Raw genomic sequence first — 57,671 nt, forward strand, 5'->3', positions numbered from 1 at the left:
AATGAGGTGATGCTATCACCTCTAATCAGGTGGCCAAATTCACTATGCCACTACAGACATACCTCTGTTTTCCCACTGAATTTGCGCCCCCAAAGGCCTTTCTATATGATCCCGCCCTGCATCAGGTGCCTGCTCGACTCTCCTTCGCCCGGAGTGTCTGGAGCAGGGTAAACGGGAAGTGTGGTGCGTCGCGGCAATGATTTGGCCGCCGCAGACAAAGCCACCGCTGCCCCCGCAACGGTAACTGCTCTCATTCGAGAGGTTCACAGAAGCCCGATACCGGCCTGATGGCGAAGCCTTGTGCTTTGCCATGCATGCAGTGCTGTACCGATGAAGCGGAGGGCTTCACGCAGGTTCCTACCTCGTTGATCACGCAATCCACGACGGATTGCTCCTCCCTCATACGTTCGCAACTGTTGTCTGCCGAGATCAAGCGGAGGGCTTTCGATCGCGCCGGAATAGGCAATGTCATCATTGTCGGCGTCCTTTCCCTTTCCTCTCGGCCTAACGAACCGTTTGAGGAAACACCATGAAAAAGGACATTTCTCCCCGTGGCGCCCCACTGGTGCTGGCTTTCGCATCAAGCATTCTCAGCATCCCGCTATGGGCAGGGCACCAGCAGCTGGAATACGTGGATGTTCGCGCCACCAGCCTGTCGTCACAGGGACTGGCACTGGATGAAGAAAACACCGCAGGCTCGCGGCTCGGCCTGTCCGCCCAGGACATTCCCGCCAGCGTGTCGGTCATCAGCAAGGAAGCTATCGCGCTGCGCGGTGACGATTCCAGCATGATGGCAGTCACCCGCGCGGCGGGCTTTTCCTCCAGCGCCAGTCCCGGCAACGGCAGCAGCGCCACCTCGGTGCGCGGCTTTAACGGCCACAGCTCGGTGGTCAGCACCTACGACGGCACGCGCCTGTATGTCGGCTCGGGCACGGTGAGTTTTCCTGCCGACACCTGGACGGTGGAACGCATTGAAGTACTTCGCGACCCCGGTTCGGTGATTCACGGCGTGGGCGCCGTGGGTGCGACGGTGAACTATGTGAGCAAAAAACCGCAGTTTGGGGAAACCCGCAATAGCCTCGCGGTCACGCTGGGCAGCTTTGGCCTGCAGCGTTATGCCTATGGCGCCGGCGGTGAGCTGAGCCCTGAACTGGCTTACCGCGTCGACCTGGTACATCACCAAACCGACGGCTATGTCGACCGCGCTGATGCCGAACGTCAGGCGATTGCCGGCTCACTACTGTACCGGCCCAGCGAGGATTTCTCGGCCACACTGAGCATCGACTACGCCAATACCGAATCCGCGCCCTACTGGGGCACACCACTGGTCGACGGTAAAATCCGCGGCAGCCTGCGTCGCAATAACTACAACGTCGCCGATGGCCTGGTTGAGTACGAAGACCTGTGGCCGCGCCTGCATACAGAATGGCAGCTCAGCGAGAGCCTGACGTGGCGCAGCGACACTTACTACCTCACGGCCGAACGCCACTGGCGCAATGTGGAAAGCTATGGCTACAACGACACCAGCGGACAGGTAGACCGTAGCTCCTACCTAGAAATTCTCCATGAACAGGAACAGCTCGGCCACCGCAGCGACCTGCTCTGGAAGACTGGCATGGCGGGCATGCAGAACCGTCTGAATATCGGGATAGAACTGAACGACATCCGTTTCAGCCATATCAACAACTCGCCTTACACCGGCAACTCCAGTGTCGATCTGAACAATCCTGCGCCGGGACGTTGGCAAGACAATGTCGGCAGTGCCACCACCCGCGACTTTGACTCCGAAACAGATGTCACCTCACTGTTTATCGACAACGTACTGGAGATCACACCCGAATGGCTGCTGGTCGCTGGCCTCCGGCACGACCGTATCGACTATAGCCGCGACGACCTCGCACGCAGCAATGGTCAACCGGAGAGCCACATTGATGACGAGCTGTCCGGCAACAGCTGGCGTCTTGGCGCGGTATTCAAAGCCTCGGAGGCCACCAGCCTTTATCTGCAGTACAGCAAGGCCGTGGATGCAATACAGTCTCTGCTCTCTGCCAGTAACCCCAGCCTCGACCTCGCGGAGGGCACGCAGTGGGAAGCCGGGATCAAGCAGAATCTGCTGAACGAACGCCTGCAAGTCAGTCTGGCGGTTTACGATATTGTGAAGACCGACCTTCTCAGCAGCGACCCCGGCGGGGTCCAGCGCCAGATTGGCGAGCAGAGTTCCCGGGGCGTCGAGCTGGAACTGTTCTGGCTGCCGCTGGATGTTGTCTCGGTGGATTTCAACCTCGCGATCACCGATCCCCAGTATGAGGAATACCGCAGCGGCACCAACGACTACAGCGGTAAAACTCCGCGCAATGTTCCCGAAAAAACCGCCAATCTGTGGGTAAGCTGGCAGTTCCTCCCGCACTGGACCGCCTCACTGGGCAGCCGTTATGTCAGCGAACGCTACGCGGATTATGCCAACACCAGCAAGCTTCCCGACTACGTGGTTTACGACGCCAGCCTGCAATGGCAGCTCAGTGACGATCTCCGGCTGAGCCTGCGCGGCAAGAACCTGAGCGACACCGCCGACTATGTGCTGACCCCCTATGGCGAGCAGTGGATTCTGGCCGACGGCCGCAGCGCTGAGCTGGAACTGCGCTATGACTTCTAAGTCTCTGCGGCCAGAAAGAGGCCGCGCGTTCGAATGAAGCTGAAACGCTGGCTGTATCTGCTTCACCGCTGGACTGGCGTGGCCCTGTGCCTGCTGTTCGCCATGTGGTTTTTCAGTGGTGTGGTGATGATGTACGTGGGCTTTCCGTCACTGAGCCAGGCGGAGCGTCTGGCGGCGCTGCCGCCGCTGGATGCCGACACCATTACCGCCGGGCCTCGGGCCTTGCTCGACCGCAGCTCGCCCGAAGCATTGCAGCAACTCAAGCTGAGCAGCGTGGCGGGGCGCCCTGCCTATGTACTGCAAAACCGCGACGGCCAGTGGCAGGGAATGTTCGCCGACAACGGCGAGCACATCCGCAACATTACCCTGGGACAGGCACTAGCGGCCGCTGAAGTTTATGTCCGCCAGCGTGAACTCCATACGCCGCCAACCGCGGAAGCCCGTCTGATCGACATGGATCAATGGTCAGTATCGGGCAGCCTTCATGCCCATCGCCCCCTTTACCATATCGCACTGCACGACGACGTCGGCACCGAGTTGTATATCTCGTCAGTGACCGGCGAAGTGCTTCGCGATACCCATCGCCATGAACGCGCCTGGAACTGGCTGGGCGCCAACCTGCACTGGATTTACCCGGTCGCGCTGCGGCGCCACCCGAGCGTGTGGCACTGGCTAATCGTTGGCTTATCGCTGGCGGGGCTGGTGTCCATCATTACCGGCGCCGTGGTCGGCATCCTGCGACTGCGGCTGCGCAAACGCTATCGCGGCAAAGACATTAGCCCCTATCGCAACACCATGAAGCTCCACCACCTGCTGGGTCTGGCGGTGTTGCTGCCCCTGTGCACCTTTATGTTCAGCGGCCTGATGTCGATGAACCCCTGGGGCCTGTTTAGCGATGAAACCTCTTATCGCCAGCAGGCTGATCACTACCGCGGCATTCCTTCACAGACGCAATTCGACGATGCGGAGGCGATTCGCAAGGCGCTGCGCCACCACCCGGATGCCCGCGAATTGCACTGGCAGTGGTTCAACGGCGAGGTCTATACCTACACCATCAACGACCAGCAGCAACGCGACGTCATCGACGCCGCCGCGGGAGGCAACTGGGCCGCGGCCAGTCAGGCCCGCTTGCAGCATATGATGCTGGGCTACTCGTTGATCGCTGCCGAACGGCTGGACCACTACGACCACTATTACTACTCCCATCACGAACGCTGGCGACCGCTGCCGGTACTACGCCTGCGCTTTGATGACCCGGCACAGAGCTGGTTTCACATCGACCTGCACACCGGCGAACTGCTGGGCCGCATGACCACCAAGCGCCGCGCACAGCGCTGGCTGTACAACGGCCTGCACAGTCTGGATTTCCTGTTTCTGATTCAACACCGGCCGCGCTGGGACCTGCTGGTCATCAGTTTAAGCATCGCCGGATTCCTGTTCTCCCTGACCGCCTGCCTGATCGGCTGGCGACGTCTGCGCCCTCCGCCGCGCAGAAACCGACAACGACAGACCCGCCGCCACGAGGCCCGACCATGACGCGACTTTCTGTATTCTGCCCGCAGCAACGACTGTGGCTGTTCCTGACATTGCTGCTTAGCCTGCTGGCAGGCCCGGCACGGGCCAGCGACACGCCGGAGCTCTTGGTATTGGTTTCCCAGCGCAATGCCGAGACCATCGCCGAAGCGGTGAGTCTCTTCCATCAGCGACACCCCGACTACCGGATTACCGCCCGCAGCGACAGCCAACTTTGGGAATTACCCCCAACCGAGATCGATGCGCTGATCCAGCGCGCCGACCTGGTAGTGGGCATGGGCCTATTCGGCGCCAGCGTCAACGTCCTTGAGCCGTCACTGAAGCGGACCTCCGCGCCAGTGCTGATAATGAACAGCGATCACCGACTGATTCGCCTCAGCCAGCTCAATCGCCAGCCGGTATTCGACAGCGCCGAGCAATTGCAGGATATTGCCGGCACCCAGCCCAGCAAGGATTTTGATACCACCCTGGATGAGCTCGCCGCCCGCTACCCTCGACAAGCGCCGTGGATCGCTGCCCGCCGATACTGGCAGGCCGGGGGCATCGACAATACCCGCGAGCTGTTTGCCTGGGCGTTTGAACAGTTGGGGGCAAAACTCCACGCCGCTCCACCCCGGCCCCAGCCCAGACTGCGCTGGCAATATGCCGACAAGACCTACACCCGGCTCCCCGAGATCGCCAGCGATAACCCCCTGCTGGTAGTTCTCGACCATGCGGGCGGCGATCGCCCGGCCGACAGCGCCCTGCTCGACCAGCTCTGCCAGCAGGCACTGACTGAGCAGCAACTACATTGCCTGAGCGGGCTGGCCTACTGGGGGCAGGCCGGTGTTGAAGCTGTACAGGCGTTGCTGCCACTGAAAACGCAGCTCGCCGCCGTGGTTATGCTGCAGGACTTTGTGATGGGTGGCGGCGAAGGCCGGGAGACCGTTACCGACACCCTGCGCCAGCTCAATGTGCCGGTCATCAAGGCGATCAAATCCCGTGACCGCAGCGCACTGGAGCGCCAGCTTTCCTCCGACGGCCTCGCCGACGACAAGGTCTACTATCAGGTCGCCATGCCGGAATTACAGGGTGCCAGCCAACCACTGGTGATTGCTGCGGCCGGGGAGGCGCAGGCCGACCCGCTCAGTGGCATTCGCATTCAGGCCATACAGCCGGTGCCCGACGGCATTGCAGCCGTCATCAATCGCGCCGCCAACTGGCAGCGGCTACAACACAAAAACAATGCCGACAAACGCGTCGCACTGATCTACTACAACCACCCGCCGGGGCGGCACAATATCGGCGCCGACAACCTCGATGTGCCCGCCTCGCTGTGGCGCATACTCCAGCGCCTCAAGGCGGAGGGCTATAACACCGGCACCCTGCCGGGCAGCCCCGAGGCGCTGCTCAACCAGATGCAGAAAAAGGGCATTAATCTGCCCAACGACGCCGGGGCACTGGCGGCCATGAGCGACGATGTGCTGCACATGTCGAGCTCGCGCTATCAACAGTGGTTTGCCACCCTGCCCGATAGCATCCAGCGGGAAATGGTCGACGGCCCCTTTGGCCTGCTCCACAGCCAGCTCAACGCGGCGGTGAATGCCGACCAACCCGAACTGGCGCGCGACGCACTCGCACACACCGTCGAAGAAATGCGCCACCTGCTGGAGGGCGTTAACCACCCCGCCCGCGACCGCGCGCTGGCGCTGCTGGAACAATTGGAAAGCTGTTATCAGCAAACCCTCGACGCTGAGGCCAACTGCTGGCAGGAAGCCGAGACGCTGATTACCGCACTGCGCAAAACCGGCATTGAAGGACTCGGCGGCTGGGGCCCCGCCCCCGGCACGGTCATGACCCATCAAGGCGAGTTGCTGCTGCCGGGACTGCGCTTCGGCAACATTTTCATCGGTCCACAGCCTCCGCGCGGCTGGGAAATCAACGAGGAGCTGCTGCACGCCAACCTGGCCTTTCCGCCACCGCACCAGTACCTGGCCTTCTACCACTACCTGCGCGATGACTTTCAGGCCGATGCGCTGGTCCATCTCGGTCGTCATTCAACCTATGAGTTTCTGCCGCGGCGCTCGGTGGGCCTTGCCGAGGACGACTATTCGCGCCTCATCGCCGGAGACCTTCCCGGTATCTATCCCTATATCGTCGACGGCGTGGGCGAGGGCATTCAGGCCAAACGTCGCGGTCTGGCGGTGATGGTTGACCACCTGACCCCGCCACTGGCCCATACGCCGCTGTACGACGAGCTGCTGAAGTTGCGACAACTGGTGGAGAGTTTCGAAGCGCTGCACGGCGGTGACAATCAGGCACTGAGCGACCGCCTGATGGCCCAGATACGCGACAAGCTCACTGCGCTGGAGTTGAAAGACGAACTGGCCGAAGCCATGTCCGCCGAACTGGCGGTGATGGGCATCAGCTTTGAGCAGGTGGACGACGATATGCTGGTTCACGAAGTCGGCCACTACCTGACCAGCCTTCAAGAGCGCTTTATGCCGCTGGGCCTGCACGTGTTCGGCTCGCCGTGGAGCGACGACGCCCTGAGCATGATGCTGAGCTCCATGGCTCCGGACTCTCAACAGCAGCGCCGCGACTGGCAGGCCTTGCTGGCGGGCTCCCCGGACGCAGAAATGCAGGCCCTGCTGGCCGGGCTCAACGGTGAGTTTATCGCTCCCGGCCCGGGCAACGACCCGATTCGCAGCCCCGATGCGCTGCCCACCGGGCGCAATTTCTACGCACTGGACAACAGCCTGATCCCCAGCCCCGCCGCCTGGGAATTGGGCCGCGAAATGGCCGCCAGTGCCCGCGCCAATAATCCGCAGAATCAGGACAAACGCGAAGCGCTGATTCTCTGGGCCTCCGATGTGGTTCGCGACGAAGGCGTAATGATCGCTTTCGGGCTCGATATGCTCGGTCTGCAACCCGTGTGGAACAGCCGTGGGCTGGTCACCGGACTGGAGCGCCGCGTGCTGACGGAGGGCGAGGTGCGTCGCGATACCGTCTTCACCACCTCTGGCCTGTTCCGCGACCTGTACAGCCGTCAGATGCGTCTACTGAATCGCGCCACACTGATGGCCCTGGAAGCCAGTGCCAATACCATTATTCGCGACTACCCCGCGCTGACGCTGTCGCTGCAAAACGCCCTTGAGCCCCTGCAACGGGAAGATCCCCGCGCCTTTTACGGCAGTGAAAATCTGCAACAGAATCAGCTCGCCGCCCACTGGGTGAAGGATGCCCGTGCACTGCTCACACAGGGGCGCAGCGACAGCGACGCCGGGCAGCTTGCTAGCCTGCGGGTATTTGGCGATGCCCCCGGCAGCTATGGCGCCGGGGTCAACCGACTGGTAGAGCGCTCCGGCGCCTGGCAGCAGCGCAGCGAGCTGGCGGATATTTACCTGCGTCGCCTCGGCCACAGTTACGGCGCCAACGGCTTTGGCCGCCCGGTTGAGGCGCAATTCCGACAGGTTCTCAGTCAGGTCGAAAATACCTACATGGGACGCTCCAGCAACCTCTATGGCCTGATCGATAATAACGATGCCTTCGACTATCTCGGCGGCCTGAGTCTGGCGGTGGAAACCCTTACCGGCAGTGCACCGAATAACTATGTGCTGCATCACGCCGACCCCAACGATATTCACGCCGAACCGCTGAGCACCGCACTGCGCAGCGAGCTGCGCGGCCGCTTCCTCAATCCGGCCTGGCTGCAGGCACTGATGGAACACGGCTACGCCGGGGCGCGCACCATGGGCAGCGAGTTTCTGGAATACCTCTGGGGCTGGCAGGTGACCAACCCCACCCTGGTCGGCGACTGGGCCTGGGAAGAGGTGAAGGATGTGTACGTCGACGACCGCTACCAACTCGGGCTGGACGACTTTCTGGAGCAGGGCCACAACGTGCATGTGAAGAGCAATATGCTGGCCATTATGCTGGTCGCCATCCAGAAAGGCTTCTGGCAGGCCGATGCGGCCACCACGGAATCGCTGGCGCAAAGCTTCGCGCAACTGGTCGCGGAAAATGGCCTGCCGGGCAGCGGTCACACCGCCCCCGATCACCCCATGTTGCCCTGGCTGGAAGACAAGCTGAGCGCTGAGCAGTGGCAGGCTTTGAAAGCCGTCATCGACAGCGCCCGACGTGAGCCCGACAAGGCGCAAACCCTCACTCGCATCACCGAACTCAGCGAAACGCCCGACCGCGACACCCGTGCCGAACAAGCGCAACGCTCCGGCCAGCAAAGCGAGACCGCCGAGCAGACGAACCCTGACCGGCAGTGGCAGTGGTGGCTGGCCGCCATACTGCTGCTGACGCTGAGTGCCGGCTTCTACCGGGCAGTACATCAATCGCATGGCAAGCAAGGAGACCCGTCATGATTCACGGCTTAACGCAGGGCCTGTTGCACGAACTGGTGGGTGGGCTGCTTTACCCGGTGATTGCCGCCCTCGGCATCGCGCTGCTGCTGACCGTTTGGGAAACGGGCATGGCGATAGCGGAATGCAGCCTGACATTGCGGCGGCTTCAACGCCAGTCGCTGGCAAGCTTTGAGGACTACGCCAACCGTCGACTGGAACGGGTCGACCTGTTGGCCCGCAGTGGCCCGGTACTGGGACTGATGGGCACGCTGATCCCGCTCGGCCCCGGTCTGTCAGCGCTGAATTCCGGCAATATCGATATTCTCGCGACCGCGCTGACCGTCGCCTTCGACACGACCGTGCTGGGACTGCTGGTCGGCCTCGTCGCCTATATTCTCGGCCGCCTGCGCCGCCGCTGGTACGAGGCCACCTGGCAAACACTGCAGGGAGACAGCCATGACTGACCCCACTCGTCAGTCCCCCTGGCGACAGCGCCGTTTCGCCGACGACGATACCGACCCGCTGTCGGGCTTTGCCAATATTATGGATGTGATGCTGGTCTTCGCACTGGGTCTGCTGATTGTGATCATCGATCAAAGTCCGTCGCTGCGTGAACACTTCCAGCTCGACAAGCCTGTCGAGCTCCACGAAGGGAAGGAACTGGCAGAACCGCCGGCGTCACTGAAAAACGCAGTGAATGGCAACGACAGTGGCATGGAATCGCTGGGGCAGGTGTACCGTGACCCCAAGACCGGCAAACTGATACTGATCGGCCAGTAGCGGGTCGCTGCAACACATTGCCGCATTGCATTTCGACCGACAACGCGGCAGTTTATGAGAGACCGCGTGTCAACGACGCCACGCTGAAACGCCAGCCTTGCAAGCAGTATATTGAGGACTGATCATGAGCACAGACCAAGCACTGTTACCCGTTGCCGTGTATGGCACCCTCAGGCAAGGCCAGTCGAACCATCACCTGTTGCACGGCAAGACGCCGCTGGAGCAGGGCTGGCTGGAAGGCTTTCAGTTGTTTGACTTCGGCAGCCACCCCGCCGCAGTGCGCGGCAAGAGCCGTCTGTATGTCGAAATTTACAGCGTCTCGGCCGACGAGCTGCGACGACTGGATGCGCTGGAAGACTACAACCCTAACCGCCCTGCCCGCTCTCTCTACCTCCGGGAAACCATCAGCTCGCCCAGTGGCGCCCCCTGCTGGATTTACCTCTACAACCGGCCGCTGCACCACCGTCCGATCATCGCCAGTGGCCGCTGGCAAGGCCCCACCACCCTCCGTTAACGCAATTTCCACCGCCCGGCCATGCGTTAAATAACGCAGTGGCTTGGGCCACTGTGCGCATACCTGCGCCGTCGTCGCCTCGCAATAATCCTGCTTGCCCCATCACTCACAGGACAGGCGATGACGACATGAACTCTCTTACGCATTCACTTCGACAAGGAAAGACTCTGCGCAAGCTCGCGCTGTGCACCGCGCTGTTCGGCGCAGGCGCGACCCACGCCGGCATCAAGGTCGATATCGGTGACGACAGCTATCTGACTCTCGGTGCCGGCCTTCGGGCAGCGGCCACGTTTACCGAAGATGCCGCCCCCAGCGGCGATGCCTACGGCAAAGACTTCGATATTCAAAATATCCGCATCTATCTTGGCGGCCAGCTCAACAAAACGATCGGCTTTACCCTCAATACCGATGAAATTTTCGGTGACGGTCCCGTCGATGTTCTCGATGCCATTGCCCGCTTTGAATTCTCACCGGGCGTCAATGTATGGATCGGTCGCATGCTGACCCCCGCTGACCGCATTGAGATGAACGGGCCGTTCTACGGCCTGACATGGAACCAGTACACCCAACCTCTCTACCCCTCTGACCAGGGCGGTATGGCGGGCACCTACGGTCGTGATGACGGTGTGACCTTCTGGGGCGCGCAAGGCAAATTCCAGTATGCACTGGGTGTGTTTGACGGCCTGCAAGGCGCCAGCAATGTCGATGACGAGTTGCTGTTTGCCGGTCGCTTTGCCTACAACTTCCTCAACATGGAAGCCAACCCCGGCTACTACACCAGCGGCACCTACTACGGCTCGCTGGGCAACATCCTGACTCTGGCGGCCTCCTTCCAGAGCCAGTCCGGCGGCAGCGGCAGCGCCACCGAATCGGGTGACTTCAGCGGTTACACCATCGATCTGCTGTCAGAAACCGTTCTCGACGGTGGCGGCGTGGTCACTGTCGACGCCGAGTACAAGAGCTTTGAAGCGGACTACACCGTTGCCACACCCACCGCGGTACCCGCTGACTGCTTCTGCCTGTTCGACGGTGAATCCGCTTACGTCACCGTCGCCTACCTGATCCCCGGCGGCGAGACCGGACGCTTTCAGCCCTACCTGCGTCACGTCAGCAACGAACCGTCCGATGCCGACAGCAGCGAGCTTACCGAGCTGGGTGTGAACTACATCATCGACGGTCACAACGCGCGCCTGAACCTGAACTACAACAGCGGCGACGCCAATATTTCAGGTTATGCGGGGCCCGACCGCGACAGCCTTTCCTTCGGCGTTCAACTGCAACTGTAAACGCCCGTCACAACGACAATGGAGACTGCTATGAAATTTAAAAAGATTCTTTCCGCCTGCGCACTGAGTGTAGGCATCGGCCTCAGCCAGGCCGCCGCTGCCGCCGACACGATCAAGGTCGGTGTTCTTCACTCGCTCTCCGGCACCATGGCAATCAGCGAAACCACGCTGAAAGACACCGTGCTGATGATGATTGAACAGCAAAACAAAAAGGGCGGCCTGCTCGGTAAAAAACTGGAAGCGGTGGTCGTCGACCCGGCCTCCAACTGGCCGCTGTTTGCGGAGAAAGCCCGCGAGCTGATCACCAAAGAAGGCGTTGACGTCATCTTCGGCTGCTGGACATCGGTCTCACGTAAATCGGTACTGCCGGTCATCGAAGAACTCAATGGCCTGATGTTTTACCCGGTGCAATACGAGGGTGAAGAATCCTCCAAAAATGTGTTCTACACCGGCGCGGCGCCCAACCAACAGGCGATTCCTGCAGTGGACTATCTGGCCAATGAGCTGGGCGTGAAACGCTGGGTACTGGCGGGCACCGACTATGTGTATCCGCGTACCACCAACAAAATCCTCGAGGCGTATCTGAAGTCCAAGGGCGTGAAGTCGGAAGACATCATGATCAACTACACCCCATTCGGACACTCTGACTGGCAGAGCATCGTGTCAGATATCAAAGCCTTCGGCAGCAAGGGCAAGAAGACGGCCGTGGTCTCCACCATCAATGGTGACGCCAATGTCCCGTTCTACAAAGAGCTGGGTAACCAGGGCGTCTCGTCTGAGGATATTCCGGTCATCGCCTTCTCGGTTGGCGAAGAGGAATTGTCCGGCTTCGACACCAGCCCACTGGTCGGCCACCTCGCCGCCTGGAACTACTTCCAAAGCGTTGAGAACGATGCCAACTACGACTTCATCGACAACTGGCATGCCTTTATCGGCGACAAAAAACGCGTGACCAATGACCCCATGGAGGCGACCTATATCGGCTTCAATATGTGGGCCAAGGCCGTTACCAAAGCGGGCACCACCAGTGTCGACAAGGTCGAACAGGCGATGATCGGCATGACCGCGCCCAACCTGACCGGCGGCACCGCGGTGATGAACAAAAACCACCACCTGTCCAAGCCGGTACTGATCGGCGAGATACAGGAAAACGGCCAGTTTGAGGTGGTCTGGGAAACCGACGGTCTGGTTGCCGGCGATGCCTGGTCTGACTACCTCCCCGGCTCTAAAGATCTGATTGCCGACTGGACGCCACCACTGAAGTGCGGCAACTACAACACGAAAACCAAGCAGTGCACCGGGCAGAGTCAATAAGCCCGGCGGGCGGGGGCTTTCTCCGCCCGTTTTTTTCGCTCTCTTTTTTCTTCACTCGCATGGGTATTCAATCGTGCAAAGCTTCCTCACACAAATACTCGGCGCGCTGCTGATACTGATACTCACCGGCATCAGCACGGCCTTCGCCGACGACAGCGACGCGCCGCCCGAGTCGCTGGCTAGCTTGGCCGCACCACTGGCAGGCGCCTCCTTCAACGAGATTGATGCCATCGTGCTGAAACTGGAGGCCGAGGCCGGTGAAGCGGCACTGCCGCTACTGAATGCCCTGGTAGATGGCGAGCTGTATTACCGTCGCGACGACCAGCGTCTGTTGCGCGTGGACGCAGCGCCCGAGCGCCAGTATCAACTCTATGATTTCTTCGACAACAGCGATCTCGGCATCGCCGGTCGCCGTGATGTCAGCAAGGTAAAAACCCACAATCGTCTGCGCAGCAGCATCCGCCAGGTCATCGCCCGGCTGACCTTGTCCAGCCGCGATCCCGCGCGCCGGATGGCAGCGGTGACAGCGATGTTTGGCGAGCTGGACAGCGACGGCCATCAGGCCCTTGTTGTCGCCAGACAGCAGGAGGCCGATCGCCGTATTCAGGAAAAAATGGATATCGCGCTGAGTCTTTACGCATTAAAGCACGGCGATATCACACAGCGCATGAGCGCCGCAAAAGCCCTTAGCGGACGGCTGGAAAGCGAGGTCCGCAATGCCCTTAAGGCCGCAATTGCCAGCACCGACGCCGAGAGTGAACCGGCGCTGCTGGCCGCCCTGCAAAAGGCCAGCCGTCACTCCACTGCCCGCGTCGAACGCTACGAGTTACTCAACACCCTATTCTTCGGGCTCAGCCTGGGGTCGGTATTTCTGCTCGCGGCCGCGGGGCTTGCCATCACCTTCGGCGTGATGGGCGTAATCAACATGGCCCACGGCGAGCTGATCATGCTCGGCGCGTACAGCACCTATGTGGTTCAACAACTGATGCCCAATCATATCGGGCTGTCGATCCTCATATCGATTCCCGTCGCCTTCATTGTGGCGGGCAGCGTCGGCATTCTCATCGAGCGCGGTGTCATTCAATTTCTCAAGGGACGTCCGCTGGAAACCCTGTTGGCCACCTTCGGTATCAGCCTGATTCTGCAACAAGCCGTACGCAGTATTTTTTCTCCGCTCAATCGCCAAGTGTTTACTCCCGAGTGGCTGAGCGGTTCATTGCAAATCAACCCGGTACTCTCCCTCACGTATAACCGCCTCTACATCCTGCTGTTTGCCCTGATGGTCTTCGCCATGCTGCTGCTGATCATGAAGAAGACCTCGCTGGGACTGCGGGTGCGTGCCGTGTCGCAGAACCGCGACATGGCCAAGGCGATCGGCATTCGCACCGAGTGGGTCGACGCCATGACCTTCGGCCTCGGTTCGGGCATTGCCGGTGTCGGCGGCGTGGCGCTGAGCCTGATTACCAATGTCGGCCCCAATCTCGGCCAGGCCTACATCATCGACTCGTTCATGGTGGTGGTATTCGGTGGCGCCGGGAACCTCTGGGGAACACTGGTCGGTAGCTTTGGGCTGGGGCTGACCAATAAATTCCTCGAGCCCGTTACCGGGGCGGTACTGGCCAATATTCTGGTATTGATCTTCATCATCCTGTTTATCCAGAAACGCCCCCGTGGCCTGTTCCCGCAGAAAGGGAGGGCAGCAGAATGAAGCTGACTCAAGGACGTCAACTGCTGGCGCAAGGCCGCCCCGCGCACTTTCTGTTCGCCGCGCTGTGGCTGCTGACCCTGTGGTCGGTCTTTGCCAACGCGGTATTCCCCGCCGACTCGGCCCTACACGTGAGCACCTACAGCATTACGCTGCTGGGTAAATACCTCTGCTACGCCACGCTGGCGCTGTCGGTCGATTTGATCTGGGGCTACTGCGGCATTCTCAGCCTCGGGCACGGCGCTTTTTTTGCCCTTGGCGGCTACGGCATGGGCATGTACCTGATGCGCCAGATCGGCGATCGCGGTGTATACGGCAACCCCGAACTGCCCGACTTTATGGTCTTCCTGAACTGGGACAGCCTGCCCTGGTACTGGCTGGGCTTCGATCACTTCGGCTTCGCCATGCTGATGGCATTGCTGATACCGGGCGTGCTGGCTTTCGTATTCGGCTGGCTGGCCTTCCGCTCGCGGGTCGCCGGGGTCTATCTGTCGATCATGACCCAGGCGCTGACCTACGCCCTGATGCTCGCCTTCTTCCGCAATGAAATGGGCTTTGGCGGCAACAATGGCCTCACCGACTTTAAAGACCTTCTCGGCGCGGACCTGCAATCGGATACCACCCGAGGCTGGTTATTGCTCGCCTCCATCACACTGCTCACGCTGGGCTACCTGGCCTGTCGCTACATCGTGAACAGTAAATTCGGCCGCATCATCGTGTCGATCCGTGATCAGGAAGCCAGAGGCCGCTTTCTCGGCTACCGCACGGAGCACTACAAGGTCTGGCTGTTTGTCTTTTCAGCGGCCCTCGCGGCCTCGGCCGGCGCACTGTATGTGCCGCAGGTGGGCATTATCAATCCGGGCGAATTCGCGCCGCTGAACAGCATCGAAATCGTGGTCTGGGTCGCGGTCGGCGGCCGAGGCACGCTGTACGGCGCCATTATTGGTGCCCTGCTGGTGAACTACGCCAAAAGCCGCTTTACCGCGTGGATGCCAGACGCCTGGCTGTTTGCCCTCGGCGCGTTGTTTGTCGCGGTCACGGTATTCCTGCCTCAGGGCCTGACAGGCTTATTGAGCCGCAAGCTGTCTAGAGGGGATAACGGTGACAGTGACAGCAGCGCGGCACCCGCCAATGGAGGTCACGCATGAACCTGATCGAGTTTTTCGACGAGCTTCGTCACCGCGACCGGGTATGGCCCTTCCTCATGCCCGAGCAGAACATCGATGTCTCCCACCAGATGATTCTCTATGTGGAGGGGCTGACGGTTAGCTTCGACGGCTTCAAAGCCCTGAACGATCTCAACCTCTACGTTAACGACGGCGAGTTGCGCTGCCTGATTGGCGCCAACGGTGCCGGCAAGACCACGCTGATGGATGTGATCACCGGTAAAACCCCCAGCGACAGCGGCACCGCCTATTTCGGCCAGACCATCAATCTACTGCAACACGATGAAGCCGAGATCGCGCAACTGGGCATTGGCCGAAAATTTCAGAAGCCCACCGTCTTCGAGGCGCTGACCGTCGCCGAAAATCTGGAGCTGGCACTGAAAACCCACAAGGGTATCTGGCACAGCCTGCGGGCCACCCTGTCGAGCAGCCAGCAGGACCGCATCGACGAGGTACTGGGCACGATCAATTTGCGGGCGCAGCGCCAGCGGCTGGCCGGGGCCTTGTCTCACGGCCAGAAGCAGTGGCTGGAAATCGGCATGCTGCTGGTGGCCGAGCCGCGCCTGCTGCTGATTGACGAGCCGGTGGCCGGGATGACCGCCAGCGAGGCCGATCGCACCGCCGAACTGCTCACCAGCCTCGCAGGGGAACACACGGTGATTGTGGTGGAACACGATATGGAATTTGTCCGCAAGATTGCCCGCACGGTATCGGTTTTGCATCAGGGAAGTCTGTTGGCGGAGGGCACCATGGACGAAGTACAGAACAACCCCGACGTGATTGAGGTGTATCTCGGCAAGGATGCCGGCGCCTTCGGGGCGGAGGGCTGAACATGATTGATGTACACCACCTGGACCAGGCCTACGGCGGCACGCAGATTCTCTGGGACGTGAACCTGGATATTGCCCCCGGCGAGTGCACCTGCATTATGGGACGCAATGGCGTGGGCAAAACCACGCTGCTGAAAGTGATTATGGGACTGCTGCCCGCCCGCAGCGGCGAGTGCCAGTTTGACGGCGGCGACCTGCTGAAACTGGCGGCCCACCAACGCGCTCACCGCGGCATCGGCTATGTGCCTCAGGGGCGCGATATTTTTCCTCAGCTGACAGTTGAGGAAAACCTGCGCATTGGCCTGGGCGCCCGCGCCGATAAAGCAAAGGACATTCCCCAGAAAATTTATGAACTGTTCCCGGTACTGGCCGATATGCGCCGCCGCCGTGGTGGCGACCTGTCCGGCGGACAGCAGCAGCAACTTGCCATCGGCCGGGCACTGGCCACCGACCCGAAAGTGCTGATCCTCGACGAACCCAACGAGGGCATTCAGCCGAATATTGTTCAACAGATTGGCGATGTATTGATGCACCTGAAAAATAACGAAGGCATGACCCTGATTCTGGTCGAGCAAAAGCTGGGCTTCGCCCGGCGCGTTGGCGATCACTTCCGCCTGATGGAGCGCGGGCGCATTGTTGCGGCCGGCGCCATGGCCGAACTCAACGACCAGCTCATTCAGCAGCATCTGGCGGTCTGAGTATGGGCTCGGCCTTGCCGGTCAAACCCAGTGTCAGCCAATGGTACGCCTCGCTGTCGCTGCACTTTGCCCAGCGCCCCAACGGCTGTCGCCTGATGCGGGCCGACCGCCACGGGCCGTTATCAGTGCAGCGGCCGTTTTACCCGGAGGGGCCGGAACTGGCTCACAGCTATATTCTGCATCCGCCGGGCGGGCTGGTCTCTGGCGATCGATTGAATATTGCGATCCACACGGAAACCGGCAGTCGTGCACTGATCACCACCCCCGGCGCCGGGCGCGCCTATCGCGCTAGAGAGTCCCACACACGTCAGCAACAACGTCAGCATCTCTATCTCGCCGACAACGCCTCGCTGGAATGGCTGCCCATGGAAACCATTGTTTACCCCGGCGCCGAGCTGGACAGCCACAACGATTTTTACCTTGAGGGAAGCGCCAGACTGATTGCCTGGGATGTGGTTTGCCTGGGGCTGCCCGCCAGTCAGGCGCCCTTCACTCACGGCGAATTCATCCAGCGCAGCCGGGTTTTTCACAATGGCCGCCTCAGCCTGCTCGACCGTTTTGCCCTGCGCGCTCCCGACCCGCTGCAGTGCGGCGCGGCGGGGCTCAATGGGCACAGCGTGATCGGCCTGATGCTGGCGGGCCCCTTTGACAGTGCCGACGAACTGGACGCACTGATCGACGCCCTGCGTTTGCAGTCGCTGCCGCTGGCAATGACCCGGCTGCGTGAGTGGCTGATTATTCGTTATCTGGGCGACAGTGCCTTCAGCGCGAGGCAGGCCTTTGTCCACGCCTGGGCGCAAGTTCGTCCCGCCCTGCTGCAGCGCCCGGCCTGCGCGCCCCGAATCTGGGCCACCTGAGGAGACCCCATGGAATTGCTTCCCCGCGAAAAAGACAAACTGCTGCTGGTCACCGCCGGCCTGCTGGCAGAGCGACGCCTGCAGCGCGGCCTGCGACTGAACTATCCGGAGGCCGTGGCCTATATCAGCCTGATGGTGGTGGAGTTTGCCCGCGACGGCATGACCGTCGCCGAGTTGATGGGCAAGGGTAAAACCCTGCTCAGCGCCGAGCAGGTGATGGACGGCGTTCCCTCACTCATCCACGAAGTTCAGGTGGAAGCCACCTTTCCCGATGGCACCAAGCTGGTGACCATCCACGAGCCAATTAACTGAGGGAGTAAAGGCATGATTCCCGGCGAACTCGATACGCAACCCGGCCATATCGACCTGAACAGCGGTCGCAATACCCGCCGCCTGCGGGTGGAAAACAGTGGTGACCGACCCGTTCAGGTCGGTTCTCACTACCACTTTTACGAGGTGAACCCCGCGCTGCTGTTCGACCGCGAACAGGCACTGGGCTTTCGCCTGAATATCGCCGCGGGAACCGCGGTGCGCTTTGAACCGGGTCAGGACCGCGAAATAGAGCTGGTCGCGTTGGCAGGCGATCGGCGGGTCTTCGGTTTTCGCGGCGAGGTAATGGGTGATCTGCCGGCGGCCAAAGGAGACACGCCATGAGTACGATTGATCGCCGCGCCTACGCGGAAATGTATGGCCCGACCACCGGCGACCGCGTGCGGCTGGCCGACACCGAGCTGTGGATTGAAGTGGAGAAGGACTTCACCCGCTACGGTGAGGAAGTGAAATTCGGTGGCGGCAAAGTGATCCGCGACGGCATGGGCCAGAGCCAGCGCGGCAATACCGAGGCGGTCGACACGGTGATCACCAACGCGCTGATTCTCGATCACTGGGGCATAGTCAAAGCCGATGTCGCCCTGCGCCACGGCCGAATCGCGGCTATTGGCAAAGCGGGCAATCCCGATATTCAGGACGGCGTGGACATCGTTATCGGCCCCGGCACGGAAGTCATCGCCGGTGAGGGCCAGATCCTGACTGCCGGCGGCATCGATGCGCATATTCACTTCATCTGCCCGCAGCAGATTGAAGAGGCACTGATGTCCGGCGTCACCACCATGATCGGCGGCGGCACGGGCCCGGCCACCGGCACCAATGCCACGACCTGCACTCCGGGCCCGTGGAATATCGGCAAAATGCTGCAGGCCACCGAAGATATGCCGATGAATCTGGGCTTTCTCGGCAAGGGCAATGCCAGCCAGCCAGAGGCCATCGAAGAGCAGCTACTCGCCGGCGTCTGCGGACTCAAGCTTCACGAGGACTGGGGCACCACCCCCGCGTCTATCGACTGCTGCCTGAGTGTGGCCGAGCAGTACGATGTGCAGGTTGCGATTCATACCGATACGCTCAACGAGAGCGGCTTCGTCGACGACACCCTGGCTGCCTTTAAGGGGCGGGTGATTCACACCTACCACACCGAGGGCGCGGGCGGCGGTCATGCACCCGATATTATTCGCGCCTGCGCCGAGCCCAATGTACTGCCCTCCTCGACCAACCCGACCCGGCCCTACACCCGCAACACCGTAGACGAACATCTCGACATGCTGATGGTCTGCCACCACCTGGACCCGGCCATTGCCGAAGATGTGGCCTTTGCCGACTCGCGCATCCGCAAGGAAACCATCGCCGCCGAGGATATTCTCCACGACCTCGGCGCCTTCAGCATGATCTCCTCAGACTCTCAGGCCATGGGGCGCGTGGGCGAAGTGATTACCCGCACCTGGCAAACCGCCCACAAAATGCGCGTCCAGCGCGGCGCCCTGCCCGAAGACAACGAGCGTCACGATAATTTTCGCGCCAAACGCTATATCGCCAAGTACACCATTAATCCGGCTATCGCGCATGGCATCGCCCATGAAGTGGGCAGCATCGAAGTCGGCAAGCTGGCAGATCTCGTGCTTTGGAAACCCGCCTTCTTCGGGGTCAAGCCGGCGATGATTATCAAGGGCGGCTTTATCGCGGCGGCGCCGATGGGCGATCCCAACGCCTCGATTCCCACACCACAACCGGTGCATTACCGACCGATGTTCGGCAGCTTCGGAAAAGCCGCAAGACAAACGGCGGTGACCTTTGTCTGCGCCGCCGCGCTGGAAAATGATGTTGCCGGACGCTGGGGACTGGAACGGCAATTGCTGTCCTGCAAGAACACCCGTGATATTTCCAAGCGCGACATGGTGCACAACCACTGGATGCCGAATATCACGGTCGACCCACAAACCTATGAGGTGCGGGCCGATGGACAATTGCTCAGCTGCGAACCCGCCGAGGTACTGCCCATGGCTCAGCTCTACCAACTGATTTAGGAGACCGCCATGTTCGATATTCACCGCCGTCTGGACGGCCCCAGAGCCGCCGATATTGTCGACGAAATTTATCTGGATCACCTGCAGCGGGAAAAGAGCCGCTTGCGCACCCAAACACTGAAAGGCAGTGAGGCGCGCATCATTCTTGACCGCGGCAAACCACTGCGTCCCGGCGACATTTTGCTGAGTGACTGCGGCCATCAATTGCGCGTGCGCGGCGCCAAGGAGCCCGTTATCACCGCCATCAGTAGCGACTGGAAACAGTTCAGCCGCGCCTGTTACCACCTCGGTAATCGGCATGTGCGCCTGCAACTGGGCGAGCGCTGGCTGCGCATCACCCCCGACCATGTACTGGAAGCCCTGCTGCGCAGCTTCGGTTTGGAAATCTGTCACGAGCGCGCCGTGTTTGAGCCCGAACCCGGTGCCTACGACACGAGCCATGGCAGCACACACACGCACCACCACGGCCACGCTCATTCTCATGACCATCACGCTCACTGACAGCGCCCTGCTGCGCCTGCTGCAACTGGGCAGCGCTGCCCTGCCAGTGGGCGGCTACAGCTTTTCACAGGGGCTTGAGTACGCGGTCGAGATTGGCTGGGTCAGCTCGCTGGACAGCTGCGAGGACTGGCTGTCTCTCGGCCTGCGTGATGGCGTCGGTGGACTGGATCTGCCAGTCGCCAGCCGACTTTACCGGGCGCTGGAAGACGGCGACCGGGACGCCTTCCAGTATTGGAATGACTTTGCACTGGCTGCTCGGGAAAGCCGCGAGCTGCTAATGGCCGATGAAGCCATGGGGCAGGCCCTGTTGCGGCTGCTGAGACAACTCCCGCAGCCGTTACCCGATACAGCGTCCGGCATGCAGGCCTCCTTTCTCGGCGCGTTTGTCGCGACGGCCTGGCAGTGGCAAATCAGCGAATCCGCCTGCCAGATCGGGCTGGCCTGGTGCTGGCTGGAAGCGCAGATTGCGGCGGCAACCAAGCTGATCCCGCTGGGCCAGACCCAGGCTCAACAACTGCTGGGCCGTATGCAAACCGCACTTCCCCCGGTGATCGCGCACGCCGCCTCGCTGGATGACGACGCCTTGGGGGCGACCCTGCCGGGGCTGGCAATGGCCAGCGCCCTGCACGAAACCCAGTATTGCCGGTTATTCCGGTCGTGAACACGGCGGTCCGATTCACGCGGGCCACTTTGGAGAAATAAGGAGAGACCATGCAACAGTCCACATTACGCGTTGGCGTCGGCGGCCCCGTTGGCTCCGGCAAAACCGCCCTGCTGCGGGAGCTGTGTCTGGCCCTGCGCCACCGCTACAATCTCGCAGTGGTTACCAACGACATTTACACCCGCGAAGATGCCGAATTTTTGACCCGCCACGAAGCCCTCTCTGCCGACCGCATTATCGGCGTGGAGACCGGCGGCTGTCCGCACACCGCCATTCGCGAGGATGCCTCCATGAATCTCGCCGCGGTCGATGAACTCTGCCAGCGTCACCCCGGCCTGGAGCTGGTACTGGTAGAAAGTGGCGGCGACAACCTCAGTGCCACCTTCAGCCCGGAGCTGTCGGACCTGACCCTCTATGTGATTGACGTGTCGGCCGGAGACAAAATTCCCCGCAAAGGCGGCCCCGGCATCACCCGCTCTGATCTGCTGATTATCAATAAAACCGATCTCGCCCCTCTGGTCGGCGCCTCGCTTGAGGTGATGGACCGCGACGCCAAAAAAATGCGCGGCGAGCGCCCGTTTGTATTCAGCAATCTGAAAGCCGGAGACGGCCTGCAGGCCATTATCGACTTCATAGAAACCGAAGGCATGCTCCGGCCCGCCAACAGTCAGCAAGCCTGAAGCAACGAGATAACAGGGAGAAACCCATGAACAAAATATTGACGACATCACTGCTGATGCTGGGCAGTTCAGCGGCTCTGGCCCATCCCGGCCACGGCAACTGGGCCAGCTTCGGTCACGACTACGAACACCTGATCTGGCTGCTGGCGGCCATCGGCGCCAGCGCACTGATTGTGCGCCTGCTGCTCAGCCGCAAAGGCAAAGACTCAGACGCTGGCTAAGACCTTCAGCGCGGCGGCGGCCGCCGCCGTGCGATTCTCCACCCCGAGCTTGGGGAAGACAGTTTCGAGGTGCTTGTTGACGGTGCGCGGACTCATTTCCAGAATCTCGCCGATCTCGCGATTGGTCTTGCCCTGTGCAATCCAGTACAGCACCTCCGACTCCCGCTGAGTGAGCGGCAGGCGATCGCGAAGGGTCGCCGCATCGGGGCGCTCGGCCGGATCGGCCAATCGAAAAATACATTCGACGTCATCGCTGTTACTCAGCAGATAAGCATCCAGCGGTTTGGGCAAGTACTCCAGCTTATAGCGCTGCCCGCGAACCGGGGCATGAGACAACCAACGCACCAGCGGCGTAAAAATCAGCTGTGCCTGCTCATCGATTGACAGGCCGCTGAGCTGCAACAACGCCTGCGCCTCGCGGGTCGCCCATTGCAGCACTCCGGACTTGTCCAGCGTAATCAGATACTGGCCGGTGCGATCCAACGCCTGCTGAACGCTCATCGCCCGTCGGGCATTGCCCAGATGCACACGCAGTCGGGCCACCAGCTCGTCGGGGTCAACAGGTTTGCTGAGGTAATCCACGCCCCCCGACTGCAAGCCGCGTACAACATCTTCGGTATCACTCAGCCCCGTCATGAAGATCACCGGAATATCCGCCAGCGCCGTGTTCGCTTTTAAACGTCGGCAGGTCTCAAAACCGTCCATGTTCGGCATGACGGCATCAAGCAAAATAATATCCGGCTGTACCTTCTCTGCGATGGTCAGCGCCTGTTGTCCGTCCAATGCCAGCAGCACACTGATCCCGGCGGCATCCAGCGTTTCATTGATAAAGCCGAGGGTGTCGGGAGAGTCGTCGACGACCAGCGCAACCTCGTTAAGCATCCGGCTCATAAGCTGTGTTCTTCCAAAACGTGAATCACCTTCGCAAACTGAATCTGTGCCGCCAGTTCCCTTACCGTAACCGCGAGGGCGGGCGGGATCTGACCTAGGCGCTCCATTTCATCCAATGCATCCGCCAGACCACGTGCGTAGCCGATTTCCGCGAGGTGGATCAAGCGACCGGCAATGGCCGCATCAATATTGAGCTCTGCGGGATCGGGCGCCGCCACCGGCGCGGCGGTCGGCAGAATCACCGAAGACTGTCGCCACTCGATCCCCATCAGCTCTGCCAGCGTTTCCAGCAAGGTCTGTAGCTTAACGGGCTTTAGCAGATACGCATTGTAAAGCAGGTTGGGGTCGGGCCGGTTGGGCGGCTCTTCCGCATTGGCGGACAACATCAGCAGCGGCTGCGTAAAACCGGCCGAACGCAGGGCGGCGGCCAACTCGTGTCCATCCTTGCCGGGCATGCTGACATCCAGCATAAACAAATCCGGCGCGCGGTCTGCGGCTTGCTGGAGACAATGCTCTGCGTCTCTGGCCTCAACCACGTTAAAGCCCAAGGGCACCAGCATGTCGGCCATCAGGCCGCGATGCACCGGATCATCATCCACGACCATGACGGTTTTTCTGGCGCCCTCGTAACCCGTGATCACCGGCGGTTCTTCCACTTCCGCCTGATTGACAACGGACGACAGCATCAGCGTCAGGGTGAAACGACTGCCCTCGCCCTCCAGACTCTCGACCCGGATATCGCCCCCCATGATCTCCGTGAGCAGGCGCACAATGGTCAAGCCCAGTCCGGTACCTGCCACCAGTGGCGAGCCCAGTTTTCTGACCCGCTCAAAGGGTTTGAAGATCGTGGCAAGGTCATCCGCGGCAATGCCGCAACCACTGTCGAGAACCGTAAATTCCGCTACCTGCGCGCGATAGCGTACGCGAAATTCGACCTGCCCCTGATCGGTGAACTTCACCGCATTGGACAGCAGGTTCGTCAGCACCTGCCGCAAGCGCTTCTCATCGGCCCGCACAATTTTCGGCAGGGCCGACTCCGCCGTAAAGAGAAACTCGACCCCTTTGGCCTGTGCCTCAGGCGCAAAAATCTGCTGCATCTGCTGCAGTAATTCGTGGAAGTCCACCATGTCACGGCGCAACTCAATGCGCCCCGCTTCAATACGCGAAATATCCAACAGGCCCTCGATCAGATCAGCCAGGTGCTCGCCGCTACGATGGATTATTGCCAGGGAATTTCGCTGCCGCTCATCCAGCTCCTGATCGCGCCGCAATAGCTGGGTATACCCCAGAATGGATTGCAACGGCGTGCGCAGCTCATGACTGATACCACTCAGGTAGCGACTCTTGGCGTAGTTGGCCGCCTCGGCGGCCTCCTTCGCACGCTGTAACTCCTGATCGGTGCGATAGTGGGCGTCAATCTCCTCCTGCAGGCGCTGCGTTTGCCGGTCGGACTCCTGCTGCGCGACCAGTCGACTTTCGTTGGCCAGCAGAAACAGCCAAATCAGCACCCCGGTAACGATGGTAAGAATGAAGTACAGACTGGTCAGCGTATCGGCAATAACCTGGGGTTTGTCACTGTCGATGGCCATTTCAAAATAGATCACCCACAGCAAGCCCGCATTGATCGCACTGATCAGCAGAAACAGGCTAACGAAACGACCAATACGCGAGAACAGGGCGTCGAGAAGACTCGCGGAGAACCATTTTCGCAGTAGCTGCCTAGCCTGCTGGGAAAAGCGCGCATCGGTTTTGCAGCTATCCATGCAGCGTGCATCCAGCGAGCAGCACAGCGAACAAATGGTGCCGTTGTACGCGCTGCAATGAGCAACGTCTTCGCGCTCGAACTCGGACTCGCAAATCACACACTGGTGCACTTCAACCGCCGGCAATTGCGGCGAGGTTCTGGCCAGGTAGAAGCGCCCTCCGGTCCACCACGCCAGCAGCGGCGCGGCCAGCATACAGCAACCCAGAGTAATGAAATGGGTCAGGGCCTTGGCCTCGGGACCGAACTGGCCGAGGTAGGCAAGCATCCCCGCCAAAGAGGCGATTAACATGGAGCCCACACCCACCGGATTGATGTCGTAGAGGTGAGCGCGTTTGAATTCGATGTGCGCGGGGCTTAGTCCCAGACGCTTGTTAATGGCCAGATCTGCCGCCAGCGTTCCCAGCCAGGCCACCGCCACGATGGCGAAGATGCCGAGCACATTCTCCAGTACGCGATAGATACCCAGCTCCATCAACAGCAGCGCAATAACCACATTAAAGACCAGCCACACGACCCGGCCGGGGTGGCTATGGGTCAGGCGGGAGAAGAAGTTCGACCAGGCAATCGAGCCGGCATAGGCGTTGGTGATGTTAATCTTCATCTGCGAGATCAGCACCATCACGCCGGCAATCACCAAACCCAATTGCGGCATGTCGTGAAAGTAGCTGTAGACCCGCTGGTACATATGTGTGGGGTCCGCGGCCTCCGTCAGCGTCATGCCTTCACTGACAGCCAAATAGGCCAGAAACGAGCCCAGCAGCAACTTCACCAGCCCGATAAATACCCAGCCCGGCCCGGCGAACAGCACCGCCAGATTCCAGCGGCGGCGATTGGCCGCCGTGCGCTGGGGCAGAAAACGCAGGTAGTCCACCTGCTCACCCAACTGCGCAATCATCGCGATCAATACCGAGGCCGCTGCACCAAAAACCAGCAGATCAAACTGCTCGGCCTGTGCGCGCCGTCCCCCGTATTCCATCCAGCTGGGCAACTGCTCATAGTCGTGAACCGCAACCAGCACCAGCGCGGCGATCTGCAAGGCCAGCCACAGGTATTGGGTGCCGATCTGAAAACGGCTGATCAGCGTGAAACCGTGCGTCACAATGGGGATGACCGCCACCGAGCACAGGACATAGCCGAGGGCCAGCGGCAAGCCAAACAGCAGCTCCAGCGCCATGGCAAGAATAGCGGCCTCAATGGCAAAGAAGATGAACGTAAACGAGGCATAGACCAGCGAGGTAATGGTGGAACCCAGATAGCCAAAACCGGCACCTCGGGTCAGCAGGTCGATGTCGACCCCGTAGTAGGCCGCATAGCGGCAGATGGGCAAGCCCACCATAAACGTTACCGCCATCACCACAACCATCGCCACGGCGGCATTGATGAAGCCGTACTCCAGGGTCACCGCCGCCCCGAGGGCTTCCAGCGCCAGAAAGGCCGTGGTGCCCAGCGCCGTCATCGCTACCCGCTCGATACTCCAGCGCCGCACCTTTTTGGCGGTGAAGCGCAGTGCATAGTCTTCGAGGGTTTCGTTGACGACCCACTGGTTGTAGTGGCGCCGCACCGGAAAAATCTGTTGATTCACGGACATAGTCAGTGGCTACCTTGTTGCCGCCGGAACACGGCTGCATGAACGGCGTCTTGTTCTGTTTAGAGTCTTGCGACGCACAGGCTCAAAGTAGTGCAACAACTATGCCGAGAGACCACACTTAGTCAGTAGACAATGGCAGGGTTTGGCGATCGCGGACTCCCCAGTGCGTCCCGATAGGAGGGCCGGTCCTCACCTTCATCTCGCACATCCAGTTCGCGGGCCAGTTCAGCACCAATGACGGTATGCCCCGACAGCGACTGAGCCCGATCACTGTGCGCCAAGGCGTAGAGAATATGGCCGGTAAATTCCGGGCGCTCCGCCGTTTTACTGAACTCCCGGTACTGCTCGGGATTAACCTGACTGGCGACCGCGGCACGCTCCGTCATCAGCGGCCCCATCCAGATTGAGACGGTATGCACGCCGGTGCCGCGCAGGTCCACCGCCATATCGTGAGCGAACTTATCCAAACCGGCTTTTTGCGCGCCGTAGGCCGGTCCATGCATATAACAGCTCGCACCAAACGAAGAACCAAAGGCAATCAAACCCGACCCTTGAGGCACCATGATATTGGCCGCGTGCCAGCTGGCAACATACGCCGAGCGCAAGCCGACATCGAGAATCCCCGCCGCGCCCAGATCTTTTTCCCAGAACGGCTTTTGCTCAATCAGCTGAGGATGCATGTAGGTGGCGTTATTTACGAGGATATCCAGCCGCCCCTGTTCTTGCTGAATCTGCTCAAACAGTGCGGCTACCTGCGTATCGTCGCTGTGGTCACAGAGCACCGCAATGCCCTTGCCACCGGCTGCGGTAATGGCCTCGGCGGTTGCCGCGACGGTGCCAGGCAGCACCGAGCCATCCCAGGCTTTGGCCTCACCGGGCGTCACCGTTCGGCCCGTGACATAAACGATCATGCCATGCGCACCGAGAGCGCGGGCAATTCCCGCACCTGCACCACGGCTGGCGCCGGTAACCAATGCAACCTGTTGCGTCATCGTTATTTTCCTTTTAGATCAATGGTGGCGGTCTGCTTGTACAAACGCTTTGAAGAAAAGATGCGATGTTTTACCCGCCAGCCTTCAGGGGTTTTTATCAACTCGTCGTAGTAGGAGCCGAAGTGCATGGGATAGCCGTTGCTGAGCGTATCGCTGCGCGGTACTGGGGCGATAATGCGAAAATACTGACGCACAATGCCGTCCTCAGCGCTGTCATCAATATGGATATTGCACATCAGATGCGCCAGTGGATGCTGACCCTCCTCATCCATATAACGCTTGATCTCAGCCAGCCCATTCAGCGTAACCAGACCCCGTACTTCGAATACCGCATCGACACAGAAAATGCCGTCCATTGCCGACCAATTGCGGTCATCGACCGCATCGCCATAGCGGCCAGGCAGCTCGTGAAGTAGCAGGCGATCTTCAACACTCAGGCGTGACATTTGCGACAGCTCTCATAAATGATGATGTGCCATGCTAGTCATTCCACTTCTGCGACGCTCCCCCCAAACAGATCAGAACCGCGCTCGCTGTGTGCCGCTCACCCGGCTACACTATGGGCCTGCATAAAAACAGGAACGGAAACAGGAGCGGGGCATGCCGCTGATTACCTTCATCAACCACAATGGCGACGCCTGGGAAGCCGAAGCTCAGAGCGGCCAGAGCTTGATGCGCGCGGCTGTCGACAACGGCATAGACGGCATTCTTGCGGAGTGCGGCGGCGCCTGTAGCTGCGGCACCTGCCACTGCTATATCGACGCGCCCTGGTTTGATCAGCTCCCCCCGGCCAGCGATATGGAAAACAGTATGCTGGAGGCCGTTCTGGAGCCTCAGGACAACAGCCGTCTTAGCTGCCAGCTTGAGGTCACCGACGCCATGGAGGGAATGACGGTGCACCTTCCCGCGTCCCAGTATTAAGCCGAGGTCCCGGCCTGATGGCATCACATCGCCTTTTACCGTTGGCCGTTGCGGTAATGTTCAATACCGCCTGCAGCCTGTCACCACCGGCAGCGCCGCTGACGCTGGAGCCCCCTGCTCCGGCAAGCACCAGCGCGCTGCTTGAGCAGGGCCAGCACTTCGGTCTGGACAATAATCCACTGACCCCAGACGATCATATTCTGGCCATGACACCGGATATGCGTTATTTCGTTGGCGAACAGGTTCCCGCCGCGCTCTCAGAACAAGCGCGGCTGCGCTACTTGGTCGACGCGCTCATTCGCCCGTCGCAGCTCGGACTGGAATATGCGCCCGGCGTCACCCTGACCGCCACCGAAACCTTTGACGAACGCCGGGGGGACTGCTTGTCATTAAGCGCCCTGTTTGTCGCGATGGCCCGCGAGGCCAAGTTGAATGTCTATTTCAACGAGGTCAGCGTACCGCCAAGCTGGGAGATGCTCAGCGATAACAGCTCGGCGATCTACAAACATATCAATGCCGTCGCCGTGATCGATGACAAGCCGCAGGTTATCGACTTCAGTGTTGATATCTACGACTACCGCTATCCACAAAAGCAGGTCGACGACGATATTGCCGCCGCGCAGTACTACAGCAACCTCGGCGTGAAACAACTCAATGGCGGCGACCCGGCAACGGCCTACGCCTATTTCCGCCGGGCATTACACCTCGGTCCGGAGGAAGCCTACATCTGGGGCAATCTCGGCGTGCTGCTGCGGCGCGAGGGACTGCTGGACGAAGCGGAGGTCGCCTTTCGCAAGGCCCTTTCACTGGACCCCGAAGAAGCCGCCGCACTGTCCAACCTCGCAAGACTTTATCGCAGCGAGGGACGACGCGACGAAGCTCGCGCGCTGGAAGTGGTGATTGCCGAGCGACAGCGGAGCAATCCCTTCTGGCACTACAGTCGGTCGCGGGCAGCCTTTGAACGGGGCGATTTCGACGAGGCGCTGACGTCCATACATCGGGCCATTCGGCTCAATCGCGAGGAATATCGCTTCTATCAGTTTGCCGCCGTCATATACCGCCGCCAGGGAAACGATAAAAAATATGAAGAATATGGCTTGCGGGCCGCACAGGCGAAATTCGCCAGCCAGCAACACACCCCCTGACAGGCGCTCACAAAAAAGGGCACCCGAAGGTGCCCTCTAGTCGCCTGGAGAAGGCCTAAAACTCGTATTGAATGCTCGCGCTGAAGGTCGTTCCTACCTCTTCCTCGTAGGTTGTTACTTCGCGACCTGCGTTCTCACGCTGGATCTCTACACCGTCATCCAAGATGTTTTTCACCTTAAGCTTCACAATCAAGCCTGGCGTCGGGTAGTAGGAATATGTGGCATCAAGCGAGTTGAAAGGCTGCTCATAAGCATCTGGCTCGCCGTTGCGACCCGCAAAGTAGAGACGCTCACCAAATACGTTATATGACAGCGTTGCCGCGTGTTTCTCATCCGGCGAGTCATACCCGAGTATCAGGTTGGCTGCGTAGTCAGAGGCTCCCACGAGGTCACGCTTGGCATTGGTAGGCGCATCAGCTTTATCACCAGCAACCAATTCGGTATCCAGCAAGGTCAGGTTGCCCTGCAGGAAGAACGGCAGCAGATGGTCAGAGAGGTCTCCGAGGCTCTTCATGAACTCGACTTCTGCACCCAGAATCTCAGCACTTTCCGCATTGATGATTTCGACAGCAGTATTGGTATCACCTGCTGCGGCCTGGAACAACTCGATCGGGTCGGTGATGTCTTTATAGAACACCGAAACGGTCAAGCTGTCGCTGTTACTGAAGAACCATTCCGCACGCACATCGTAGTTCTTGAACTGCGAAGGCAGTACATCCGGGTTACCAAACACTAGGGCATCGGTTACCGGATCCACGTAGCTGGAATCGGCAATCTCACGCAGGTCAGGGCGAACCGTGGTTTCGCTGTAGCCGAAACGCAGCTGGAAGTCCTCTGCCCAAAAACCCGGCAGCATATATGTAGCCGCCAATGACATATAGGTGTCGTCATCCTGGAAGACGGCATTCTGTAGTTCTTCTGCAATCACTTCCGGGCTGGCACCGTCATTGACAATGATAGGGCTACCGTCAAAATCCAGCGGATCCCAAGTCAGACCAACCTGCTGATAGTCCTCATAGCGAAGACCGGCAACAATGCGCCAAGTATCCTGCCAGGTTACATCCAGCTTACCGTAGTAGGCATCGACGCGATTGGCCGCAATGTAACTTTCCGAGTTACTCCCCGCGACGGCAATCTGATAACCGTTATTGGGGTCGAGCAGGTTTGCATCGCTGAAGACAACATCCAGCGGCCCCGTACGAACGGCGTCACTGGCATCGACTGAGCCCAAACCGAATTCCAGCTGACGATATGAGCGCGCTTTCTGCCAGTACTCGCTACCACCGCTGACCTCGACCTTCCAGTCCATAGTAGAGAACGGCATTTTGACTTCCCAACCGTAGCTCTCCACTTCGTCTTTCAAGTCGGTAAAGCGATAGTCCGCCGCGGTGCCATTCGCTGCCACGGTGTTTCTGCCATTACGTGGCTGGCGGGTTTGAACATCAATTTCACTGGGAATTTCTGTCGTCGACTCACTATCTGAATAGAACCAATTAAACTTCAGCCCTTCAGCAACAGCCAACGGATCCCAGCCGATCATCTCTCGAGTTACTTCACCAAAGGTGTGTTCACCGCGGATCTGATTGACCTTCATCTCGCGCTGCTCGTAGCGAATCGAGTAAAGGCGATCGGAAATACCGCCGCTGATCGGCTGGTCATTGTCGTAGCTATCTGCAATAGCCACTTCGTCATCGGTATTTCGAAGATAAAGGCTGGTGGTTTCCAAAGAGTGATCTTCGTTGAGGCGTAAACCGAAGTTCAGGTTGGCCGCCAACGACGTGTTTTGCGTCGTTTTGTCACGGAACTCGACTTCATCACTGTCGGAAATTGAACGGGCCGTTGAACTTTTCTTGCGCCAGGTACGGTCGTATGACACGCCAGCCAGCACACCAAATTCAATCTCCTCCGACTCACCCAAATAGAACCGGTTACCGATATTCACTTCTCCAGAATAATTCTGGTCGTCATCGGTCTCGTAGACATTGATATTACGATACAGGCCAGTAGCCAACTCGCGATTGATCTGCTCAGCATCCGCCAGCGTCGCATTGGGATTGGTTTGGCGAAGGTCAGTAAGAATATCGTTGCGATCCAAGCTGCCACGATATTTCTGCAACGCACTTTTCAAACTGGCAGCCAGAGCCCGAGTACCATCGTCATTGCCGAGGATATCGTCACTGCCACCTTTGTAGGTCACCAAGCCATCCCTGGACTCGGTATTGAAATCAGTCCCTACTTCGAGAGTAAAAACAAAGTCAGTGGGAATACCCTTGGTTCGGATGTCGACATTACCACCACCAAAAGCAGCAGGCATATCGGCAGAATGAACTTTCTGTACCGCAAGACTTTCCACAATCGACGTTGGGAAAATATCCAGAGGGATAACGCTTCGGCTCAAGTCTGGCGAAGGGACTACAGCCCCGTTCAACAAGGTGCTGGAGTAGCGTTCACCCAGACCACGAACAAAGACAAACTTATCGTCGATTAAGGTCACACCCGGTACGCGGCGAAGTGCTGCAGCAACGGTGGAGTCTCCAATCCGGCCAATCGCCTCAGAGCCGAGAAAGTCGACGGCGACTTCCTGCTCAAGGCGTTCGATGACCAGATTTTCGGCCGAGCTCTTCAGTCGCCCGACCACAACAACCTCTTCCAGCGGCTTGTTGAAGCTGAGATCGGAATCCGCCTCTTGAGCCACTGCAGAGATGGCCATACTCAGCGCAGTCAGGCTGAATACTGGCAGCATCCCTTTCTTAACAATCTGCTTTTTCATCGGAAAAAACCCACTAGTAATTGACCGGTGTTCAACAGAAAGGGCGCCGTAGGGCGCCCTCTGTTCACGGCTTGGCGTCGTGCATTCAGGCCTGTTGCTTATTCAAACCAAAGCGGTGCAGCACTGTTCGCGGGGTCGAGACCAAAGGCCCAGTTGGCCGTCCAATCGTCGTCTTCCGTTACGGCGCCGATGTAAGCGCGGCCTTCAGCAGGAGTCACAGTGGGTGCTGCGCCACCAAGCTTCATGTCTGCCAGCGGCAGAGAGTAGAAGCCGTTCAGGATTTCCAGGTTGGCATTGCTCGCCGCAGTGGGGTCTTCACCCGCTTCCAACGTTTGATAGGTGTCGTTGCTTTCTTGCAGCCACGCCAACTGGGTCTTGCCGCTGTTAGGCAGGTTGTCGCCATCTGTCAGGTCCTGACAGGCAATGATGCTGCTCTCGATTTTCAGCTCGCCATCATCAGCCGCTTCCAGGCCTTCATCATCAATGCGAACACAATAGTTGTAGTCGTCGTCACCCAGTTTCACATCACCTTTGTAGGCAGTGGTGATCAGGGCGTTGATGATTGTCGGGAAGTGCGCTTCGCGAATACGCATGCCCTGACCGGGATCGTGAGTACCGGTGCCATTGGGCTCGCCAGTCACCTCGGTAGCAGACACGATACAAGTGAGGTTTTTGATAGTCGCGCGAGAGTTCAGGCCACGATCAATGAAGTCCTGCAGAGTCGCGGCATCTTTGCTGGAGTAGCTGCCAATACCATCTGACTCTACACAGCGGTTGCCGTCATTTTCTGACTGGATGACCAGGGCATAGTCGATTGTGCCGCGGTAGCCTTCATCAACATCGATGGAGTCATCGCGAACATACAATGCAACATAGTGGCTGACATTCACTGCGCCGCCGAAGAATTCAATACCATCGTCGTAGGTTGAATACGCTTGCAGATAATCAACTGTCGTACCTGAGCCCACAGCATTGAAGGAAATACCGTTGAGCTCATTGTCTTCTTCAACTTCAAAACCGGTGTGCTTAACGATGAAGTAATTCAGTGAGCCCGAGCTGTCGGCATTGTTATCACCGCCGTAGTGAGTTTGGCCAGCACCCGCTTTACCTTCAGCAGCCACGTGGCAATCACTGGTAGCGAGGTTATCGTCATCAAAAGTCCCGGTGTAGGCACACTTATTGGTGACACCGAAGCCATTGATGATCAAGCCACCCCACTGCTGCACGTCTTCTGCGCCAACCGCGTCTTCAACGGCATCAGAAACAGAAGTAATAGTAACCGGAGCACCTTGTTCGCCGTTGGCAAAGATTTGCGAACCACGGTTGATGACCATGTAATCGTCGCTGCCCTGGAATGCCAGCGTTACACCTGCTTCAATTTCAATGGCAGAGCCATCACCGCCTTCAACAATACCCGCAGCAGCCATGTCAGCGTCGTTATCGTAGTTACGACCAACAACCAGGCTGTCGCGGAAAATGTGGACACCGCCGTTGCTAAGCTTGGTGAAAACCACCGGGTCAGTAGCAGCAACTTCAATGGGATTAGTCAGGCTGACGAAATCTGAACCATAAATACAGTTGACGCCATCAACGCTACCCTGACGAGTCACGCCGTTGTCATTGTACGAGGCACAGAAGTTAGTGCCGCCAGTTGAACCGCCACCAGTGCTGTTATCAACTGAATTGTTCTGGGCGTTGATATTGATGTCGCCACCGCCGCCACAACCAACCAGGGCCATAGCCGAGGCCATTGCTGTCATCGCAAAAAGCTTTTTCATAGGGACTTATCTCCGTAACCTTCTCAATAAGGGCATAGGTAATTTGTCGATGGGGCGTATGCTAGGCGGGAGGAATGACAGATGCGTGAACGTAATGTGACGAAAATGTTTCACGAATTGTGACAACAACACGGCGAGGGATTAAAAATCAGCCAAAATCACACTGGATAAGTCATAAAACTGTCATAAAATGTAAATAAAATTGCCATCTTCTTAGTACCACTCGGCATTTGGATACCCAGAATCATGACAAGTACTTTCCGGCAGTTACGTTATATCCCGTTGTTTATCATGGGCTTTTCTGCTTCTTATAACGCAGCCGCGCAGACGAGCACCTCGCCAGAGCTTCTGGATATCTTGGTAGAAAAACAAATCCTGACCGAGAGTCAGGCAGAAGAGATTCGACAGGCCGAGAAAGAGCGCCGCAGTGTGAATAATGCCGTTGTGGACATCGGCAGCGGCGGTCTGAAAGTGAAAAGTGCAGATGGGCGCAGCAGTTTTCAATTCGGCGGTCGCCTCCACGCAGATGCCGCGGTTCACGACCACGAGGAACTGGCCGGACAGCAGGACGGCATTGATGGCACCCAGATTCGACGCGCACGTTTGTATGCCAAAGGCGATATCGGCAAACAGTGGTCTTACCTGATCGAAGCCGATTTTGCCGGCAACAAAACCAGCCTCAAAGATGCGACGCTGGGCTACCATTTCAGCGGACTGCCGCTGACGGTGACCGTAGGGAATCAGAAGCAAGCTGTGAGCATGGAGATTGAAGAAAGCTCCAACGATATCCCCTTTATCGAGCGCTCGCTGGTCGCCGGCATTACCACGCCCTATTTTGATCGCGCTATCGGCATTACCGCTGCATCAGGTGGCGACAACTGGCACTTCAAGACCGGCTTGTTCGGGGACGGCGTCTCGGATGGCGACGCGGATGAAGGCACTGGCTTTGGCCTGCGCGCTACCTATGCGCCGATAGTCAGTCGCACCCGCCTGCTGCATGTAGGGGGCTCATTCGGCTTGCGCAATACCAGTGACGATGGCTTGGCTAACGGCAAGTCACCCGGCTTTTCCTACAAGACCACCAATTTTTCAGACCTGAAACCGGTCAGCGCCAGCATCGCTGACATGGAGCAGGTGCAGACCGGCGTGTTTGAGCTCGCTGCCATGTGTGGGCCGTGGACGTTTCAAAGTGAATACGCGGTTACGGATGTCAGCCGCGAAACCGGAGACGACCTGAGCTTCTCCGCCTACTACGCGCAGGTGGCCTATCTCATCAATGGCCAGCGCCGTTATAAGGCGTCTGAAGGCGAGTTCAAATACCCCAGCATCAATGCCGACTTCAATCCTGAGCAAGGACACTGGGGCGCAGTGGAACTGGCTGCCAGATTCGATCATATCGACCTGGAGGATGGGGATATTTCCGGTGGCGAGGCCGACCGGATAACCCTGGCGTTGAACTGGTATCTCAATCGCAATGTGCGAATGATGCTGGACTACAGCCACAGCTATGAACTGAAAGGCGGGGCGTTGCAGAATGTCAACGGCGAGCTCGCCGATGACATCGACACCTACGCCATGCGGGTGCAGCTGAGCTTCTAACTGGCAAACAGCCTCGCCAAGCAGGCAAAAAAAGGCCATGCATACTGCATGGCCTTTTTTTATATCACTGCGCGAATGTCGCGCCGCCCTCTTAAGCGAAGGGGTGACGCAGGACAATCGTCTCTACGCGGTCCGGGCCGGTAGATACGATATCGATGGGGACATTCAGCAGGGCTTCGAGACGCTCGATGTAGGCGCGCGCATTCGCGGGCAGCTCATCCAGCGATTTCACACCGATGGTCGACTCGGTCCAGCCGGGCAGCTCTTCGTAGACCGGCGTGATCTGATCGTAGTCTTCACAGTCGAACGGTGCCGAGATCGACTCGCCGGCAGGGTTCTTGTAGTCGACGCAGACTTTCACCGTTTCCAGTCCGTCCAGCACGTCGAGCTTGGTCAGGCACAAGCCGGTAACGCTATTGATGCGCACTGACTGGCGCAGCGCCACGGCATCGAACCAGCCACAGCGACGGGCGCGGCCCGTGGTTGCTCCAAACTCATGACCCTGCTTCGCCAGATGCGCACCCACATCATCAAACAGTTCTGTGGGGAACGGGCCGCTGCCTACGCGGGTAGTGTAGGCTTTGGTAATACCCAGTACATAGTCCAAGTACAGCGGACCAAAGCCGCTGCCGGTGGCCGTGCCGCCTGCAGTGGTGTTTGAGGAGGTAACAAAGGGGTAGGTGCCGTGATCGATATCCAGCAATGAACCCTGCGCACCTTCGAACAGAATATTGGCACCGGCTTCGCGATACTCGTGCAACGCGCTGGTGACATCCACCACCATCGGGCGCAGCTCTTCAGCCATGCGCAGGGCCTCGTCCAGTGTCTGCTGGTAGTCCACCGCCTCGACCTTGTAATACTGGGTCAGGGTGAAGTTGTGGTAATCCATCACCTCTTTCAGCTTTTCAGCAAAACGCTCGGCGTGGAACACATCGCCAAGACGCAGACCACGACGGGACACTTTATCTTCATAGGCCGGGCCAATGCCGCGGCCGGTGGTACCGATTTTGGCATCGCCACGGGCCAGCTCGCGGGCTTTGTCCAGCGCCACATGGTAGGGCAGGATCAGCGGACAGGCGGGGCTGAGTCGCAGGCGCTCACGCACCGGTACGCCGCGCGTCTCCAGTTCGGCCATCTCTTTCAGCAAGGCCTCAGGTGACAGCACAACACCGTTGCCGATCAGGCAGGTCACGCCTTCGCGCAGGATGCCCGACGGAATCAGGTGAAGAACGGTTTTTTCACCGCCAATAACCAGGGTGTGACCAGCATTGTGCCCCCCTTGAAAGCGGGCGACCGCATTGGCCTGATCCGTCAGCAGATCGACGATCTTGCCTTTGCCTTCGTCTCCCCACTGGGTGCCCAATACCACTACATTCTTGCTCATATCCGCATCTCTGGATAAAGGTTCTGACTTACCCCAGTGGCTTAACCAGCCACTGGCCATTCTCTTCTACAAGTTGACGATCGCAGTCACCTGCCATCGATTGCCCTGGCAAACCACTGACTACCCGCTCACCGGACTCGCGTAATTGCTGTACCACCTGCCACTGCTCAGCGGAGTCGCTGTAGGGAGCATAAATCCCCCCTGTCGCGGCGCTCGCGGGCAGCAGGCTGATCAGGGCTTTGAGATCAATACTGAAGCCAATAGCCGGACGACCACGGCCAAACAGCTTGCCGATGTCATCGTAGCGGCCACCGGAAGCCAACTGTTGCCCGTGCTCACTCACCAGAGCCGAGAATACCAAGCCGGTGTGGTAGTGGAAGCCGCGCAATTCGGCCAAGTCGAAATAAAAGCGCAGTTCAGGAATGCGCTGGGACAGCTGCTGGTGAAGCGCAGACAGGCTGTCGATGGCGGCCACCGCGGCATCATTGTCGGCAAACAGTTCACGGCCTTTGGCCAGCACATCGCTGCCGCCGTGCAAGGCATTGAGCCCGCGCAGCTGTTCGGCAATTTTCTCACTCACTGACAAGCCAGCCACGAACTCTTCCAGCTCTGCGGCGGCCTTGCGTTGCAGGATATCGAAATAGCGCTTCTGCTGCTCTTCGCTGAGGCCAGCGGCGCTGACGACCGCCTGATAGACACCCACGTGTCCGGTGTCCAGGGTGATATTGCTGAGCCCTGCAACCCGCAGGGTCTCCAGCATCAAACAGATAATTTCCAGGTCGCTGGCCTGGCTGTTGTCGCCGTACAGCTCGGCACCGAGTTGAATCGGCGAGCGCGACGCCAGCGGCTTTTTGGGGCGAGTGTGCAGCACGCTTCCCGCGTAACAGAGTCGTACCGGCCCTTCGCGCTTCAGGCTGTGGGCGTCAATGCGCGCAGCCTGAGGGGTGATATCGGCGCGCAAGCCCATCAGGCGGCCGGTTAACTGATCGGTCACACGGAACGTCAGCAGGTCGATGTCGCTGCCCAACCCCACCAACAGGGACTCGGTGAATTCCAGCATCGGCGGAATCACCAGCTCATAACCCCAGCGTTTATAGAGATCGAGCAGACGGCGGCGCAGATGCTCCACCTGCTCCGCTTGTTCAGGCAGCAGTTCTTCCACCCCATCGGGGAGTAGCCAGCGATCAACCAGGGTCATAAATCACAATCTCTCGACGTGTTGTTTCAGCGCAGGAAATTCAGCATCAACAGCCCGACAACCATGCTTGCCAGGCCCAACATCCGTACTTTTTGGCTATCCAGATCGGCCATGCGATAGGCCATCATGCGCCAGCGATCGGGGCTGAGAAATGGCAGAATTCCTTCAATCACCAGCACCAGACTCAATGCAACTGCCAGTTCTTGCCACATTTCCCACGCCCGCTAAAAACAAAAAAATCCGTGCGGGTTACAGCGCATTCAGCACTGGCCCTGCCCGGATGCGCGAATGATACCACAATCGCTGCGATTGGCGGCATGGCAGCGACGTTTATGGGCGTCGCTGCCAACTACTCACACTTACTTGCCGCTGCCGCTTTTCAGGTAGCGGAAAAACTCGCTGTCACTATCGAGTACCAGCAGATCTCCGCCGTTTTCAAACGACGCTTTATAGGCCGTGAGGCTGCGCACGAAGGCGTAGAATTCCGCATCGGCGCTGTAAGCGGCAGAGTAGATTCGTGCGGCCTCGGCATCACCTTCACCGCGAATCACCTGAGAATCACGATAGGCGTTCGCGGCAATTACTGTGCGCTCGCGATCGGCGGTTGCGCGGATTTTCTCTGCCTGCTCACGACCGGTCGAACGGTGCTCGCGGGCTTCCCGCTCACGCTCGGAAGTCATCCGGTCAAATACCGACTGACTGACCTGAGCGGGCAGATCAATGCGCTTCACCCGCACGTCAACCAGCTCGATACCGAACTCCGCCGTCGTGATGGTGTTCAGCTCGGAGGTCAGATCCGTCATCAGTGAATCACGCTCGCCGGACACCACCTCATGGAAGGTGCGCTCACCGAATTTGTTACGCAAACCGGTATTGATGCGCTGCGCCAGCAGGCCTTCGGCACGCTGCTCTTCCCCGTTGGTCGCGGTGTAGAAAGTTTCGGTGTCGATAACTTTCCACTTGGCGTAGAAATCCACATCCAGCGGTTTCTTCTCATTGGTCAGGAAACGCTGGGTCGGCGCATCCAGGGTGAGAATGCGGCGCTCGAACTTGCGAATGGTGTGCACAAAGGGCGTTTTGAAACCCAGCCCGACTTTCACATTCGGGTTGACCACCTCACCGAACTTGAGCATTACCGCCCGCTCGGTTTCCTTAACAATGTAGATAGAGTTGTAGCCGATGACGACGATCGCCAGTACGGCCAGCAGTATCGTGAATTGACGATTAGCCATGATTAACGACCCTCCCGGCGGCTTGTTTGACTGTCGCGACGCAGTTGCTCAACGACCCGATCGGTCAGATCGCGGATATCCACTTCGCCGCTGCCCATCGGGCGCGAGGTAGTCCGTTGCTCCATCAGCTTATCCAGGGGCAGGTACATCATATTGTTGCCGCCCTCGACATCAACCATCACCTTACTGGTACCGGCGTACAGTTCCTGCAGGGCATCAATATAGAGACGCTCGCGGGTCACCTTCGGCGCCTTTTTGTACTCGGCAGCCAGCTCAACAAAACGCTGCGCTTCACCCTCTGCTTTGGCAATCACCTGCTCTTTGTAAGCCTGGGCCTCTTCCAGCTGACGCTGGGCGGCACCGCGGGCTTCAGGAATCAAGCCATTCGCGTAGGCTTCCGCCTCGTTTTTCAGTCGCTCGCGGTCCTCTTTGGCGCGGGTCACGTCATCAAAGGCGTCCTGCACCTGCGACGGCGGCTGCGCGTCCTCGATGTTGACCTTGGCAACCTGAATGCCACTTTGATACGCGTCGAGATAATTTTGCAGGCGCACCTGAGTATCGACCGCCACTTCTTCACGGCCTTCAGTGATGACCTGATCCATTTTCGAGCTGCCCACCACATGACGCAGTGCGCTTTCCAGTGCGTGTTCGAGGCTCAGCTCCGGGCTCTTCACTTTCAACAGGAAATTGGCTGGATCCGACACGGTGTACTGCACCGAGACGGAAATATCGACGATGTTTTCATCTTCGGTCAGCATTTGTCCGCGGCTGGCGGCAGCCCGAACCTTGGTGGTGTTGATGATATTCACATCATCGACCAGTGGTGGCGCCCAGCGCAGGCCCGGCATCACCGTGGCGTGGTAGACACCGAAGCGCAGCACTACTGCACGCTCCTGCTGATCAACCTGGTAGAAACCAAAAAGTCCCCAGACGATAACAGCCAGCACCGCGAGAATGCCGATGCTGCCAGCATTCATGGCCAGACCACCACCATTGTTGCCGCTATTACCGCCGTTTTTGCCACCGCCGAACAGACTGTTCAGCCGGTCCTGCAGCTTTTTCAGCGCCTCATCCAGATCCGGTGGCCCCTGGTTATTGTTGCCTCCTCCCCAGGGATCGTTATCTCGACCTCCACCCGGTTCATTCCAGGCCATAGGTTTCTCCTGTGTGCTTGCGTTAAGCGCCCGCGTGCAGGCTTGTAACGCCAACACGAATCGAGCCAAGTAATTGATTGAAGCGGCAGTCTAGCAGATTTGGACTGCGCTGCTAATCACTGCTCCAGCCAATCGGGGACTGGCGGACGCGGTGTCTTTCTGTGCACGGTCAGGGCGTCTTCCCGAAGCGATTCGGCCGCGAGAAAGCGCTGCCAGTCTGCTTCTGGCAAACGCAACTGCAAGTGGAAATTGCCCTGCTCGTCCAGCGATTCATTCTTTACTGCATCCAGCGCATAAAGGCGGGCACGCAGTTTTCCTTCTGCGGCACTCAAGGTCATCGCCAGGTCGGCAATCTCGCCCCCCAGCAACTCACTGAGCGCCTGTTTGAGCAAATCCAAACCCTGTCGCCGCTGGGCCGACAACCAGACTCGCAGCGGCTTACCGTGCTCATCACGTTCAATACGCGGCGAGCTGCCCAACAGATCGGTTTTGTTGTAGACCTCCAGCACCGGAATATCGTCGGCGCCAATCTCTTCGAGCACACTGCGCACCTGAAAAATATTATCGCTGCGTTCAGGATCGGCACAGTCCACCACATGCAGCAGCAAGTCTGCCAGCGTGGCTTCCTCCAGCGTCGCGCGAAATGCCTCAACCAACTTGTGGGGCAGGTGGCGAATAAAGCCTACAGTGTCGGCCAGCACTACCGGCCCCACATCGTCGATGGCGATACGCCGCAGCGTCGGATCCAGCGTGGCAAACAGCTGGTCTGCCGCGTAGACCTCGGCCTGCGTCAATACATTGAACAGCGTGGACTTGCCCGCGTTGGTATAGCCCACCAGCGATACAGCGGGGATATCGGCCCGCCGACGGGCGCGACGCGCCTGCTCCCGCTGGCGGCGCACCTTGGCGAGACGGGCCTGAATACTTTTGATTCGCGCCCGCAGCAGTCGGCGGTCAGTCTCCAACTGGGTTTCACCCGGACCACGCAAACCAATCCCGCCCTTCTGGCGCTCAAGGTGGGTCCAGCCGCGGATCAGCCGGGTCGACATGTGCTCGAGCTGTGCCAGCTCAACTTGCAGCTTGCCCTCGTGGGTACGGGCGCGCTGGGCAAAGATATCGAGAATCAGACCGGTACGATCAAGCACGCGACACTTCAGCTCGCGCTCGATATTGCGTTCCTGACTGGGGGAAAGGGCGTGATTGAACAGCACCAGCTGTCCATCGTGCTCAGCCAGTGCCTCTCGTATTTCGTCGAGTTTTCCGGAGCCGACAAACAGGCGGGGATCGGGGTGCTGGCGCTGACCGGTGATAAAGGCGACGGGATCTCCCCCGGCCGATGTCACCAGCTGCACAAACTCATCGGCGTCTTCGCGGGCGTCCTCACTGTTGAGATTCAGGTGGACAAGTACCGCGCGTTCACCGGAATCGGGGCGTTCAAATAGCAAGGACGAACCTCAGAATCAGACGTACCGCTTAGGCGTTTTCTTGCTCGTCGTCTTCCGGCGGATGCGCCATGGGCAGACGAACAACGCGAGAGGGGACCACGGTAGAAATGGCGTGTTTGTAGACCATTTGGCTGACGGTGTTTTTCAGCAGAACGACAAACTGATCGAAAGACTCGATCTGTCCCTGCAGCTTAATGCCGTTTACCAAATAAATAGAAACCGGAATACGCTCCTTGCGAAGAATATTCAGATAAGGGTCTTGTAAGCTGTGCCCTTTTGACATGCTAATCTCCTTGTTGCCCAAATCGGGCGCTGATAAAAAGTATCAATCAAAATACGAGCTGTGGACCGAGAGCAGCCTCGCAAGTTCGCAAATTAACCTAGGTTGGCCCAGTATAGCGCATGTCAATCACTTATAGCATTGCCGAGCGCCGCTATCACGGTATTTAGTTGATCTTCGCGACGCTCGCCAGTTCCCAGCCACTGTAAATCTTTCCAGCCCCGCAGCCAGGTCATCTGTCGCTTGGCAAGTTGGCGGCTGGCAATCAGTGCCCGCTCGAAGGCCTCATCCAGATCATAACGCCCCTGCAAATGCAGCCAGACCTGGCGATAACCCACGGCGCGAACGGCGGGCAGCTCCTCGTGCAGGTCGCCCCGCGCCATCAGGCTGCGCACCTCCTCAACAAAACCCTGCTCAAACATGATCCGCAAGCGCAGCGCGATCCGGCGATGCAGTTCGGCGCGATCCGGCGGCGCCACCGCAAACTGAAAAAACTGCCAGGGCGGACGTTGCTCGATCTGACGCGCACGCCATTCACTCATCGTCACGCCACTGGCGCGATAGACTTCCAACGCCCGACTGAGTCGCTGACTGTGATTGGGGTGAATCTGCTCGGCGCAGGCCGGATCCACCCCCGCCAGCTCGGCATGAATGGCTGGCCAGCCCTCGCGCATCGCCTTGTCGGCGATGGCCTCGCGAATTGCAGGATCGGCCTCGGGCATGTCGGCGAGCCCTTCCAGCAGCGCCTTGAAATACAGCATGGTGCCGCCCACCAACAGGGGAATCCGCCCCGCGTCGCTACTGCGCTGCATTTCCCGCAGGGCATCGCGGCGGAACATCGCCGCAGAATAGGCCTCGGAGGGGTCGCAAATGTCCACCAGTGCATGGGGGTAGCGCGCCAGCTCTGCCGGGCCGGGTTTGGCGCTGCCAATATCCAGCCCCCGGTAAACCAGCGCGGAATCCACGCTGATAATGTCGCAGGGCAGTGCGTCGCAGAGCGCCATGGCCAAATCGGTTTTACCCGAGGCCGTCGGCCCCATCAGTAGAATAGCCGTTGGCAGGGCGGAAGGCTCAGCGACCACGCAGGAACCACTTGTCGAGCTCGGCCATGCTCACCTGTACCCAAGTAGGACGGCCATGATTGCATTGGCCGCTTCGCTCGGTGGCTTCCATGTCCCGCAGCAGGCCGTTCATTTCGGGAATCGTGAGCCGTCGATTGGCGCGAACCGAGCCATGACAGGCCATGGTCGCGAGAATTTCATTGATATGGGCAGCAATCCGGTCGGTACTGCCATATTCCAGCAGGTCGGCGATCACATCGCGCACCAGTTGCTCGACCTGACTGTCAGCGAGAATCACCGGCAGTTCGCGTACGACCAGCGATTCCTGAGAAGCCCGCTCGACGCGCATGCCCAGCTCGGCAAATACCGCCGCGTGCTGCTCGGCACAATCGGCTTCGCGCTCGCTGACCGCCAGCGACTGCGGCACCAGCAGGGGCTGACTTCGCAAGCCCTCGCCGTCTCTGGCCGCCTTCATACGTTCATAGGTAATCCGTTCGTGGGCAGCATGCATGTCCACCAACACCATACCCTGGGCATTTTCCGCCAGAATATAGACGCCCTTGAGCTGAGCCAGCGCGTACCCCAGCGGCGGAACTTCCGCATCACTTTCGTCCGGCGACGGATCCCGCAAGCGTTGATAAGCGGGCATTTGATCCGCCACCCGCGAGACATTACTGCCACCAGCATACGGCGACGGCGACTGATAGCCTCCCGATGGCGGCGCTGCCGGCGCTGCGGGCGTTGACCAATCAGCCTCCCGCAGCGGCATGGCAGACTGCTGCTGCGGCATGGATTGCAGCGTCGACGTCGGCGGGGGAATCGAGGCATTCTGGGGAACCGTGTCAGGGCGCACGTCCGCAAGCGTTTTGTGCAAGGTGCGGAAAATAAAATCGTGCACGCTGCGACCATCGCGAAAACGTACTTCGTGCTTGGTCGGATGCACATTCACATCGACCAGCGCCGGATCCAGTTCCAGATACAAAACAAAAGCCGGATGGCGGCCATTGAACAACACATCGCGGTAGGCCTGTCGCACCGCATGGGCGACCAGGCGGTCACGGATGTAGCGACCGTTGACGTAGAAATGCTGCAAATCCGCCTGACTCCGGGAGAAGCCGGGCAGGGCTACCCAACCCCACAACCGCAGACCAATGGCCTCGCGCTCGATAAACAGCGCATTTTCCATAAACGCCGGGCCGCAAACTGCCGCCAGACGGCGCTCCTGCTCGAGCTGACTCTGCGCAGGTTTCAGGCTGTGAACCGCCCGTCCGTTGTGCCGCAGCGAAAAGCCGACTTCAAAGCGACCCAAGGCCTGCCGCTTGACGACCTCATCGAGATGGCCGAACTCGGTTTTTTCAGTACGTAAAAACTTGCGGCGCGCCGGGGTATTAAAGAACAGGTCGCGCACCTCCACCGTCGTGCCGCGCGGATGTGCCACCGGCTCCAATACCGCACTCATATCTCGGCCCTCGGAGCGCGCCGCCCACCCGCTGCTGTCGTCGCCGTTGGCGCTGCTTAAACACAGCCGCGAGACCGAGCTGATACTGGCCAGCGCCTCACCGCGAAACCCCAGACTCGCAACGGCTTCCAAATCGCTGAGATCGTTAATTTTGCTGGTGGCATGACGGCTGAGCGCCAGCGGCAAATCTTCTTTGCCGATGCCGCCACCGTCATCGCGAACGCGAATCAGCTTAACGCCGCCCTCTTCCACTTCCAGGTCGATGCGGCGGGCACCGGCATCCAGGCTGTTCTCTACCAGTTCTTTAACCACCGAGGCGGGACGCTCTACCACCTCGCCCGCGGCGATCTGGTTCGCCAGTCGAGGATCGAGTAAATGAATTTTTGTCATTGAACCGGGGGAATCTGAATTTTCTGACCGACGCGGATTGCACTGTCCGCCAGGCCATTGTGACGCTGCAACTCTGCAACACTGATGTTGTGACGGGCACTGATCCCCGACAGGGTATCGCCGCTGGCAATAATGTATTCGCGCACGTCGTTGGACGGAGCCACCGTGCCACGCTTAACCGCAGCGAAGTAGGTATCTGGCGGCGGGCTTTCGCGGAAATAGCGATCGATGCCCTCGAAAATCGCCTGGGCCATCTGGTTTTGATAGCGCGACGTTGCCAGCTTTCGGGCTTCTCCAGGGTTAGAGATAAACCCGGTCTCGACCAGCAGCGAGGGAATATCCGGCGACTTGAGTACCGCAAAGCCCGCCTGTTCAACACGCTTGCTGTGCAGGCGGGAAATCTTGCCCATTTCACCCAGCAGTTGCGCCCCTACACTCAAACTGGCATCCAGTGTGGCCGTCATCGACAGGTCGGTCAGCACCCCGGCCAGCACGTGATCCTTATCAGAAAGGCTCACACCACCCACCAGGTCAGCCTCGTTCTCGCGGCGAGCCAGAATTCGCGCCGAGGCACTCGTGGCACCACGTTGAGACAGAGCATACACCGAGCTGCCATTGGCGCTGGGGTGAGTGAAGGCATCGGCATGCACCGACACAAAGAAATCGGCTTGGGCCTTGCGAGCCAGATCGCGACGCTTGGCGAGCCCCACGTAATAGTCGCCGTCGCGAATCATCACGACTTGATAGCCGCGCTTGCTCTGGAACTTGGCCTGCAGTTTTTTAGCAATCTTATAAACAACATCCTTTTCACGCAGCTTACCGGGGCCTATGGCACCGGGATCCTCGCCGCCGTGACCGGCGTCGATGGCAATCACCACATCGCGCTGCGGCGTTTCGCTGACACTTTTCACCACCTTGGGTGGCTCGTTTTCTTTCTGCTGGTCAAGAAAATCCACGACCAGGCGGTCGTTCTGGCCCGCACTCGCAGCGAGGAAAAAGCTGCGTGCCTGAACCGCATCACTGAGATCAAACACGACCCGCAGCTTGCCGTCGGGCTTTGCCGCGTAGCGCATACGCTGAATGGGGCTGTTCTCGAAGGTCAGCGTATCCGTGGCCGCCTTCATTTCGGCAGTGGAGATGTCCACCACCAGGCGATCAGGGCCGCTCAGGGAAATGACTTCATGACTGACCGGCGCGGTGAGGTCGAACACCACACGGCTGTGATCCGGCGCACGCCAGAAACGCACATCGCGCACGTCGGCGGCCGATGCGAAGCCGGCAAACAGCAGTGTGATACACAGGGCAGCGATGTGGGTAGGTTTCATAGCGCCTTTAATTTCGTAATGATCTCTTGCCCGCGCTCGCTGTTGGCCTCGAGCGTCAAGCGTCGACCGTGTCCCTGTTGGCGGATGTTAACCTGTATATCGGGAGCTGGCAAAATTCCCGCACCCCGCTCAGGCCACTCAATCAGACAGATACTGCGGTCATTGAGGTAGTCCCGCAGTCCCATGTATTCCAGCTCTTCGGGATCACCCAGCCGATACAGATCAAAGTGATAAACACTGACCTCCGGCATGTCATAGGGTTCCACCAGCGTATACGTCGGACTTTTTACCGCGCCGGTATGCCCGAAGGCGCGCAACACTCCCCGACAAAAGGTGGTTTTACCGGCCCCGAGATCACCGTGCAGAAACAGCACCGTTGATGGCAATAGCTGAGCACCCAACTGCTCTCCCGCCGCGACCGTCGCCGCCTCATCCGCCAGCTCAAGGCTGTAGGTCATTCATGACTCCCCGAAGTTGTTCCACTACATCCATCGCCAGCAGGCCGCGTTCGCCAGTTTGGGCCGCGCGATCCGCTGACCGTGCGTGCACGGCAGCCCCCATGCAGCAGGCGTCACTGGCAGACAGGCCCTGCGCCAGCAACGCGGCGATAATACCGCTGAGCACATCCCCCATGCCACCACTGGCCATGCCCGGATTACCACCTTCATTCACCCAGCATCGCTGTCCGTCGTCAATAAGGGTTCCCGCGCCTTTTAACAGCACCACCGCGCGGTAACGCCGCGCCAGCTCCCGGCAAGACTGAAAGCGGTCAGCCTGCAGAGCTGCCACACTGCAACCGAGCAACCGCGCCGCTTCGCCGGGGTGCGGCGTCATCACCCGCACACGGCCGGGCTGCGCGTCACAGTGTTTCATATACCGGTCGGGCTGGGCGGCGATCAGGTTCAGGGCATCGGCATCCATAACTAACGGTTTATCCGAAGCCAGCGCCTGGGTCAGCAGTGATTGCCCCCAGTCACTCTGTCCCAGTCCTGGCCCAATCACCAACACAGAAGCCCTCGCCAACTGCGTCGCCAGCTCCGGCGACGCCCCCAGCGGATGCACCATCACCTCGGGACGCTGAGCAAGAATCGCCGCAAGATGCTCGGGATGCGTGGCGCAAGAGATCAGCCCGGCGCCACAACGGGCCGCGGCACTGGAGGCCAGTATCACCGCCCCCGCCGTGCCGTAATCGCCGCCCATCACCAGCACATGACCAAAGTGCCCTTTATGCGCCGCCAGCGGGCGGGGGCCCCAGCTACGCAGCCGGGCATCCAGATCAATACGGCAAGCAACGGGCGGAAATTCCTCAAACAACGCCGATGCCAGCCCCAAATCTTCAAGCAGCAACTCACCGCAATACTCCGGTGCCACGCCGGTAAACAGGCCACACTTCCAGGCGATAAAGCTCACCGTAAGTGTGGCGCGCACCGCCTCACCGCCGTACATTCCCGTGTCGGCACTCAGCCCCGAGGGCACATCAATCGCCAACACCGGCAACGAGGCCGCGTTAATCGCGGTAATGACCTGCGCATAGTCCTCGCTCAGCGGACCACTGAAGCCGGTGCCCAGCAGCGCGTCGACAATCACTGAGTCTGCCTCAGGCCTCTGCCCCTGCCAGGGCTCGGCGAGCACCCCCGCATTGCGGGCCATATCAGCCGCCAACGCCGCATCGCCTTTCAGATTCTGGCTGAGCGCCCACAATTGCACGGAAAAGCCCGCCTGCCGTGCCAACGCGGCAATGACATAGCCGTCGCCGCCGTTGTTGCCACCACCGCAAAACACCTCAACACAGCGCGCCTTCGGCCAACGTCGCTGCAACTGCGCAAACGCCGCTGCCCCGGCACGGCACATCAACTCAAAGCCAGGAATGCCGCCATCAATCGCACGGCGATCCATTTCTCTCGACTGCTGCGCCCGATACAGCGCCAGTGGATCAGGGCCGGTTGCCCGCACAGCATCCATTTCATCTCTCCAGCCATGTAGAATACCGTTCATGATACCCCTCAATGACCGCGCCGACAGCCGATGAGCGAACACGCCACCCCCGACCTGACCCACCTCGCCACCGAGATCAAGCGGTGGGGACAGGAATTGGGCTTTGCCCATATCGGCATCGGCACCGCCGACAACCACCCCCATGCACAGCGACTTAACGAGTGGCTACAGAAAGGCTATCACGGCGAAATGGGCTATATGTCGGCGCGCGAGGCGCTACGCGCCGATGCCAACGCCCTCCACGAAGGCACGGTGCGCGTGATCAGCGCCCGAATGGATTACCTGGCCGGCGGCGAAGACGCCAATACCGTGCTGCAATCGCCGCAGAAGGCGTATATCTCACGCTACGCGCTAGGCCGCGACTACCACAAGCTGATACGCAAGCGCCTGTCGCAGCTGGCCCAACGCATTGAGCAGCAGGCGGGCGGGCGGCACCGCGCCTTTGTTGACAGCGCGCCGGTGCTGGAGCGCGGCTACGCCGAGCAGGCAGGACTGGGCTGGATTGGCAAAAACAGCATGCTCATCAACAGCCGCGCCGGCTCCTGGTTTTTTCTTGGCGAGATATACACCAGCTTGCCACTTCCCATCGATGCCCCGCAGGAAACCAGCCACTGTGGCAGTTGCAGAGCCTGTCTGGATGATTGCCCCACGCAGGCTATTGTCGCCCCCTATCAGGTCGATGCGCGGCGCTGTATTTCCTATCTGACTATTGAGCTGCACGGCCCGATTCCTACCGAGCTGCGCAGCGCTATGGGCAATCGCGTGTTCGGCTGCGACGACTGCCAGCTTGTCTGTCCATGGAACAAGTTCGCACAACCCAGTACTGAGGGGGATTTTGTGCCCCGCCACCAAATGGACAACAGCGAACTGCTCTCTCTGTTTCAGTGGACAGAAACGCAGTTCCTGGAGCGGACAGCCGGCTCAGCGATTCGGCGCATTGGCTACCCTCGCTGGCTGCGCAATCTCGCTGTCGGACTGGGGAATGCGCCCCACGACCCGGCGATTCTTCAGGCGCTTCAACAACGTCGCACCGAGGTCGAGGAGATGGTCGCGGAACATATTGATTGGGCGATCGCACAGCAACAGCAAAAAGCGGCACTGATCGGCAGCGATCGCTGAGGACGCCTAGTCGAGGCGGAGGAAATGCTCGCGATAGTGGCGAAGCTCGGCAATGGAGTCGCGAATATCATCCAGTGCCAAATGGCTGGCATTCTTTTTCAAGCCGTTGAGAATATCCGGCCGCCAGCGGCGGGCCAGCTCTTTCAGGCTGCTGACATCCAGATTACGGTAATGGAAATAGCGCTCCAACTGCGGCATTTCCCTCGCCAGAAAGCGGCGGTCCTGACAAATGCTGTTGCCGCACATCGGGGATGCTCCCTCGTCCACATGTTTGTAGAGAAATTCCAGCGTCAGACGCTCCGCTTCCTCCGCCGTCATGCAGGTCTCTTTGACCCGCTTGACCAAGCCAGACTGCCCATGCTGGGTGGTATTCCATTCATCCATCGCCGCCAACACCTCATCAGACTGGTGAATCGCCAATACCGGCCCCTCATCCAGGGTGTTGAGATCGGCATCAGTCACCACTGTGGCAATCTCAATAATATGGTCGTTCTGGGTATCCAGACCGGTCATTTCCAGGTCAATCCAGATCAGATTTGTAGCTTTGGACATCGTCATACCTCCGCGCAGGCGGCTCCCAGCTTGGTGCCTGAAGCGTGGATTGTAACAGCTCATCAGGTAATATGAGCGACTGTTCATACAGGGCCGATAATGAGTAAACGCCGAATCAGCCGCCAGCAGCGTTGGCGCATCGAAAAAATCCAGGCGGAGCGCAGCGCGCGCGCGCAGCGCCGCGCCGACGACGCCGAGTCGTCGCTCAACGAGGGTGAGCTGGGGCCGGAACAGACCGGTATCGTCGTCAGCCATTTTGGCCAGCAGCTCGACGTTGAAGGCCGCGACGGCGAACAGCAGCGCTGCCATGTGCGCAGCAATATCGACGGACTGGTCACCGGCGACCGGGTGATCTGGCGACCCGGCAAACCCACCGGCGTGGTGGTTGCACGCGAGCCACGGCAGTCACTGCTGCAGCGCCCGGACAACTTCAACAGATTGAAGCCAGTCGCCGCCAATATCGACCGGATTGTCATTGTGATCGCTCCGGAACCACTGGCCCACGCCAACCTGATTGACCGCTACCTGGTCGCGGCGGAGCACAGCGACATCACCCCGATGCTGCTGCTAAACAAGGCCGACCTGCTCGACCCAAAGCGCGATGCCACACTGCTGGGCATGGTAGAGCGCTATCGGGACATCGGTTACCACCTGATCACCGCCTCCTGCAAAGAAGACGGCGGCTTGAGCGAGCTGAAGCAGCTCCTCGACCAGCACATCAGCGCCTTTGTCGGCCAGTCCGGCGTCGGCAAGTCCTCGCTGGTCAATCACCTGCTGCCGGGCACCGACACCCGTGTTGGCGCGCTGTCTGAAGCCCATGCCAAAGGACGCCACACCACCACGACCGCGCGGCTCTACCACTTCCCGGAGGGCGGCAGTCTGATTGACTCTCCCGGTATTCGCGAATTCGCGCTGTGGAATCTCGGGCCGGAGGAAGTGCTGCACGGTTTTGTCGAGTTCCGCCCGTTTATCGGCCACTGCCGCTTCCGGGACTGCAAACACGAGCAGGAGCCGGGCTGCGCCCTGCGTGAAGCCGTTGAGCAGGGCGATATTCACCCCGAGCGCTTTGCCAGTTACCAGCAAATTATCGACAGTATTCGCTGAGCTCTCATTGAACACCACAGCGCCTTCGCGGGTCACAATGGGTACATCGTCGCGGACGCAGACAAGCTGCTACAATCCGCCCAGCTAAAAGGGGTACTGACTATGAGCGACTTACCGCTACTGATTGAAGCCGCCGATCTTGAACAGGCACTGGACACACCGGAATTGCTGATTCTCGACACCAGCAGCCGGGAAAACTACCTGCGCCACCATATTCCGGGGGCCCTGCATATCGCCCCCGCCGAACTCCAGCGCGGTGAAAAACCCGCCGTTGGCAAAATTCCCCACGAGGAACAACTCCAGGCCCTGTTTTCACGAGTGGGCCTGCGCACGGACAGCCACGTACTGGTCTACGATGACGAAGGCGGCGGCTGGGCCGGGCGCCTGATCTGGACCCTCGACGCTATCGGTCACCACCGTTACTCTTACTTGAACGGCGGTCTTCACGCCTGGCTGGCGGGCGACCACCCGGTAGAAAGTGGCGAGAACACCGCCGAGCCCAGCGAGCTGGAGATTCATATCGACAGCACCCCCATCGCCGAGATCGAGGATTTCATCACGCTGCTGGACAACCGCCAGCTTGTCATCTGGGATGCTCGCTCCCCCGAGGAATACCGAGGCGAAAAAGTGCTGGCCGAGCGTGGCGGCCACATCCCCGGCGCCGTCAATCTCGACTGGCTGGAACTGATGGACAAGGCCAACAACTATCGTTTCAAAGACTTAGATAGTCTGAAGGCCAAGCTGGAGTCGCTGGGCATTACCCCGGACCGCAGCGTGATTACCCACTGCCAGACCCACCACCGCTCTGGCCTGAGCTATTTGCTGATGAAAATTCTCGGCTACCCGCACATCAAGGGCTATCACGGCTCCTGGGGCGAGTGGGGCAACCGGAGCGACACCCCCATTCGCGAGGGCGGCGAGCCCTGATTACCGGCAGCAAGCCACCGACACATTACCAACAGATAACCGGCTCACAACCACACTGATAGAGACAAGGCCTTGGATACCGCATTTATTATTCTGCAATACCTGTTACCCCAGCACCTGCTGTCGCGCCTGGTCGGCAAACTTGCCGAGTGTCGCCTGCCCTGGCTGAAAAACCTGCTGATCCGGCGCTTTATTACTCAGTACAAGGTCGACATGAGTGAAGCAGTGGAGAGCGCACCGGAGGCCTACGCCAACTTCAACGCCTTTTTCACCCGGGCACTGAAAGACGGCGCCCGCCCCATCGCCGACGCCCCGGTTGTCTGCCCTGCCGACGGCGCGATCAGCCAACTGGGGGAGATCAATCGCGGTCGGATTTTTCAGGCCAAAGGCCAGGATTACAGCCTGCAAACCCTGCTGGGTGACGACAAGGCCCTGACCGCCGAATTCGACGGCGGCAGCTTTGCCACGATCTACCTGTCCCCCCGCGACTACCATCGGGTTCATATGCCGGTAGACGGCACCCTGCGCAGCATGACCTACGTGCCGGGCAAACTGTTTTCAGTCAATACCACCACGGCGGAAAATGTGCGCAGCCTGTTTGCCCGCAACGAGCGCGCGATATGCGTGTTTGATACGGAGTTCGGGCCCATGGCCATGATTCTGGTCGGCGCAATGATCGTCGCCGGAATTGAAACCGTGTGGGATGGCCAAGTCGCCCCGCCGCCGCGCCAGCTCACAACACGCAGCTATCCGCAGGAAGCGCCGACACTGAAAAAAGGCGAGGAAATGGGCCGTTTCAAACTCGGCTCCACCGTCATCCTGCTGTTTGGCAAGGATAAAATCGACTGGCTGGACAAGTTTGAAGCCCTCACGCCTACCCGGCTGGGCGAGGCGCTGGCGGAGCGGGATTAAACCCGCTCCAGCGGAAAGGCAATCACCTCATCGATGCGCTCAGCACCCAGACTGAGCATCACCAGCCGGTCAAACCCCATGGCCACGCCGCTGCAGGGCGGCAGACCGGCGCCCATCGCCCCCAGCAAATAGCGATCAATCGGCGGCAGCTCCTGCCCGGCCGTTTTGCGTTGCTCGTGATCGCGGCGGATTCTGCGCAACAGCTCACTGGCATCACGCAGTTCATCGTAGCCATTTGCCAGTTCCAGTCCGCCACTGAAAGCCTCAAAGCGGCGCGCAAGCGCCAGCCCATCGCGGCTATTTTCCACCTTTGCCAGCGCCGCCTGTGAGGCAGGAAAGTCGTAGACGAGAGTGAGTTCTTCAGGGTCGAATGCCGCCTCCACAACCGTGGACATCAGCAGTTGTAACCACATGTCCCGATCGTTGCTGTCGAAGTTCAGCTCCAGATGTCCGACCGCGCAATCGCGCAAGGCATCCACCGAGGCGGTAAACGGGTCCAGCCCCGCATGTTCGATAAATGCCTGCCGATAACTCACATCCCGGCGTGGACGCTCACCGATCAGGGTGTTGATGAGCGCGACGACCTCATCCATCAAAGCTGGCAGCGGCATATCCGGCCGGTACCATTCAAGCATGGAGAATTCAGGGTTGTGACGCCCCCCTCGCTCACCGCGACGGAACGCTTTGCAAAGCTGATAGATCGGCCCGCTACCCGCTGCCAGCAGGCGTTTCATGGCAAATTCAGGAGAGGTTTGCAGGTAGAGAGGATGATCGCCCGACAGGGGATCGGTCGCCGCAATAGCGTCAATATTCGGATCAGTGACCGGCGCGGAGGCCAACAGCGGTGTTTCCACCTCCATCACCCCGCGCGCCGCAAAGAACTGCCGAACCGCCATCAGCAGTTCGGCGCGGCGCCCCAGCGCAGCCAGCGTTGCAGTGGGACGCCAGTCGCGCAATTAGCTTTTCACCCGGCTAACGTATTCACCACTGCGGGTGTCAACACGAACGACTTCGCCCTGACTGATGAACAAAGGCACTTTGACCACAGCGCCAGTACTCAGGTGCGCAGGCTTGGTACCACCTTGGGCGGTATCACCTTTAAGACCGGGGTCAGTTTCCACAATTTCCAGCTCGACAAAGTTGGGCGGAGTAACCGACAGCGGCGCGCCGTTGTAAAGGGTCACGGTGCACAGGTCCTGCTCTTTCAGCCACTGCGAGGCATCGCCTACGGCTTTGGCATCGGCCTGAACCTGCTCGAAATTATTGGGGTCCATGAAGTGATAGAATTCCCCGTCGTTGTAGAGGTATTCCATTTCATGATCCATCACATCGGCACCTTCCAGCGATTCACCGGATTTGAAGGTCCGCTCCCAAACACGGCCGGTGTTGAGGTTGCGCATCTTCACGCGGTTGAAGGCTTGGCCCTTGCCGGGCTTTACAAATTCATTATCCAGAATTGAGCAGGGCTCACCATCGAGCATCACTTTCAATCCCGAACGAAATTCGTTGGTAGAATAGACAGCCATGATTATCCTCAGCGACTGGGTTTACGCGTAATTGAAAAAGGGCAACATGATACCTCTTAACGCGCCATATTGGCAGACTGCAGATTGGCAGGAACAGTACCGCTCAATGATTCGCGACCCGCAGCAACTGTTCGAGCGTTTGCAGCTAAACCCGGAGGAGCGCCCGGACCTCAGTGCGGCGCTGCGAAGCTTTCCCCTGCGCGTGACCGAGGCCTTCGTCGCCAAGATGCAAGTCGGCGACTGGGAAGACCCCCTGTTGCTGCAGATATTGCCACAGCAGGCCGAGGTCGACGTTACACCCGGCTACAGCGACGACCCCCTCGACGAGGCCAGCGCCAACCCCATACCCGGGCTGATCCACAAATACCACGGGCGGGTGCTGCTGATTACCAGCCCGGCCTGCGCGGTTCACTGTCGCTATTGCTTCCGGCGCAATTTCCCCTACAACGACAACCGGCCCAGTCTGGCAGACTGGCAGCAGGCCATCGACTATATTGCCAGTCACCCAGAAATCAGCGAAGTCATCCTCAGTGGCGGTGACCCACTGTCACTGCCCGATGACTATCTGGCCAGTCTGCGCGACCGACTGGCCGCCATCGACCACGTCACCACCCTGCGCCTGCACACCCGCATGCCGCTGGTGTTACCGGCGAGGATTACCGAGACGCTACTGGACAGTCTCGAGCACCCAAGGCTGCAGACGGTCATAGTGATCCACAGCAATCACACCAATGAACTGGATAGCCACAGCGAAGCCGCCCTCCTCGCTTTGAAGCACCGGGGGTTTACACTGCTCAACCAAAGCGTGTTATTGCTCGGCATCAATGACAACGCCGACACGCTATCTGCGCTGAGTCGACGTCTATTCGCCTGTGGAGTGCTACCCTACTATTTACATGTCTTGGACAAAGTGAACGGCGCCAGTCATTTTGAGCGCAGCGACGAGGACGCCGTCGCGCTCGCCGAAGCGATGCTTGCCCGACTACCGGGCTATCTGGTGCCCAAACTGGTTCGGGAAGAACCCGGGGCTCTAAGCAAACGCCCACTTGCGCTATGATGGTGTAACGCGTAGAAAACAATTCTGAGCAGCCATCGATATTTATCGCCCTGTCATAAAAAAGCGGACGACAATGAACAGCACCTCCAGCCTGTTGGTACCCTTGCCAGAAATCAATCGCCATCAGCACAGCCTGTTTGTGCTGAACGCCACTGCTGTGGGCAAATGGCTGGATACGCTGCCCCGCGCCAATCTCGGCGAGACGACCCGCCGTCTCTACCAAGCGCTGGGTGAATTAAGTCACGTTCGCTGCAAAGGCAAAGACCGCTTCGATATTCTCGAAAAATTTAGACCTCATGTGCACTACATCACCGACGGCCTGGCTCAGCATTACCTGAATAAAGCCATCGTACTGCCGGAAAAAGCGGAAAAAATTGTCCTGCTGGCCGATACGCTCAATACCGTACTCGCGCAGGGCTACTGTCAGGCATTCATCGCCATGGAGCTGGAATCACGCCTGCTCAAGCCCAAAGAAACGATGGCGGCCTGTCTGCATCGGGCGATGACCGAACACGCGTCGGTACTGCTGCGCACCTACCAACTGTACCGCTCACCAGGTTCGCGCTTCTGGCTGAACCTGCACAATATTTTCCACGCCGCTCAGCTCCACAAACTGGAGCGCGCGAAAATCAGTGACAAGTCCCGGGGCAGCGGCACGCTCGAACAAGCCTACCTGCGACCATTGATGCTCGCCTGCAGCCGCTGTCATCAGATGCCACAGCGGTATATGGAGCAGGTATTTGTTGGCTTGAACTACTGGACGGCGCATGTCGAGCTGCGCAACAAGGGCCTGGAGAGCTGTGTCTTCCTGTTAGATCCGGAAGAAGATCGCCCACCGCTTTACCGTGAACTGGCCAACCGGGCTCCGGCACCCGGCTGGCTGGGCATCGATACTCGCGCACTTCAGGGTGGCAGCGCCAAATTACTGCACCTGATTCCTCCTTCCTCGCAGGGCAAGTCCATTAAAATGCCGGAGTCGCTACTGGCACAGCTCAGTATCGCCTGGAGCGCAGCGACGGTCCGAGCCTCTGAGCGCATCCCCTGCAATGAAACAGCGCTGATCACCGTGGGCATGAACCCCACACATTATTACGCCGCAAATCAAATGCCGTTCGAGCAGTTCGAAATCGACGGCGATGATGCCCACCTCCGCCCGGACCCCTACAGTGGAAAAACACAAGAGGGTGACCCCTGGTCGCAGATAAGCAGTCACGACACTCGCGAAGTGGAAGGAGAAACACTACCGACCTGGGGCGTCAGTCGTCATGGTTCGGCGGAAATCGAAAATATTGACTACCGCTTACCCCAGGACGGTCCAGTAGCCGGAAAAGCAGAAGCCCAGTACAGCTACCTGCGTGCCCGGCTCCTCGACAGCAGCAGCAATGGCTATCGGATCGAATGGCCAGATTCACCAACCCTGCGCATCCGTACAGGGGAGGTCATCGGCATCAAAACCAATGACTACGACAGCTGGCGTGTTGCCATCGTCCGCTGGCTGCGCAGTGATGACAGCCATCAGATGGGCGTGGAAGTCGTGGCCTCAGCCGCAACGCCCTACAGCGCACGACCTGTTCAGGCCGGGCTGCCTGTCGAAGAGTTTCAGCGTGCACTACTTGTTCCCAGCGACCCGCAAAACAACGATGCTCGCATCATGCTTACCAGCACAGCGTCATTCTCTGCCGGGCAGACCGTCGAACTCGTGCGACCCGGCCATGTTATGCGCATCAAGCTTGGCGACTGCCTCGACAGTTCAACCGCATTCAAGCTATTCAGTTACCGGGATCAAGGACGCACCCCGCCAGTAAGCGAAGGAAAGCTCACCGCGTCACACCGCGATGATGAAGGCGAAGCCGACTTCCATAAAATATGGGATATTCTGTAGAGACAAGCGCCTGTATTGCGCTCAGTATCTGAGGCACTATGACCCGTAATTCTGCCAACAAACTGCTGTTCATCGGCCTGTCGGACGACGACGCCGAGGACATCGTCAGCACCTTTCGCCGGGCGGGTAAGGT

General features: G+C 59.3%; 51 protein-coding genes and 1 riboswitch (1 of these 52 running past the window's edge). Of the genes, 30 read left to right on the forward strand and 21 right to left on the reverse strand.

The window, feature by feature from the left end; translation table 11 throughout:
* Positions 1–106: 106 nt before the first annotated feature.
* Positions 107–302, forward strand: a riboswitch (cobalamin riboswitch).
* A gap of 227 nt (positions 303–529) precedes the next feature.
* The 20 genes from AC5DB9_RS00005 (at position 530) to AC5DB9_RS00100 (ending at position 22,087) form a co-directional block, all read left to right on the forward strand.
* A complete protein-coding gene (locus AC5DB9_RS00005) occupies positions 530–2,653 on the forward strand; it encodes a TonB-dependent receptor (protein WP_286846879.1) in 2,124 nt (707 codons plus the stop codon).
* 33 nt (positions 2,654–2,686) lie between these two features.
* Positions 2,687–4,189, forward strand: coding sequence for a PepSY domain-containing protein (locus AC5DB9_RS00010; RefSeq protein ID WP_286846881.1), 1,503 nt, complete (start codon positions 2,687–2,689; stop codon positions 4,187–4,189).
* Positions 4,186–8,541, forward strand: coding sequence for a cobaltochelatase subunit CobN (locus AC5DB9_RS00015; RefSeq protein ID WP_286846884.1), 4,356 nt, complete (start codon positions 4,186–4,188; stop codon positions 8,539–8,541). Before AC5DB9_RS00010 ends, AC5DB9_RS00015 begins: the two co-directional genes overlap by 4 nt.
* Complete coding sequence (locus AC5DB9_RS00020; protein ID WP_273033283.1) at positions 8,538–8,984, forward strand: MotA/TolQ/ExbB proton channel family protein; 447 nt, start codon at positions 8,538–8,540, stop codon at positions 8,982–8,984. Before AC5DB9_RS00015 ends, AC5DB9_RS00020 begins: the two co-directional genes overlap by 4 nt.
* Positions 8,977–9,300, forward strand: coding sequence for a DUF2149 domain-containing protein (locus tag AC5DB9_RS00025; protein WP_273033282.1), 324 nt, complete (start codon positions 8,977–8,979; stop codon positions 9,298–9,300). Before AC5DB9_RS00020 ends, AC5DB9_RS00025 begins: the two co-directional genes overlap by 8 nt.
* 124 nt (positions 9,301–9,424) lie before the next feature.
* On the forward strand, positions 9,425–9,814 hold the full coding sequence (locus tag AC5DB9_RS00030) for a gamma-glutamylcyclotransferase family protein (protein ID WP_022958458.1): 390 nt from the start codon (positions 9,425–9,427) through the stop codon (positions 9,812–9,814).
* 128 nt (positions 9,815–9,942) lie between these two features.
* Positions 9,943–11,100 (forward strand): porin family protein, encoded by a 1,158-nt coding sequence (locus tag AC5DB9_RS00035; RefSeq protein ID WP_273033281.1) that lies wholly within the window; start codon positions 9,943–9,945, stop codon positions 11,098–11,100.
* Between the two features lie 30 nt (positions 11,101–11,130).
* The gene (gene urtA / locus AC5DB9_RS00040) at positions 11,131–12,414 is read left to right on the forward strand and encodes an urea ABC transporter substrate-binding protein (RefSeq protein WP_286845439.1); all 1,284 of its coding nucleotides are present in this window, start codon (positions 11,131–11,133) and stop codon (positions 12,412–12,414) included.
* 73 nt (positions 12,415–12,487) lie between these two features.
* The gene (urtB, locus tag AC5DB9_RS00045; protein ID WP_286845438.1) at positions 12,488–14,122 is read left to right on the forward strand and encodes an urea ABC transporter permease subunit UrtB; all 1,635 of its coding nucleotides are present in this window, start codon (positions 12,488–12,490) and stop codon (positions 14,120–14,122) included.
* Positions 14,119–15,267, forward strand: a complete 1,149-nt coding sequence (gene urtC / locus AC5DB9_RS00050) for an urea ABC transporter permease subunit UrtC (RefSeq protein ID WP_022958462.1) — start codon at positions 14,119–14,121, stop codon at positions 15,265–15,267. The genes urtB and urtC overlap by 4 nt, the downstream gene beginning before the upstream one ends.
* A gap of 56 nt (positions 15,268–15,323) precedes the next feature.
* The gene (gene urtD, locus AC5DB9_RS00055; protein WP_272992531.1) at positions 15,324–16,115 is read left to right on the forward strand and encodes an urea ABC transporter ATP-binding protein UrtD; all 792 of its coding nucleotides are present in this window, start codon (positions 15,324–15,326) and stop codon (positions 16,113–16,115) included.
* A gap of 2 nt (positions 16,116–16,117) precedes the next feature.
* Positions 16,118–16,813: an urea ABC transporter ATP-binding subunit UrtE gene (gene urtE, locus AC5DB9_RS00060; protein WP_272992524.1), complete on the forward strand. Its 696-nt coding sequence runs from the start codon at positions 16,118–16,120 to the stop codon at positions 16,811–16,813.
* Between the two features lie 2 nt (positions 16,814–16,815).
* Positions 16,816–17,670 carry an urease accessory protein UreD gene (locus AC5DB9_RS00065; protein ID WP_272992521.1) on the forward strand — a complete coding sequence of 285 codons (855 nt, stop codon included), beginning with the start codon at positions 16,816–16,818 and terminating at the stop codon, positions 17,668–17,670.
* A 9-nt stretch (positions 17,671–17,679) separates the two neighbouring features.
* Positions 17,680–17,982, forward strand: coding sequence for an urease subunit gamma (gene ureA / locus AC5DB9_RS00070; RefSeq protein ID WP_022958466.1), 303 nt, complete (start codon positions 17,680–17,682; stop codon positions 17,980–17,982).
* A gap of 12 nt (positions 17,983–17,994) precedes the next feature.
* Positions 17,995–18,324 (forward strand): urease subunit beta, encoded by a 330-nt coding sequence (locus tag AC5DB9_RS00075; protein ID WP_022958467.1) that lies wholly within the window; start codon positions 17,995–17,997, stop codon positions 18,322–18,324.
* The gene (gene ureC / locus AC5DB9_RS00080; RefSeq protein WP_272992518.1) at positions 18,321–20,024 is read left to right on the forward strand and encodes an urease subunit alpha; all 1,704 of its coding nucleotides are present in this window, start codon (positions 18,321–18,323) and stop codon (positions 20,022–20,024) included. Before AC5DB9_RS00075 ends, ureC begins: the two co-directional genes overlap by 4 nt.
* Positions 20,025–20,033: 9 nt before the next feature.
* Entirely contained in the window at positions 20,034–20,525 is a 492-nt protein-coding gene (ureE, locus tag AC5DB9_RS00085; RefSeq protein ID WP_272992517.1) for an urease accessory protein UreE, read from the forward strand.
* Complete coding sequence (locus AC5DB9_RS00090; RefSeq protein ID WP_272992515.1) at positions 20,464–21,186, forward strand: urease accessory protein UreF; 723 nt, start codon at positions 20,464–20,466, stop codon at positions 21,184–21,186. The genes ureE and AC5DB9_RS00090 overlap by 62 nt, the downstream gene beginning before the upstream one ends.
* A 50-nt stretch (positions 21,187–21,236) precedes the next feature.
* Positions 21,237–21,866 carry an urease accessory protein UreG gene (ureG, locus tag AC5DB9_RS00095; RefSeq protein WP_022958471.1) on the forward strand — a complete coding sequence of 210 codons (630 nt, stop codon included), beginning with the start codon at positions 21,237–21,239 and terminating at the stop codon, positions 21,864–21,866.
* Positions 21,867–21,892: 26 nt separating this feature from the next.
* The gene (locus tag AC5DB9_RS00100; RefSeq protein ID WP_272992511.1) at positions 21,893–22,087 is read left to right on the forward strand and encodes a hypothetical protein; all 195 of its coding nucleotides are present in this window, start codon (positions 21,893–21,895) and stop codon (positions 22,085–22,087) included.
* Here the strand turns inward: AC5DB9_RS00100 and AC5DB9_RS00105 are convergent.
* The 4 genes from AC5DB9_RS00105 to AC5DB9_RS00120 all read right to left on the reverse strand — a co-directional run bounded on the left by AC5DB9_RS00105 (position 22,073) and on the right by AC5DB9_RS00120 (position 27,769).
* Entirely contained in the window at positions 22,073–22,978 is a 906-nt protein-coding gene (locus AC5DB9_RS00105) for a response regulator transcription factor (protein WP_272992509.1), read from the reverse strand. The two genes, AC5DB9_RS00100 and AC5DB9_RS00105, sit on opposite strands and share 15 nt — an antisense overlap.
* Positions 22,975–26,331: a hybrid sensor histidine kinase/response regulator gene (locus AC5DB9_RS00110; RefSeq protein WP_272992507.1), complete on the reverse strand. Its 3,357-nt coding sequence runs from the start codon at positions 26,329–26,331 to the stop codon at positions 22,975–22,977. Before AC5DB9_RS00110 ends, AC5DB9_RS00105 begins: the two co-directional genes overlap by 4 nt.
* A gap of 122 nt (positions 26,332–26,453) precedes the next feature.
* On the reverse strand, positions 26,454–27,323 hold the full coding sequence (locus tag AC5DB9_RS00115; protein ID WP_022958475.1) for an SDR family NAD(P)-dependent oxidoreductase: 870 nt from the start codon (positions 27,321–27,323) through the stop codon (positions 26,454–26,456).
* A gap of 2 nt (positions 27,324–27,325) precedes the next feature.
* Positions 27,326–27,769: a nuclear transport factor 2 family protein gene (locus tag AC5DB9_RS00120; protein WP_022958476.1), complete on the reverse strand. Its 444-nt coding sequence runs from the start codon at positions 27,767–27,769 to the stop codon at positions 27,326–27,328.
* A 154-nt stretch (positions 27,770–27,923) separates the two neighbouring features.
* On the opposite strand from AC5DB9_RS00120, the gene AC5DB9_RS00125 reads away from it, so the two are divergent.
* On the forward strand, positions 27,924–28,244 hold the full coding sequence (locus tag AC5DB9_RS00125) for a 2Fe-2S iron-sulfur cluster-binding protein (RefSeq protein WP_272992504.1): 321 nt from the start codon (positions 27,924–27,926) through the stop codon (positions 28,242–28,244).
* Between the two features lie 17 nt (positions 28,245–28,261).
* Positions 28,262–29,389, forward strand: coding sequence for a tetratricopeptide repeat protein (locus AC5DB9_RS00130; RefSeq protein ID WP_273009509.1), 1,128 nt, complete (start codon positions 28,262–28,264; stop codon positions 29,387–29,389).
* 55 nt (positions 29,390–29,444) lie between these two features.
* Here the strand turns inward: AC5DB9_RS00130 and AC5DB9_RS00135 are convergent, their stop codons facing one another.
* Together AC5DB9_RS00135 and AC5DB9_RS00140 are read right to left on the reverse strand one after the other, a co-directional pair.
* Positions 29,445–32,159, reverse strand: a complete 2,715-nt coding sequence (locus tag AC5DB9_RS00135; protein ID WP_272992500.1) for a TonB-dependent receptor domain-containing protein — start codon at positions 32,157–32,159, stop codon at positions 29,445–29,447.
* Between the two features lie 98 nt (positions 32,160–32,257).
* Entirely contained in the window at positions 32,258–33,937 is a 1,680-nt protein-coding gene (locus tag AC5DB9_RS00140) for a beta-helix domain-containing protein (RefSeq protein WP_022958480.1), read from the reverse strand.
* 246 nt (positions 33,938–34,183) lie between these two features.
* On the opposite strand from AC5DB9_RS00140, the gene AC5DB9_RS00145 reads away from it, so the two are divergent.
* Positions 34,184–35,536, forward strand: coding sequence for an OprO/OprP family phosphate-selective porin (locus AC5DB9_RS00145; RefSeq protein WP_272992497.1), 1,353 nt, complete (start codon positions 34,184–34,186; stop codon positions 35,534–35,536).
* A gap of 91 nt (positions 35,537–35,627) precedes the next feature.
* Here AC5DB9_RS00145 and AC5DB9_RS00150 read toward each other — a convergent pair whose 3' ends face one another.
* The 12 genes from AC5DB9_RS00150 to AC5DB9_RS00205 all read right to left on the reverse strand — a co-directional run bounded on the left by AC5DB9_RS00150 (position 35,628) and on the right by AC5DB9_RS00205 (position 48,459).
* Positions 35,628–36,920 (reverse strand): adenylosuccinate synthase, encoded by a 1,293-nt coding sequence (locus AC5DB9_RS00150; RefSeq protein WP_272992495.1) that lies wholly within the window; start codon positions 36,918–36,920, stop codon positions 35,628–35,630.
* A gap of 28 nt (positions 36,921–36,948) precedes the next feature.
* On the reverse strand, positions 36,949–38,118 hold the full coding sequence (locus tag AC5DB9_RS00155; RefSeq protein WP_272992494.1) for an ATP phosphoribosyltransferase regulatory subunit: 1,170 nt from the start codon (positions 38,116–38,118) through the stop codon (positions 36,949–36,951).
* Between the two features lie 26 nt (positions 38,119–38,144).
* The gene (locus AC5DB9_RS00160) at positions 38,145–38,330 is read right to left on the reverse strand and encodes a DUF2065 domain-containing protein (protein ID WP_272992492.1); all 186 of its coding nucleotides are present in this window, start codon (positions 38,328–38,330) and stop codon (positions 38,145–38,147) included.
* 147 nt (positions 38,331–38,477) lie between these two features.
* Positions 38,478–39,350 (reverse strand): protease modulator HflC, encoded by an 873-nt coding sequence (gene hflC, locus AC5DB9_RS00165; protein WP_272992490.1) that lies wholly within the window; start codon positions 39,348–39,350, stop codon positions 38,478–38,480.
* A 2-nt stretch (positions 39,351–39,352) separates the two neighbouring features.
* Positions 39,353–40,504 carry an FtsH protease activity modulator HflK gene (hflK, locus tag AC5DB9_RS00170; protein WP_272992489.1) on the reverse strand — a complete coding sequence of 384 codons (1,152 nt, stop codon included), beginning with the start codon at positions 40,502–40,504 and terminating at the stop codon, positions 39,353–39,355.
* Positions 40,505–40,620: 116 nt separating this feature from the next.
* The gene (gene hflX / locus AC5DB9_RS00175) at positions 40,621–41,949 is read right to left on the reverse strand and encodes a ribosome rescue GTPase HflX (protein WP_272992487.1); all 1,329 of its coding nucleotides are present in this window, start codon (positions 41,947–41,949) and stop codon (positions 40,621–40,623) included.
* A gap of 28 nt (positions 41,950–41,977) precedes the next feature.
* Positions 41,978–42,232, reverse strand: coding sequence for an RNA chaperone Hfq (hfq, locus tag AC5DB9_RS00180; protein ID WP_022958488.1), 255 nt, complete (start codon positions 42,230–42,232; stop codon positions 41,978–41,980).
* A gap of 122 nt (positions 42,233–42,354) precedes the next feature.
* Positions 42,355–43,269, reverse strand: a complete 915-nt coding sequence (miaA, locus tag AC5DB9_RS00185) for a tRNA (adenosine(37)-N6)-dimethylallyltransferase MiaA (RefSeq protein WP_272992530.1) — start codon at positions 43,267–43,269, stop codon at positions 42,355–42,357.
* Between the two features lie 31 nt (positions 43,270–43,300).
* Positions 43,301–45,139, reverse strand: a complete 1,839-nt coding sequence (gene mutL / locus AC5DB9_RS00190; RefSeq protein WP_272992483.1) for a DNA mismatch repair endonuclease MutL — start codon at positions 45,137–45,139, stop codon at positions 43,301–43,303.
* Complete coding sequence (locus AC5DB9_RS00195; RefSeq protein WP_022958491.1) at positions 45,136–46,464, reverse strand: N-acetylmuramoyl-L-alanine amidase; 1,329 nt, start codon at positions 46,462–46,464, stop codon at positions 45,136–45,138. The genes mutL and AC5DB9_RS00195 overlap by 4 nt, the downstream gene beginning before the upstream one ends.
* Complete coding sequence (tsaE, locus tag AC5DB9_RS00200) at positions 46,461–46,922, reverse strand: tRNA (adenosine(37)-N6)-threonylcarbamoyltransferase complex ATPase subunit type 1 TsaE (RefSeq protein WP_272992480.1); 462 nt, start codon at positions 46,920–46,922, stop codon at positions 46,461–46,463. Before tsaE ends, AC5DB9_RS00195 begins: the two co-directional genes overlap by 4 nt.
* Positions 46,906–48,459, reverse strand: coding sequence for an NAD(P)H-hydrate dehydratase (locus AC5DB9_RS00205; protein ID WP_273009511.1), 1,554 nt, complete (start codon positions 48,457–48,459; stop codon positions 46,906–46,908). The genes tsaE and AC5DB9_RS00205 overlap by 17 nt, the downstream gene beginning before the upstream one ends.
* 30 nt (positions 48,460–48,489) lie before the next feature.
* On the opposite strand from AC5DB9_RS00205, the gene queG reads away from it, so the two are divergent.
* Complete coding sequence (gene queG / locus AC5DB9_RS00210; RefSeq protein WP_272992476.1) at positions 48,490–49,578, forward strand: tRNA epoxyqueuosine(34) reductase QueG; 1,089 nt, start codon at positions 48,490–48,492, stop codon at positions 49,576–49,578.
* A gap of 6 nt (positions 49,579–49,584) precedes the next feature.
* On the opposite strand, the gene orn is transcribed toward queG, so the two are convergent.
* Positions 49,585–50,130: an oligoribonuclease gene (orn, locus tag AC5DB9_RS00215; protein WP_286872447.1), complete on the reverse strand. Its 546-nt coding sequence runs from the start codon at positions 50,128–50,130 to the stop codon at positions 49,585–49,587.
* A gap of 99 nt (positions 50,131–50,229) precedes the next feature.
* On the opposite strand from orn, the gene rsgA reads away from it, so the two are divergent.
* From rsgA to asd, 3 genes are all read left to right on the forward strand, one after another.
* A complete protein-coding gene (gene rsgA / locus AC5DB9_RS00220; RefSeq protein ID WP_272992470.1) occupies positions 50,230–51,234 on the forward strand; it encodes a small ribosomal subunit biogenesis GTPase RsgA in 1,005 nt (334 codons plus the stop codon).
* Between the two features lie 102 nt (positions 51,235–51,336).
* Entirely contained in the window at positions 51,337–52,161 is an 825-nt protein-coding gene (locus AC5DB9_RS00225; RefSeq protein WP_272992467.1) for a sulfurtransferase, read from the forward strand.
* Positions 52,162–52,233: 72 nt separating this feature from the next.
* Positions 52,234–53,073: an archaetidylserine decarboxylase gene (gene asd / locus AC5DB9_RS00230; RefSeq protein WP_272992464.1), complete on the forward strand. Its 840-nt coding sequence runs from the start codon at positions 52,234–52,236 to the stop codon at positions 53,071–53,073.
* Here asd and epmA read toward each other — a convergent pair.
* Both epmA and efp read right to left on the reverse strand, forming a co-directional pair.
* The gene (epmA, locus tag AC5DB9_RS00235) at positions 53,070–54,029 is read right to left on the reverse strand and encodes an EF-P lysine aminoacylase EpmA (protein WP_272992461.1); all 960 of its coding nucleotides are present in this window, start codon (positions 54,027–54,029) and stop codon (positions 53,070–53,072) included. The two genes, asd and epmA, sit on opposite strands and share 4 nt — an antisense overlap.
* Positions 54,030–54,599, reverse strand: coding sequence for an elongation factor P (gene efp / locus AC5DB9_RS00240; protein WP_022958500.1), 570 nt, complete (start codon positions 54,597–54,599; stop codon positions 54,030–54,032). It abuts the gene before it with no gap.
* A 46-nt stretch (positions 54,600–54,645) separates the two neighbouring features.
* Between efp and epmB the strand changes: the two genes are divergently transcribed.
* The 3 genes from epmB to AC5DB9_RS00255 form a co-directional block, all read left to right on the forward strand.
* Positions 54,646–55,656, forward strand: a complete 1,011-nt coding sequence (epmB, locus tag AC5DB9_RS00245) for an EF-P beta-lysylation protein EpmB (protein ID WP_272992457.1) — start codon at positions 54,646–54,648, stop codon at positions 55,654–55,656.
* A gap of 73 nt (positions 55,657–55,729) precedes the next feature.
* Positions 55,730–57,538 carry a cyclic-di-GMP receptor FimW-related protein gene (locus AC5DB9_RS00250; protein ID WP_272992454.1) on the forward strand — a complete coding sequence of 603 codons (1,809 nt, stop codon included), beginning with the start codon at positions 55,730–55,732 and terminating at the stop codon, positions 57,536–57,538.
* 38 nt (positions 57,539–57,576) lie between these two features.
* Positions 57,577–57,671: the 5' end (the start) of an EAL domain-containing protein gene (locus AC5DB9_RS00255; RefSeq protein WP_272992451.1), read on the forward strand. Its footprint extends 1,912 nt past the window's final position; 95 of the gene's 2,007 nt are visible here — the first part of the coding sequence; it begins with the start codon at positions 57,577–57,579; the stop codon falls past the right edge of the window.

This window comes from Spongiibacter sp. (assembly GCF_984394615.1).

Coding starts and splice junctions, on each gene's coding strand:
- urtA (WP_286845439.1), top strand. CDS start 11,131: ATGAAATTTAAAAAGATTCTTTCCGCCTGCGCACTGAGTGTAGGCATC.
- hflK (WP_272992489.1), bottom strand. CDS start 40,504: ATGGCCTGGAATGAACCGGGTGGAGGTCGAGATAACGATCCCTGGGGA.
- miaA (WP_272992530.1), bottom strand. CDS start 43,269: ATGGGGCCGACGGCCTCGGGTAAAACCGATTTGGCCATGGCGCTCTGC.
- AC5DB9_RS00090 (WP_272992515.1), top strand. CDS start 20,464: ATGGCAGCACACACACGCACCACCACGGCCACGCTCATTCTCATGACC.
- AC5DB9_RS00105 (WP_272992509.1), bottom strand. CDS start 22,978: ATGAGCCGGATGCTTAACGAGGTTGCGCTGGTCGTCGACGACTCTCCC.
- AC5DB9_RS00135 (WP_272992500.1), bottom strand. CDS start 32,159: ATGAAAAAGCAGATTGTTAAGAAAGGGATGCTGCCAGTATTCAGCCTG.
- AC5DB9_RS00035 (WP_273033281.1), top strand. CDS start 9,943: ATGAACTCTCTTACGCATTCACTTCGACAAGGAAAGACTCTGCGCAAG.
- AC5DB9_RS00150 (WP_272992495.1), bottom strand. CDS start 36,920: ATGAGCAAGAATGTAGTGGTATTGGGCACCCAGTGGGGAGACGAAGGC.
- tsaE (WP_272992480.1), bottom strand. CDS start 46,922: ATGACCTACAGCCTTGAGCTGGCGGATGAGGCGGCGACGGTCGCGGCG.
- AC5DB9_RS00030 (WP_022958458.1), top strand. CDS start 9,425: ATGAGCACAGACCAAGCACTGTTACCCGTTGCCGTGTATGGCACCCTC.
- AC5DB9_RS00250 (WP_272992454.1), top strand. CDS start 55,730: ATGAACAGCACCTCCAGCCTGTTGGTACCCTTGCCAGAAATCAATCGC.
- AC5DB9_RS00025 (WP_273033282.1), top strand. CDS start 8,977: ATGACTGACCCCACTCGTCAGTCCCCCTGGCGACAGCGCCGTTTCGCC.
- epmB (WP_272992457.1), top strand. CDS start 54,646: ATGATACCTCTTAACGCGCCATATTGGCAGACTGCAGATTGGCAGGAA.
- AC5DB9_RS00155 (WP_272992494.1), bottom strand. CDS start 38,118: ATGACCCTGGTTGATCGCTGGCTACTCCCCGATGGGGTGGAAGAACTG.
- urtD (WP_272992531.1), top strand. CDS start 15,324: ATGCCCGAGCAGAACATCGATGTCTCCCACCAGATGATTCTCTATGTG.
- AC5DB9_RS00010 (WP_286846881.1), top strand. CDS start 2,687: ATGAAGCTGAAACGCTGGCTGTATCTGCTTCACCGCTGGACTGGCGTG.
- ureE (WP_272992517.1), top strand. CDS start 20,034: ATGTTCGATATTCACCGCCGTCTGGACGGCCCCAGAGCCGCCGATATT.
- AC5DB9_RS00065 (WP_272992521.1), top strand. CDS start 16,816: ATGGGCTCGGCCTTGCCGGTCAAACCCAGTGTCAGCCAATGGTACGCC.
- AC5DB9_RS00015 (WP_286846884.1), top strand. CDS start 4,186: ATGACGCGACTTTCTGTATTCTGCCCGCAGCAACGACTGTGGCTGTTC.
- AC5DB9_RS00225 (WP_272992467.1), top strand. CDS start 51,337: ATGAGCGACTTACCGCTACTGATTGAAGCCGCCGATCTTGAACAGGCA.
- AC5DB9_RS00075 (WP_022958467.1), top strand. CDS start 17,995: ATGATTCCCGGCGAACTCGATACGCAACCCGGCCATATCGACCTGAAC.
- urtE (WP_272992524.1), top strand. CDS start 16,118: ATGATTGATGTACACCACCTGGACCAGGCCTACGGCGGCACGCAGATT.
- ureG (WP_022958471.1), top strand. CDS start 21,237: ATGCAACAGTCCACATTACGCGTTGGCGTCGGCGGCCCCGTTGGCTCC.
- AC5DB9_RS00110 (WP_272992507.1), bottom strand. CDS start 26,331: ATGTCCGTGAATCAACAGATTTTTCCGGTGCGGCGCCACTACAACCAG.
- AC5DB9_RS00145 (WP_272992497.1), top strand. CDS start 34,184: ATGACAAGTACTTTCCGGCAGTTACGTTATATCCCGTTGTTTATCATG.
- AC5DB9_RS00205 (WP_273009511.1), bottom strand. CDS start 48,459: ATGAACGGTATTCTACATGGCTGGAGAGATGAAATGGATGCTGTGCGG.
- rsgA (WP_272992470.1), top strand. CDS start 50,230: ATGAGTAAACGCCGAATCAGCCGCCAGCAGCGTTGGCGCATCGAAAAA.
- AC5DB9_RS00160 (WP_272992492.1), bottom strand. CDS start 38,330: ATGTGGCAAGAACTGGCAGTTGCATTGAGTCTGGTGCTGGTGATTGAA.
- AC5DB9_RS00020 (WP_273033283.1), top strand. CDS start 8,538: ATGATTCACGGCTTAACGCAGGGCCTGTTGCACGAACTGGTGGGTGGG.
- mutL (WP_272992483.1), bottom strand. CDS start 45,139: ATGACAAAAATTCATTTACTCGATCCTCGACTGGCGAACCAGATCGCC.
- AC5DB9_RS00130 (WP_273009509.1), top strand. CDS start 28,262: ATGGCATCACATCGCCTTTTACCGTTGGCCGTTGCGGTAATGTTCAAT.
- AC5DB9_RS00125 (WP_272992504.1), top strand. CDS start 27,924: ATGCCGCTGATTACCTTCATCAACCACAATGGCGACGCCTGGGAAGCC.
- ureC (WP_272992518.1), top strand. CDS start 18,321: ATGAGTACGATTGATCGCCGCGCCTACGCGGAAATGTATGGCCCGACC.
- hflC (WP_272992490.1), bottom strand. CDS start 39,350: ATGGCTAATCGTCAATTCACGATACTGCTGGCCGTACTGGCGATCGTC.
- AC5DB9_RS00115 (WP_022958475.1), bottom strand. CDS start 27,323: ATGACGCAACAGGTTGCATTGGTTACCGGCGCCAGCCGTGGTGCAGGT.
- hfq (WP_022958488.1), bottom strand. CDS start 42,232: ATGTCAAAAGGGCACAGCTTACAAGACCCTTATCTGAATATTCTTCGC.
- AC5DB9_RS00195 (WP_022958491.1), bottom strand. CDS start 46,464: ATGAAACCTACCCACATCGCTGCCCTGTGTATCACACTGCTGTTTGCC.
- orn (WP_286872447.1), bottom strand. CDS start 50,130: ATGTCCAAAGCTACAAATCTGATCTGGATTGACCTGGAAATGACCGGT.
- AC5DB9_RS00140 (WP_022958480.1), bottom strand. CDS start 33,937: ATGAAAAAGCTTTTTGCGATGACAGCAATGGCCTCGGCTATGGCCCTG.
- urtC (WP_022958462.1), top strand. CDS start 14,119: ATGAAGCTGACTCAAGGACGTCAACTGCTGGCGCAAGGCCGCCCCGCG.
- queG (WP_272992476.1), top strand. CDS start 48,490: ATGAGCGAACACGCCACCCCCGACCTGACCCACCTCGCCACCGAGATC.
- AC5DB9_RS00120 (WP_022958476.1), bottom strand. CDS start 27,769: ATGTCACGCCTGAGTGTTGAAGATCGCCTGCTACTTCACGAGCTGCCT.
- AC5DB9_RS00100 (WP_272992511.1), top strand. CDS start 21,893: ATGAACAAAATATTGACGACATCACTGCTGATGCTGGGCAGTTCAGCG.
- efp (WP_022958500.1), bottom strand. CDS start 54,599: ATGGCTGTCTATTCTACCAACGAATTTCGTTCGGGATTGAAAGTGATG.
- ureA (WP_022958466.1), top strand. CDS start 17,680: ATGGAATTGCTTCCCCGCGAAAAAGACAAACTGCTGCTGGTCACCGCC.
- AC5DB9_RS00005 (WP_286846879.1), top strand. CDS start 530: ATGAAAAAGGACATTTCTCCCCGTGGCGCCCCACTGGTGCTGGCTTTC.